This window comes from Smaragdicoccus niigatensis DSM 44881 = NBRC 103563, from assembly GCF_000380645.1.
GTDB lineage: Bacteria > Actinomycetota > Actinomycetes > Mycobacteriales > Mycobacteriaceae > Smaragdicoccus > Smaragdicoccus niigatensis.
In genome coordinates this window covers 56,826-114,343 of record NZ_AQXZ01000009.1, presented here as the reverse complement: position 1 = coordinate 114,343, position 57,518 = coordinate 56,826, and the positions used below count along the sequence as shown (strand labels likewise).

The 57,518-nt window shown below is 64.8% G+C and carries 52 protein-coding genes, 2 tRNA genes and 1 pseudogene (1 of these 55 only partly in view); 27 read left to right on the top strand and 28 right to left on the bottom strand.

Features of this window, described 5'->3' with window-relative positions; genetic code table 11:
• Window positions 1-638: HNH endonuclease signature motif containing protein (locus F600_RS31840; protein ID WP_018159033.1), on the top strand; the 638-nt coding region annotated here is incomplete at its 5' end.
• Window positions 639-796: 158 nt separating this feature from the next.
• Here the strand turns inward: F600_RS31840 and F600_RS0102625 are convergent.
• The 4 genes from F600_RS0102625 to F600_RS30020 all read right to left on the bottom strand — a co-directional run bounded on the left by F600_RS0102625 (window position 797) and on the right by F600_RS30020 (window position 5,351).
• Window positions 797-1,537: a hypothetical protein gene (locus tag F600_RS0102625; RefSeq protein WP_018159032.1), complete on the bottom strand. Its 741-nt coding sequence runs from the start codon at window positions 1,535-1,537 to the stop codon at window positions 797-799.
• 177 nt (window positions 1,538-1,714) lie between these two features.
• The gene (locus tag F600_RS30025; protein ID WP_018159031.1) at window positions 1,715-3,856 is read right to left on the bottom strand and encodes an acyltransferase family protein; all 2,142 of its coding nucleotides are present in this window, start codon (window positions 3,854-3,856) and stop codon (window positions 1,715-1,717) included.
• Between the two features lie 219 nt (window positions 3,857-4,075).
• Window positions 4,076-4,149: transfer RNA gene (locus F600_RS0102615), tRNA-Leu, on the bottom strand.
• Between the two features lie 50 nt (window positions 4,150-4,199).
• Window positions 4,200-5,351 carry an acyltransferase family protein gene (locus tag F600_RS30020; RefSeq protein WP_162141377.1) on the bottom strand — a complete coding sequence of 384 codons (1,152 nt, stop codon included), beginning with the start codon at window positions 5,349-5,351 and terminating at the stop codon, window positions 4,200-4,202.
• 306 nt (window positions 5,352-5,657) lie between these two features.
• Here F600_RS30020 and F600_RS0102605 point away from each other — a divergent pair, with 306 nt between their 5' ends.
• The 5 genes from F600_RS0102605 to F600_RS0102585 are packed head-to-tail and all read left to right on the top strand — an operon-like array spanning window position 5,658 to window position 11,969.
• Window positions 5,658-7,142, top strand: coding sequence for a lipopolysaccharide biosynthesis protein (locus F600_RS0102605; RefSeq protein WP_156024376.1), 1,485 nt, complete (start codon window positions 5,658-5,660; stop codon window positions 7,140-7,142).
• On the top strand, window positions 7,139-7,843 hold the full coding sequence (locus tag F600_RS26565; protein ID WP_018159028.1) for a YveK family protein: 705 nt from the start codon (window positions 7,139-7,141) through the stop codon (window positions 7,841-7,843). The genes F600_RS0102605 and F600_RS26565 overlap by 4 nt, the downstream gene beginning before the upstream one ends.
• A complete protein-coding gene (locus F600_RS26560) occupies window positions 7,843-9,849 on the top strand; it encodes an O-antigen ligase family protein (protein ID WP_018159027.1) in 2,007 nt (668 codons plus the stop codon). The genes F600_RS26565 and F600_RS26560 overlap by 1 nt, the downstream gene beginning before the upstream one ends.
• Window positions 9,830-11,047: a glycosyltransferase family 4 protein gene (locus F600_RS0102590; RefSeq protein ID WP_018159026.1), complete on the top strand. Its 1,218-nt coding sequence runs from the start codon at window positions 9,830-9,832 to the stop codon at window positions 11,045-11,047. The genes F600_RS26560 and F600_RS0102590 overlap by 20 nt, the downstream gene beginning before the upstream one ends.
• The gene (locus tag F600_RS0102585) at window positions 11,034-11,969 is read left to right on the top strand and encodes a hypothetical protein (protein WP_245541456.1); all 936 of its coding nucleotides are present in this window, start codon (window positions 11,034-11,036) and stop codon (window positions 11,967-11,969) included. The genes F600_RS0102590 and F600_RS0102585 overlap by 14 nt, the downstream gene beginning before the upstream one ends.
• Here F600_RS0102585 and F600_RS26555 read toward each other — a convergent pair.
• From F600_RS26555 to F600_RS0102505, 16 genes are all read right to left on the bottom strand, one after another.
• A complete protein-coding gene (locus F600_RS26555) occupies window positions 11,966-13,234 on the bottom strand; it encodes a SaeA-related protein (protein WP_018159024.1) in 1,269 nt (422 codons plus the stop codon). The genes F600_RS0102585 and F600_RS26555 overlap by 4 nt on opposite strands.
• 50 nt (window positions 13,235-13,284) lie before the next feature.
• Window positions 13,285-14,517, bottom strand: a complete 1,233-nt coding sequence (locus F600_RS0102575; RefSeq protein ID WP_018159023.1) for a glycosyltransferase — start codon at window positions 14,515-14,517, stop codon at window positions 13,285-13,287.
• Window positions 14,514-15,686 (bottom strand): glycosyltransferase family 4 protein, encoded by a 1,173-nt coding sequence (locus tag F600_RS0102570; RefSeq protein WP_018159022.1) that lies wholly within the window; start codon window positions 15,684-15,686, stop codon window positions 14,514-14,516. The genes F600_RS0102575 and F600_RS0102570 overlap by 4 nt, the downstream gene beginning before the upstream one ends.
• A gap of 33 nt (window positions 15,687-15,719) precedes the next feature.
• Window positions 15,720-16,673 carry a hypothetical protein gene (locus tag F600_RS0102565; RefSeq protein WP_020411021.1) on the bottom strand — a complete coding sequence of 318 codons (954 nt, stop codon included), beginning with the start codon at window positions 16,671-16,673 and terminating at the stop codon, window positions 15,720-15,722.
• 63 nt (window positions 16,674-16,736) lie between these two features.
• A complete protein-coding gene (locus F600_RS0102560) occupies window positions 16,737-18,038 on the bottom strand; it encodes a glycosyltransferase family 4 protein (protein ID WP_018159017.1) in 1,302 nt (433 codons plus the stop codon).
• Window positions 18,039-18,290: 252 nt separating this feature from the next.
• A complete protein-coding gene (locus tag F600_RS0102555) occupies window positions 18,291-19,253 on the bottom strand; it encodes a Ppx/GppA phosphatase family protein (protein WP_018159016.1) in 963 nt (320 codons plus the stop codon).
• Window positions 19,250-19,765 carry a DUF501 domain-containing protein gene (locus F600_RS0102550; RefSeq protein ID WP_018159015.1) on the bottom strand — a complete coding sequence of 172 codons (516 nt, stop codon included), beginning with the start codon at window positions 19,763-19,765 and terminating at the stop codon, window positions 19,250-19,252. Before F600_RS0102550 ends, F600_RS0102555 begins: the two co-directional genes overlap by 4 nt.
• Window positions 19,762-20,487: an FtsB family cell division protein gene (locus tag F600_RS26550; RefSeq protein ID WP_081628671.1), complete on the bottom strand. Its 726-nt coding sequence runs from the start codon at window positions 20,485-20,487 to the stop codon at window positions 19,762-19,764. The genes F600_RS0102550 and F600_RS26550 overlap by 4 nt, the downstream gene beginning before the upstream one ends.
• A gap of 14 nt (window positions 20,488-20,501) precedes the next feature.
• The gene (eno, locus tag F600_RS0102540; protein ID WP_018159013.1) at window positions 20,502-21,785 is read right to left on the bottom strand and encodes a phosphopyruvate hydratase; all 1,284 of its coding nucleotides are present in this window, start codon (window positions 21,783-21,785) and stop codon (window positions 20,502-20,504) included.
• 72 nt (window positions 21,786-21,857) lie between these two features.
• Window positions 21,858-23,255: a sugar transferase gene (locus F600_RS0102535; RefSeq protein ID WP_018159012.1), complete on the bottom strand. Its 1,398-nt coding sequence runs from the start codon at window positions 23,253-23,255 to the stop codon at window positions 21,858-21,860.
• 175 nt (window positions 23,256-23,430) lie between these two features.
• A complete protein-coding gene (locus F600_RS30015) occupies window positions 23,431-23,913 on the bottom strand; it encodes a hypothetical protein (RefSeq protein ID WP_018159011.1) in 483 nt (160 codons plus the stop codon).
• Complete coding sequence (locus F600_RS32540; RefSeq protein WP_018159010.1) at window positions 23,910-25,790, bottom strand: peptidoglycan DD-metalloendopeptidase family protein; 1,881 nt, start codon at window positions 25,788-25,790, stop codon at window positions 23,910-23,912. Before F600_RS32540 ends, F600_RS30015 begins: the two co-directional genes overlap by 4 nt.
• 165 nt (window positions 25,791-25,955) lie before the next feature.
• Window positions 25,956-26,798, bottom strand: a complete 843-nt coding sequence (locus tag F600_RS26535) for a nucleoside triphosphate pyrophosphohydrolase (RefSeq protein WP_018159009.1) — start codon at window positions 26,796-26,798, stop codon at window positions 25,956-25,958.
• Window positions 26,795-30,391, bottom strand: a complete 3,597-nt coding sequence (gene mfd, locus F600_RS0102515; RefSeq protein WP_018159008.1) for a transcription-repair coupling factor — start codon at window positions 30,389-30,391, stop codon at window positions 26,795-26,797. The genes F600_RS26535 and mfd overlap by 4 nt, the downstream gene beginning before the upstream one ends.
• 68 nt (window positions 30,392-30,459) lie before the next feature.
• On the bottom strand, window positions 30,460-31,107 hold the full coding sequence (locus F600_RS0102510; protein ID WP_026306091.1) for a TetR/AcrR family transcriptional regulator: 648 nt from the start codon (window positions 31,105-31,107) through the stop codon (window positions 30,460-30,462).
• Between the two features lie 155 nt (window positions 31,108-31,262).
• Window positions 31,263-31,856 carry a TetR/AcrR family transcriptional regulator gene (locus F600_RS0102505; RefSeq protein WP_051090721.1) on the bottom strand — a complete coding sequence of 198 codons (594 nt, stop codon included), beginning with the start codon at window positions 31,854-31,856 and terminating at the stop codon, window positions 31,263-31,265.
• Window positions 31,857-32,026: 170 nt separating this feature from the next.
• Here F600_RS0102505 and F600_RS0102500 point away from each other — a divergent pair.
• The 6 genes from F600_RS0102500 (at window position 32,027) to F600_RS26525 (ending at window position 36,358) form a co-directional block, all read left to right on the top strand.
• Window positions 32,027-32,098 (top strand) — tRNA-Gln (locus tag F600_RS0102500).
• A gap of 50 nt (window positions 32,099-32,148) precedes the next feature.
• On the top strand, window positions 32,149-33,669 hold the full coding sequence (gene glmU / locus F600_RS0102495; RefSeq protein WP_018159005.1) for a bifunctional UDP-N-acetylglucosamine diphosphorylase/glucosamine-1-phosphate N-acetyltransferase GlmU: 1,521 nt from the start codon (window positions 32,149-32,151) through the stop codon (window positions 33,667-33,669).
• A gap of 30 nt (window positions 33,670-33,699) precedes the next feature.
• A complete protein-coding gene (locus F600_RS0102490; protein WP_026306090.1) occupies window positions 33,700-34,680 on the top strand; it encodes a ribose-phosphate diphosphokinase in 981 nt (326 codons plus the stop codon).
• 94 nt (window positions 34,681-34,774) lie between these two features.
• Entirely contained in the window at window positions 34,775-35,422 is a 648-nt protein-coding gene (locus tag F600_RS0102485; protein ID WP_018159003.1) for a DUF2461 domain-containing protein, read from the top strand.
• A gap of 9 nt (window positions 35,423-35,431) precedes the next feature.
• Window positions 35,432-35,770, top strand: coding sequence for a hypothetical protein (locus F600_RS26530; RefSeq protein WP_018159002.1), 339 nt, complete (start codon window positions 35,432-35,434; stop codon window positions 35,768-35,770).
• A complete protein-coding gene (locus F600_RS26525; RefSeq protein ID WP_018159001.1) occupies window positions 35,771-36,358 on the top strand; it encodes a carboxymuconolactone decarboxylase family protein in 588 nt (195 codons plus the stop codon). It begins immediately after the preceding gene.
• 4 nt (window positions 36,359-36,362) lie between these two features.
• Here F600_RS26525 and egtD read toward each other — a convergent pair whose 3' ends face one another.
• Window positions 36,363-37,325 carry an L-histidine N(alpha)-methyltransferase gene (egtD, locus tag F600_RS0102470; protein WP_018159000.1) on the bottom strand — a complete coding sequence of 321 codons (963 nt, stop codon included), beginning with the start codon at window positions 37,323-37,325 and terminating at the stop codon, window positions 36,363-36,365.
• A 136-nt stretch (window positions 37,326-37,461) separates the two neighbouring features.
• Here egtD and F600_RS0102465 point away from each other — a divergent pair, with 136 nt between their 5' ends.
• The 6 genes from F600_RS0102465 to F600_RS0102440 all read left to right on the top strand — a co-directional run bounded on the left by F600_RS0102465 (window position 37,462) and on the right by F600_RS0102440 (window position 42,811).
• Window positions 37,462-38,628, top strand: a complete 1,167-nt coding sequence (locus F600_RS0102465; protein WP_018158999.1) for an aminotransferase class V-fold PLP-dependent enzyme — start codon at window positions 37,462-37,464, stop codon at window positions 38,626-38,628.
• A gap of 27 nt (window positions 38,629-38,655) precedes the next feature.
• The gene (locus F600_RS26520; RefSeq protein ID WP_018158998.1) at window positions 38,656-39,279 is read left to right on the top strand and encodes a TetR/AcrR family transcriptional regulator; all 624 of its coding nucleotides are present in this window, start codon (window positions 38,656-38,658) and stop codon (window positions 39,277-39,279) included.
• A gap of 2 nt (window positions 39,280-39,281) precedes the next feature.
• Window positions 39,282-39,767 carry an SRPBCC family protein gene (locus tag F600_RS0102455; RefSeq protein WP_018158997.1) on the top strand — a complete coding sequence of 162 codons (486 nt, stop codon included), beginning with the start codon at window positions 39,282-39,284 and terminating at the stop codon, window positions 39,765-39,767.
• Between the two features lie 210 nt (window positions 39,768-39,977).
• Entirely contained in the window at window positions 39,978-40,634 is a 657-nt protein-coding gene (locus F600_RS0102450; RefSeq protein WP_018158996.1) for a 50S ribosomal protein L25/general stress protein Ctc, read from the top strand.
• Window positions 40,631-41,209 (top strand): aminoacyl-tRNA hydrolase, encoded by a 579-nt coding sequence (gene pth / locus F600_RS0102445; RefSeq protein ID WP_018158995.1) that lies wholly within the window; start codon window positions 40,631-40,633, stop codon window positions 41,207-41,209. Before F600_RS0102450 ends, pth begins: the two co-directional genes overlap by 4 nt.
• A 12-nt stretch (window positions 41,210-41,221) precedes the next feature.
• Window positions 41,222-42,811: a peptide chain release factor 3 gene (locus F600_RS0102440; protein ID WP_018158994.1), complete on the top strand. Its 1,590-nt coding sequence runs from the start codon at window positions 41,222-41,224 to the stop codon at window positions 42,809-42,811.
• Here the strand turns inward: F600_RS0102440 and F600_RS0102435 are convergent.
• Window positions 42,808-43,287 carry a nuclear transport factor 2 family protein gene (locus F600_RS0102435; RefSeq protein ID WP_018158993.1) on the bottom strand — a complete coding sequence of 160 codons (480 nt, stop codon included), beginning with the start codon at window positions 43,285-43,287 and terminating at the stop codon, window positions 42,808-42,810. The genes F600_RS0102440 and F600_RS0102435 overlap by 4 nt on opposite strands.
• Window positions 43,288-43,406: 119 nt before the next feature.
• Here F600_RS0102435 and F600_RS0102430 point away from each other — a divergent pair, with 119 nt between their 5' ends.
• Window positions 43,407-43,610, top strand: a complete 204-nt coding sequence (locus F600_RS0102430; protein ID WP_040630121.1) for a hypothetical protein — start codon at window positions 43,407-43,409, stop codon at window positions 43,608-43,610.
• Here F600_RS0102430 and F600_RS0102425 read toward each other — a convergent pair.
• Window positions 43,585-44,349, bottom strand: a complete 765-nt coding sequence (locus F600_RS0102425; RefSeq protein WP_211220031.1) for a hypothetical protein — start codon at window positions 44,347-44,349, stop codon at window positions 43,585-43,587. The two genes, F600_RS0102430 and F600_RS0102425, sit on opposite strands and share 26 nt — an antisense overlap.
• Before the next feature lie 30 nt (window positions 44,350-44,379).
• Here F600_RS0102425 and lepB point away from each other — a divergent pair, with 30 nt between their 5' ends.
• From lepB to F600_RS26505, 5 genes are all read left to right on the top strand, one after another.
• Entirely contained in the window at window positions 44,380-44,979 is a 600-nt protein-coding gene (gene lepB / locus F600_RS26515; protein ID WP_018158990.1) for a signal peptidase I, read from the top strand.
• A gap of 277 nt (window positions 44,980-45,256) precedes the next feature.
• The gene (locus tag F600_RS0102415) at window positions 45,257-46,009 is read left to right on the top strand and encodes a universal stress protein (protein WP_162141376.1); all 753 of its coding nucleotides are present in this window, start codon (window positions 45,257-45,259) and stop codon (window positions 46,007-46,009) included.
• A gap of 64 nt (window positions 46,010-46,073) precedes the next feature.
• Window positions 46,074-47,477, top strand: a complete 1,404-nt coding sequence (locus F600_RS0102410) for a DUF445 domain-containing protein (RefSeq protein ID WP_018158988.1) — start codon at window positions 46,074-46,076, stop codon at window positions 47,475-47,477.
• Between the two features lies 1 nt (window position 47,478).
• The gene (locus tag F600_RS30005; RefSeq protein WP_018158987.1) at window positions 47,479-48,321 is read left to right on the top strand and encodes an Abi-alpha family protein; all 843 of its coding nucleotides are present in this window, start codon (window positions 47,479-47,481) and stop codon (window positions 48,319-48,321) included.
• Between the two features lie 175 nt (window positions 48,322-48,496).
• Window positions 48,497-49,360: an SAM-dependent methyltransferase gene (locus tag F600_RS26505; RefSeq protein ID WP_018158986.1), complete on the top strand. Its 864-nt coding sequence runs from the start codon at window positions 48,497-48,499 to the stop codon at window positions 49,358-49,360.
• Here the strand turns inward: F600_RS26505 and F600_RS0102395 are convergent.
• Window positions 49,357-49,998: a maleylpyruvate isomerase family mycothiol-dependent enzyme gene (locus F600_RS0102395; protein WP_018158985.1), complete on the bottom strand. Its 642-nt coding sequence runs from the start codon at window positions 49,996-49,998 to the stop codon at window positions 49,357-49,359. The two genes, F600_RS26505 and F600_RS0102395, sit on opposite strands and share 4 nt — an antisense overlap.
• A 71-nt stretch (window positions 49,999-50,069) precedes the next feature.
• Here F600_RS0102395 and F600_RS0102390 point away from each other — a divergent pair, with 71 nt between their 5' ends.
• Genes F600_RS0102390 through F600_RS0102380 form a run of 3 tightly spaced genes read left to right on the top strand, consistent with a single transcriptional unit; the run spans window position 50,070 to window position 53,860 of the window.
• Window positions 50,070-50,504 (top strand): MarR family winged helix-turn-helix transcriptional regulator, encoded by a 435-nt coding sequence (locus F600_RS0102390; protein ID WP_018158984.1) that lies wholly within the window; start codon window positions 50,070-50,072, stop codon window positions 50,502-50,504.
• 39 nt (window positions 50,505-50,543) lie between these two features.
• Window positions 50,544-53,039, top strand: coding sequence for a molybdopterin-dependent oxidoreductase (locus tag F600_RS0102385; protein ID WP_018158983.1), 2,496 nt, complete (start codon window positions 50,544-50,546; stop codon window positions 53,037-53,039).
• A 50-nt stretch (window positions 53,040-53,089) separates the two neighbouring features.
• Window positions 53,090-53,860, top strand: a complete 771-nt coding sequence (locus F600_RS0102380) for a universal stress protein (protein ID WP_018158982.1) — start codon at window positions 53,090-53,092, stop codon at window positions 53,858-53,860.
• A gap of 4 nt (window positions 53,861-53,864) precedes the next feature.
• On the opposite strand, the gene F600_RS0102375 is transcribed toward F600_RS0102380, so the two are convergent.
• The 4 genes and pseudogenes from F600_RS0102375 to F600_RS32240 form a co-directional block, all read right to left on the bottom strand.
• The gene (locus F600_RS0102375) at window positions 53,865-55,628 is read right to left on the bottom strand and encodes an ABC-F family ATP-binding cassette domain-containing protein (RefSeq protein ID WP_018158981.1); all 1,764 of its coding nucleotides are present in this window, start codon (window positions 55,626-55,628) and stop codon (window positions 53,865-53,867) included.
• On the bottom strand, window positions 55,628-56,572 hold the full coding sequence (locus F600_RS0102370) for a 4-(cytidine 5'-diphospho)-2-C-methyl-D-erythritol kinase (protein WP_018158980.1): 945 nt from the start codon (window positions 56,570-56,572) through the stop codon (window positions 55,628-55,630). Before F600_RS0102370 ends, F600_RS0102375 begins: the two co-directional genes overlap by 1 nt.
• A 20-nt stretch (window positions 56,573-56,592) precedes the next feature.
• Entirely contained in the window at window positions 56,593-57,468 is an 876-nt protein-coding gene (gene rsmA, locus F600_RS0102365; RefSeq protein ID WP_026306088.1) for a 16S rRNA (adenine(1518)-N(6)/adenine(1519)-N(6))-dimethyltransferase RsmA, read from the bottom strand.
• A 30-nt stretch (window positions 57,469-57,498) separates the two neighbouring features.
• A pseudogene (locus F600_RS32240) lies at window positions 57,499-57,518 on the bottom strand (transglycosylase family protein) (its annotated part continues 226 nt past the right edge of the window); the annotation flags it as partial.

Below are 57,518 nucleotides of genomic sequence, written 5' to 3'. Positions count from 1 at the left end.
TGGACTGCCAATGCCAGAACCCGGACTGTGCCTTCAAAGCCGGGATCGCCGGCACCCCGCGCCGCCCCCTCGTGCACGCGTTCGGCACCACCGCAACCCTCAACGGCACCAGCAACGAACCCGGCTGGATCGACGGATTCGGCGTCATCGACGCCGAACACCTCCGCGAACTCGCCCGCGACGCCATCATCCGCGACCTCAAAACACCCACCGGACACGAAGACAACTACCGGCCCTCACGAGCGTTGGCCGACTGGGTACGCGCCCTGCACGGCACGTGCCAGTTCCCCGGCTGCGACCGACCCGCCTGGGAATCCGACCTCGACCACCGCGACCCACACGCCACCAGCAAAAACACGAGTGTGTTCAACCTCGGACCGTTCTGCCGCAAGCACCACCGCGCCAAAACCTTCGGCGGCTGGCGACTCGAACAAACGTTGACCCTGATCAGCCCACTCGGCTTCGAATACCCGATCCCCGCGACCGGGCCGCTCGCCCTGCTCGAACCTGATCCGCCAGGACCGAAGCAGCAAACCCGGCTGGAGGGACGAGCCAAGCGCGCCGAGGCCGACCGCGCCCTCAACAAGCGCGACCGCGAACGACAGTGGGGTCCCGACGACTCCCCACCCCCGTTCTGACGAGCGGTCCTCAACTGAAGATGCCGACAACCTCCCCGGTCTGGGAGGTAATCAGCGTGCGCTCACTGCAGTCCGTGGACCCGCTCGCACTCGAGCATGTAGCGGTCAGGTCACGAGTGCGGGCAGCCGCCGATCACGGGCACAAGCGGCGACTAGGACTAAGGGCAGTTCACGACTGTGCCGTTGGTGCTCACTGCGGTGCATCCGGTGGGAGCGTGTGCGTGAGCGAACCCGGTGCCTGACTGTTTGGCGACGTTGTTGCTTCCGTTGTTCGCGACGGCGAACCCGCTGCCGTCGTTTATCGCGAGGTTGTTGTTTCCGGCCGTCGCCTGGGCGCTCCCGCTGCCGGTATTAATCGCGACGTTGTTGTTCCCGCCACCCGTCGCGGCGACCCCACTGCCATTGTTGGTCGAGCTGTTGTTGTTCCCGTCGAGCGCCTGGGCGGTCCCGCTCCCGTTGTTGGTCGCGACGTTGTTGCTCCCGTTGGCCGTTAAGGCCTGTCCGCTGCCCGTGTTGGTTGAAGTGTTGTTGGAGCCGACCGCAAGGGCGAACCCGCTGCCGGTGTTGGTCGCAACGTTGCCGCTCCCGTTGCCGGCGACAGCGCTCCCGCCGTTGGCGTTGGCGTAGTTGCCGCTATCGGAGGGAGCGAGACCTGCTTCTGCGTTGCCTCCGTTGCGGGCAATGGCTTTGTTGCCTGTTCCGGTGTCGGCGGTGCAGGTACTGCCGGTGCCGATAGACACGGAAACGGGTTTGAAGAAGCCTGGGACGGTGCTGTTGGCATAGCAGCCATTGATCGGGGTGTCGGCGCTGGCAGTGCCGGTCGCGGCGAGCGTCAGAGTTCCGCAGGTCGCGGCGAGGGCGAGAACCGATCTTGCGGTAGTGCGGATGTAGCGATGCATGACGTGATCCTCAGAGCGTTGGATTGTTCGTTAGCGCCGCTCGAGAACCCCATTGTCACGCGCCGTGCGCCACAAATCAGTCATAGACCGAGACAAGGGGCTGCCGATCGGATTTCGACCGATCGGTATGTTTTACTTTCGGCCCCCTACCTGTAGGTCCCGGGTACCGAACCCAAATTACTTTCTTGATTTAAACGAATGGGTGTCAGCGGGGAATCGCTTCTCCAGTGCGTCAGCAAGGTACCGGCCGTACGTCTTGCTGAAGGTGTCGGTCAGATGGCTGAAGATGTCGGCGTAGACGATGACATTTCCAATAATCGTTCGACATCGAGACTGATCGCAGAATAGGTCCGTCATGTCGACGACAGATTCGCCGTGGGTGAGCTCCACTGCGCGGTCGAATGTCGTCCGGCGCAGCGCGCCTGCGCGAGGCACGGAACAGTCCGAGTCGATGGTTGTGGTGACGCGGGTCAGGCAATCGACGGTTTCTCGATCGATCGAGGGGACATCGGTGATGACGATCAGCCGATTGCCGGAGTCGATGATGCGTTGCCACGCGGCGGCGATCGACGGTGCAACCCCCGGGCCTGCCGGAATCTTCCCGTCGACGAAGATCAGCATCGCGTCGAAGAAACCGGTCGTGAGCACGACGTCGTAATGCTCACGATTGATGGTGTCGAGGGCGTTGGCCATTCCTGGGCAGCGGTACTCGACGCCCGGCCGGCAACCTGCACCGGCATAAATGTCGAGTTGCCACTTTCGTTCATCAGCGACGTCCGACAACACACCGTTGAGGGTGCTCGCATGACTGTCGCCGATCAGTGCGATCCGAATTTTGGGTTTGGTTCGTTCGCCGAGTCGGCACACGCGCATCGCCGGGGCGTCGAACTTCGCCATGCATCTCAGCATTTTGGACTTTTGCTCCGACGCGTCCTGCGGACTCGGGTAGAGGTTACGGTCGTCGATCGGTTTGCAGGTATTCCGTTCTGCCCTAGCCGCTGCGCCGAAACACAGCACTTCCTTCGACGCGCTGACATAGGCCGGGATCGTCGAGGATTCCTGGGGTTCGGAGCGGATGTGCGCGGCGACGCCAACGATCGCGATCGAGTAAGCGAGAAGCAGTGCGACGGTCACCTTCGCCGGGCGGGAATGACGGATCTGGCGCAGGCCCGGAGACGGGCGATCCAGCCACGTTGACCGGCGGACCGGGTCCTCCACGAGGTAGTAACTCGCCACCGCCAGCGCGAGAATCAGCGCGAGCGTAATGACCGCATACGTCAATTCACGCGTGTCAACCAGCGAGCCCATGACCACAATGACCGGCAGATGCACGATGTACATCGAGTACGAGATGTCGCCGATGAAGCCGCTGACCGGGTTGCTGAGCACCCAGACTCGACGCTCGGGATAACCGCCCTCCCCGGCTGCGATGACGAGTGCGGTCGCCGCGACCGGCGCCAGGGCCCACGGACCCGGGAACGGCAATTCCGGATCGATGCCGAAGATGCACGCGATGATGCCGGCGAGGCCGGCCCACGCGATGGTGGGCCGCAAATGCACGGGAATTTTGGCGGTATACCGTGCGCCCATCGCGACCAGTGCGCCGATCCCGAGTTCCCACGCGCGCGTGAACGACGAGAAGTACGCCTGTTGCGAGCTCGACGCGGTCTGAACAATTGCCCAGGTGAAGGAGGCGGCAACGATCAGCCCCATCGTCGCGCAAGCGATCAGTCGAGCCTTGGCGAGCTGTGTCTGCGTGCGCGTCGGGATGAGAGTGAAGACCAGAATCAGCAGCCAGGGCCATACAAGATAGAACTGTTCTTCGACGCCGAGCGACCAGAAGTGTTCGAGCGGGCTGGGCTGCGCGCTGGCCCCGAAGTAGTCCGTTCGGTCGAAGTACTGCCGCCAGTTGCCAACGAACAACAGCGCCCACAGGCCGTCGGTGAAGGTCGTGCGCGCGCGGTCGAAGCCAAGGATGACCGGTGTCAGCGTGCACGTCAGGAAAAGCACAAGGGCGGCAGCCGGAATGATCCGCTTGACCCGACGGCGGTAGAAGCCGGCGATCGAAATCCGGTTGCTCTTTTGCTGCTCGCGCAAGAGCAGTCCGGTGATGAGATAACCCGAGACGACGAAAAATACATCGACGCCGACAAACCCGCCCGATGGCCAGTTGAGAAGGTGATTGAGCACCACCGAAACGACAGCGATTGCGCGTAGACCCTGAATGTCCAGGCGCACGCTGTGACGCGGGCGATCGTCGGCGACGATCGCTTCGGGTTGGCGGTCCTGGCTGACCGGCCTGTCCAGAACCTTGAGCATGACCTCTTAGAAATCTGTTGAACACTGCCCGCCAACGTCAAGGCAGCCGCCGCCATCTTCGCAGGTCCGCCCCCGGAAGCCGTTGAGCCACACCGTGGTTATCCCCGCTGGCAATTCGGGCACAAGCACACGTGAGGGCTGAAATGAAAGTACCTTTCAACTACCTGTCAGCAAGGCCCAGAAACTATCTTCAGAAACCGAAAACCGGTGGCGCGCTTGTGCCCCCAGTCGGACTCGAACCGACACTTGGCAGATTTTAAGTCTGCTGCCTCTGCCAATTGGGCTATAGGGGCGCCTGGCAACTCGAACAGAGACTGCCAATTGGCGCGTTCAGCATAGAGGCTCAGGACTGTGGTTCGGGCTCAACCTTGGCCGGTAGCTGGACCGCCGGTGGCTCGACCGTCGGTCGCTCGACCGTCGGCGACTGGACTTTGGCCTTCGCTGGTGGCAGTGCTTTTTCCCCGAGGAAGTAGACCCGGATCAGTTTGAACCGCGCGAACAGCAGGTAGAAGACGATCGGACCACCGATGCCGGCGACGAGTCCGCAAATGAACACGATCGGATCCGACGTGATGCCGACCTGCTCGAGCAAGATTCGCGATGCCGGCGCCGTGATGCCATGCAGCAGGTAAACGGTCATCGAATAGCCGCCGAGCCAGATGAGCGGCTTGCACTCGATGAAGTGACGGATGGAGAACAGAACCATGACCCCCGTCAAACCCACACCGATCGCGATGCTGGTTCGCGCGAGGTGCGAGCCGGAGAAGTGCCCGAGGAACTTCATGACGTCGAGCGAGTACACGGCAACGAACGCGACGAACCAGCCGGCGCCATCCCGCCAGTCGAACTCCCGGGAGTACCGCGCGAGGCCATATCCGGCGAGGAAGAACGGCAGCAGCCGCAGCAGGCCATTGAGGCTGAAGATGTCCCAGGCCGCGGGAACGCTAAAGACCAACGCCGCGCCGAAGGCCGTGGCAGTTACGGCTTGCCAACGCCACTTATCGCGCATGACATCGAATGCGTCGAGCAATCCGACGATGACAAAGATGATGAAGATCGACTGCAGGAACCACAGGTGTTCAAACCCGAAGACATAGATCCGCCAAAACGACGAGAGCTCGGGCTTGCTGTTGGTGCCCGGAACGTAGACCTGCAAGAGGAAGACAACGGTCCCAACGGTGACCATCGGGTACAGCAGGCGGCGCCGTTTTCCGCGCAATAAGCTGGGCAGATCCCCTGTGCTGTGAATCGGCCGGAGGCCGTATACGAGGCCGGAAAGGACGGTGAACAGAGGCATGCGAAGGTCGACCGTCGCGATCTCGAAGTAGCGCCAGATCGTTCCGTTGCCAACTCCCATGCCGCGGTCCACAGACTCACCGATGACGTGGTGCGCGACGACGAAGATCGCCGCGAGTCCACGCAGCGCATCGATCGACCGGTCGCGCTTGAGGCCGGCCGGCTTCACGACAGCCTTACCTGCCTCGATAGCAATCACAGTCTCCAAATAAGCCGCATAAATAGATCTCCGGAAATCCTCAGGCGCAAATGCGTTAACAATCACAACCGATCGAAGCTCTCCCCGGAGAGACTCGTCTTGTCCATTGTTCAGACGACGGAGATCCCTTGTCAATGGTGACCCACAACGCACCTCTACCTTGGGAAACGCAGCGAATAAAGGAGTCATGTGATACCGGTCATAATTGCGCGGATGACTGTAACGTTCTGATCCGGCGTAATTGAAGTTTGCATGTTCTACTAAATCTTCAGCCACTGTCACCGAGCCCGAGAGGAGGGTTGATTGATGCCGACAAATCCGGAGCAATCCACCCCCCGGACGGGCCGCCAGGCGATGTGGAACTACCTGGTCTTCGCACTCAGTAAGTCGTCGACCCTCATCATGACGATCGTCCTCGCGCGCCTCCTGTCGCCCGCGGACTTCGGTCTCTTCGCCCTCGCACTCGTCGTCATCAACCTCTTCGACTACGTCAAAGACCTCGGCGTCGGCGCGGCTCTCGTCCAAAGTCAGTCGTCGTGGCGCCTGCTCGCCCCGACCGGGCTCACGCTCACCGTCGTCTCCGGCATCGCGACCGGCGCGATCGTTGCCGTCGTCGCCGGCCCGATCTCAGATCTCATCGGCCACGAACAACTCGCTCCTCTTATCCGGGTTCTCGCGATCTGCATCATCATCTCGGCGATCGGAGCCTTCCCCGCCGCGGCTCTGCGCCGCCGGATCGACTTCCGTGCCCGGCTGATTCCCGAGTTCGCCGGCGCGATCGCGAAGACCGTTCTCACGATCGCCCTCGCCTGGCAGGGCATCGGGGTGTGGAGCCTCGTCTACGGTCAACTCGCTGCGGTCATCATCACGACGGCCCTTTACTGGCGAGCCGCCGCCACACACGTCGAATTCGGATACGACCGCCAGGCGGCATCTGCACTGCTGAAGTTCGGCGTCCCGGCATCGGCGCTGTCGCTGCTCGCGTTTGCGATCTACAACGTCGACTACCTTGCGATCGGCGCCCGTCTTGGCGACACCGACCTTGGTCTCTACACGCTGGCGTATCGACTGCCCGAACTCATCGTCCTCAATCTGTGCGTCGTCATCAGCGATGTCCTGTTCAGCGCGCTCTCCCGCATCCAGCACGACAACGACGAAATGTCTGCGCAGTACCTGAAGGTGCTGGGCGTGGTCGTCGCCCTGACCGCCCCGATCGGGCTCGGTATGGCGGCCGTCGCTCCGCAGATCATCGGGGTCCTGTACGGCAGCACGTACGCCGGCGCAGCGGCCCCGCTCGCCATGCTCTCGATCTTCACCGTCATTTACTCGATCAGCTTCCACACCGGCGATGTGTACAAGGCGATCGGCCGCCCGGGCGTTCTCACTGCGATCAACGCCGCCAAGTTCACCGTGATGATCGGGCCGATCTGGTGGGCGGCCGGCAAGAGCATCACGATGGTCGCGACCGTGCTAATCGTCGTCGAGTGCATCCATCTCGTCCTGCGCATCGCGGTCGTCCGGGCGATGATCGGCGTCCCCGTCGCTCGCATCGGCCGAGCTGCGATTCCGCCCGTCGTCGCAGCCATCGTGATGGGCCTCGTTGCCTGGTCGGCGGCTCGATTGACCACGAGTTGGCCGGACATTCTCGAGCTGCTGGCAATCGTTCCGCTAGCGGCCGTCACGTATGGCGTCGGTCTCAAGCTCCTCTCCCCGCAACTCATCAGCGATAGTCTGAGGGTTCTTCGACCAGGCCAAGAAAAAGCGCCAACTGCTTCCGGGAGGAATGAATGAGCGAGCGTTCTCGCACCCCCGCTGGCGTCAAGCTGGCGGTCACTAACCGTCCGAAGACGGTCATCGCAGCACTCGCCCTCGTCTTCATGGCGGTCGGTCTGCTCGCTGCATTCGCACTGAGCCTGCAGCCGGCCAAGTACCAGGCGACGGCAACGATCGCGATGACTCCGGAGGACCGCAGCGACCCGGTCTCCGAAGCCGGACTCTGGGAAGTTCTGAGCCGCGGCCAGGCGACCCGCACGAGTGCGCTCGTTCTGGGCAGCACGCGCTTCCTGCCGTCGGACGCACTCAAGTCGGGCGTCGTCTATGAAGTGGGTGCAGTGCCCGAGACGACCCTCATCGAAGCCAAGGTCACCGCGGGTAGCCCCGCCGAGGCCGAGGCGGTCCTCAAGAACGCCCTTGATGCGGGTCTCACCACAGCTCAGGGAATTTCGGGGCCGTTCGCCCTGCGCGTCGTGACTCCTGTCGAGGGCAGTGCGGTCCGGACCAGCAGCTCCCCCAAACAACTCCTCATCGCGCTCGGCGGCGGCGGACTCGTGGCGGGAGCCGGCCTCGGCTTCGTTCTTGTCCGGGTCTTCCGCACGAACGACACGTCTGACTCGGATGAGAAGTCCCCCGAGCCGGAACCCGTCGTCGAAGCTCCTCAGGTGAAGACGCCCGCCGCCAAGACTGAGGCGGCAATTCCCACGCCGTCACCCTGATGGACCGAGCGCTCGCGCGGTTCGACGCGCTCGTTCGCGACCCGATCGCGTGGACGGCATGGGCCGTCACCGCGATCGTGGCCGCTGCGGTCGTGGTGGTGGCGGACATCGGTCTGCTGGGGACGCTCGCGGCCGCGGCGCTCTTGGCGATGCCGGTAGGCCTCGTCGCCCTGCGCCATCTCGTCTTCAGCCCCACGGCGACCGCGGTCTTGATGATCGTCCTCGAGACGATCAACCTGTCGGCGATTCTGGGTCCGTACCACCTTCCGGTGGTCAAGGGCAGCCTCGCACTAGGGCTGCTGACGATCGCGGTCGCGTGCCGTAATCCCGAGTCGCGAGCCGCCCTCGTCCCGCCGTGGTGGTTGAACGCGGGAGTCGGCGCGTTGCTGTTCACCCAGTACCTGGGCTATCTCGGCAGCGTCGATCGCGGGACATCGGGCATCGAGATCTACAACTTGTGCACGACTCTGCTCTTCATGTACGTACTGATCGTGCTGGGCCGGATGTCCGGAAGGATCATCACCCTCACGCTGGCGTTCATCCTGCCGCTCGCCGCCCTATGTGCACTTTCGATCGTCAACCAGGTCGTCTTCGGCGCCACGTCGAACCTCGGCGGATTCGCCAACGTCACGGCCGCCTCGGGCGAACTCACCACGACGCCGCGCCAGGCTGGGCCTCTCGAAGACTCGAATTTCTGGGGCCGCAACCTGGTGATGGGGCTGCCCATCGTCTTTGCACTGGTCCTCGTCATCCGCCAAATGAACAACCGCGTGCTCTTCTGGGTCATCACCGCATCGGCGCTCGTGATTCCGGCCGGCATGTACCTGACTCAATCTCGGGGCACGTACATCACCGCAGTTGTCACCCTCGGTGTCTGGGTCACGCTGAGCGGCCCAAAGGTACGGAAGATCGGCATCACCTTCTCGCCGTTGCTGCTCGCCTTGCTGTTCCTGCCGGGCGTCGGAAACCGGCTCCTCGCCCTCCTCAAAGACGTCGGTACCGATCACATCTACGGCGTCGACCCGTCTGTCCTCGGCCGCACCACGGCGCAGGAGATCGCGTGGGCGATGTTCCACGACCGCCCGGCGTTCGGTTTCGGGCCGGGCACCTATCTCTCCCAGGTCCCGCACTACGCGGGCTTGGTCAACACGGCAGTCCTGCATCCCACGATCGCGCCGCACAACTTCTACGCGCAGATCGCGGCCGAAACCGGAATCGCGGGACTTATCGGCTGGGCCGCGTTCTTCGCGGCGTTCATCGTCCCGCCGATCATGCGCACTGTGTCTCGTCCTACCGAGCAGCATCGCCTGATGCTCGCAGCGCTCGCGGCGGGGCTCCTCGGCTGGTTGCTCGCGAGTGTGTTCCTCCACATGGCGTACATGCGCTCGCTCGGAGTGGTACTCGCCCTCGCCTGCATCGTGACGCTGTACGACCCCGACGGCCAATCGTTCGAGTGGAAGAACTTCTTCGAAGAACTGCAACGCCGCGCCACGCTGATCGCGGCCGGCGTCCTCTCGGTGATCGCGTTCGCGTCGATTCTGACCTTGACGTCCACGCGCGACTACACAGCCACTCAGTACGTGACGCTCATCCCCACCGGCGATTGGTACACGCCCTACCAGCTCGACATCCGGTCGCGGGACAACGTTCTTCCGACCTACGCCGAGGTCATGTCCGTCGACAACAAGATTCACGCGATCGCCGACCCCGTCCGCGGAATCATCGTCATCAGCTCACACGGACTGACCGAAGCAGATTCTCGGGCAGCACTCGACGCCGACCTCGCGACGATCACGCACCATCTGTCGGATGCGGGCCTCACCAACTCGTACACATTCCGGAAGGTCGGTGACGTTCAGGTCACCAACGGGTGGGACCGTCCGACGCGCGCCTGGGTAGGAGCGCTCATCGGTGCCCTCGCCGCGCTGGCCGCCGGATTCGTCGCCGATCGTTTCACTCGCCGGCCGAAGAAATCCGAGGAGTTGCATGTCCAGACGACGTCCTAAACCGATCGTTCTGGTCGAGTTCTCGCCGTCCGGCGGGTTGTTCCAGTTCGCCTTTCAGCTCGGTGAGGCCCTCGCGGAATCGGGCCAACGAGTCCAGCTGATCACCGGGCCGGACCCGGAACTCCGCTCACCGAATCCCGATTTCGAGGTCCGGCCGGTCCTACCGACGTGGCATCCCGCGAGCGGGCCCGACATCAAAGCGCGGTGGGCCCGGGTACCGCTTCGCGCCTATCGCGCCGGCAAACTGCTGTTCGCCTGGATCGTTCTCGCGGTCGTTCTGCTGACCACGCGACCGCGGGCAGTGCTGTGGCAGCACTGGCGCTTCAGTTTCGAACCCGCCATCACGGTCGCGATTGCGCGGGCGCTGAAACTGCGCATCTTCGGCGGCGCGGCCGTCGGGATCATCGCGCACGAACCGCTTCCGCGATCGGACGCCAAGGACACCAGCACACCGAAATCCGGACGATTCCTCACCGCAGCGTTCCGGTCCGCATGGCACTCGATGGACGTCGCCTTCGTTCTCGGCCCGCGCACCCGCGAGGTCGTCATCGACGCGTGGCAGCCGAACTGCGACGTGGTGGTCATCCCCCACGGTTCGGAGAAGGCGCTGGCCAGCACGGACGTGACCGCGGTGAGTCAGACCGCACCCGTCGCGCTCTTCTTCGGGACCTGGACCCAGTACAAGGGCATCGACGTGCTCCTCGACGCGTTCGAGATCGTGCGCGCGAACCTGCCCGAGGCGCGGTTGGTGCTGTCCGGCAACGCCGGCGCCGACATCGACGCCGAAGCCGTCACCGCCCGGGCACGTGCGATCGGCAACGTCTCGGCCGAGCCCGGTTACGTTGCGGTCGAAGATGTCCCGGCGATTCTTGGAGCGGCCCGCGTCGTCGTCACGCCGTACATTCGCGCGAGCCAGAGCGGTGTCATCCACCTCGCCTTTACGTTCGGCCGTCCGGTAGTAACATCCGACACCGGCGACCTCGGGTCCGCGGTCGACGACGGGGTCACCGGCCTCGTCGTGGCGGCAGGCGACTCGGCGCAGCTCGCGACCGCGATCGAGAAGCTCCTCCGGTCACCCGACGTCGCCGAGCAGATGGGCCGCGCAGGCAAGGCTGAAGTCGAGAATGCGTGGGACGTGGCTGCGGAACGGATCACGCGGTCGATCGAGGGTGTGGAGGCGGCGCGTGCGCGCAACTAAGGCGATGATCATCGCGGCCGTGTTCGCCGCGGTGGTTGTCGTGGCTGGTGCGACCGTGTTCCTCGTTCGATTCGTCGGCAATTCGCACGTGGAGAACACGTTCACTCGTCCCATTCCGGTCGGGGCAGCGATCGATCCGCAGTCGTCGGCGATGATCGCGCAGCTGACCGCATCCGACAACGTCGTGAACGCCCTCCTGCGCGAGTATGCGATCCCGGTCTACGACGCGTCCCCGTCCACCCCGCGCGTGAAGGTCGTCTGCACCACGCCCCAGTGGGAATGCCCGTTCAAGAAAACCACCGTCCCGATTCCGACCGACGCGCAGCCCAGTCCAGGGGCGGACGCCGTCATGGTCATCGTGGATCGCGCCGCGGGCAAGAGCTACGAACTCTGGCACGCAAAGCCGACGGCGTCCGGCTGGGAAGTCGGCTACGGCTCGATCCTCGACCTCGGCGGCTCGGGGTGGGGCGGCGGAGCCACGGGTGCCGGTGCCTCGCTGCTCTCCGGCATCGTCCGGACCTCGGAAATCGCAAACGGCAACATCCCGCATGCGTTGGCGCTCACGACCAACGCCGCATGCTCGTCGACGTTCCGGCCACCCGCGACCAAGGCGGACGGGACGTCGACCTCCCCGAACTGCATTCCGATGGGTACGCACATCCAACTCGACCCTTCGATCGATCTCGACGCCCTCAATCTGAAGCCGGGAATCCGGATGGTCGCTCGCGCTTTCCAGGTCTACGGCGGCTTCGTTGTGGGCGTCGGTAGTCAGCCGCTGGGCATCCGCTTCGAACACGATCCACAGGCGCGCTTGGATTCCATGGGCCTCGTGTACCAGAGAGCGGGCCTGGACTTCGACTACCTCAAGTTCGGCGGCATCCCGTGGGGTCGACTGCGCGTTCTGGCCGTCGAGAATCCTTAACTCTTCGGGACCGTCACGGTGACCGACCTCGACCGATCGGAAACGTTTCCGAAGCGGTCGACCGCGCGGACGGCGTAGACGTAGCGGACACCCGGCCGGACGGTCTTGTCCGTGAATGTCGTCGTCGGTACGCCGACCGTGCCGACGACCGTCCAATTCGTCGGTGTCTGGCCCGATTTCACTTCGGCACGAACCACCTCGTAGCGCGCGAGACTGACATTGTCCGTCGTCGCCGCCCAGCTGAGGTCCACAGATCCGCGCGTCACCTCGCCTTGGTGCAGCTTGCCGGGAATCTCCGGCGGGGTCGTGTCTGCGGTGCCGTCCCAGGACTCGATGACTCGCATCTTCTGCCATGGAATGTGCTTCAGATCGAAGTAGTCCCACTCGAGCCCGGCCTGCCGGTACACGTTCGAAACTTGATGCGTGTCCGTCGCGGTCGCCGGAAGTTCGAAGCTCACCGTCAACGGGGCACCACCGGTGTCGACGACGTAGCCGCCGTAGGTCTGCAGCGCTCTGGCGACGGCTCTCTCCCCCGGCGTGATGCCGGGAATCTTGTTGACGTCGATGGTGGGATCAAGCTGCAGCCGGGTGCCTTCCGGAATGCAGTTCGGCGAAGTAGACGTGCCATCGGTCTTGTGCGCCGGAGCGCGGAAGGTGTTCGAGCACGCGAGGCTGCTCGAGAAGGACAACGCGTGCATGATCCGGCCACGCGCGATCTCGCGCTCCCGGATGACCCCGCCGAGCCTCGACATCTCCGCCGCGGTGGCATGACCGCCGACTTCGCCGTCACTCTCGTCGACGTCCGGGACCACGGCACCCCAACCGGCCGACCACTTTCCGGGCGAGATCCGTTTGGCGTGCCAGAACTCGTACGCGGCGCCTTCCGTCCAGTCGATGACAACCATCGCGCCGTCGGACCCGGTATGCGGACGAGCGTCGACGGGAATCCGAATCCGGGACGGAAGCGGACAGTGTCCCCACTGTTCCGTGCAGGTGACTTCGGCGTATGGGGTGTCCTCGAAGGCGTCGTAAATCGGGATTCCGAAGGCGTACAGCGCCGCACCGCGAATCCCTGGAGCACCCGCCAACGCGCGCACGGTGGCAGCGCTCGCGGGGTCCAGCACCGCGTCGGCCGGGATTGCCCGGTTCCAATAGCTCCCATCGGCGAACGGACGCCCAAAATTCGGACCGTACGCCGACTCGCCCTTGCCCGACGACGAGCAGGCAACGGCGAGTCCGACGACGAGAGTCGTTCGGACGATCATGGCAATCCGAGAAGCACTGGGGAGCATTGGTGCAGAACGCTAGCAGTCGTTCATGCGGTAGCCAGGCGGTCCAACTTTTCGCCCAACTCGTCGACGCACTTGGAAAGTTCGAACTCGTCTTCGACGAGCTTGCGGCCGGCACCCGATCGCTGCTCCGCTCCGGCCGCCGTCACCGCCGACGTCATCGCGTCGCGAAGGCCGACCGGGTCGCCGGGCTCGGCGAGAAAACCGGTGACTCCGTCGATGACCAGCTCCGGGATGCCCGACAGTCGCGTCGACACCGTCGGCGCTCCACATGCCAGGGCTTCCATCAGCGCGACCGGGAGACCTTCCATCTGGCCGTCGCTCGCCACGATGCTCGGCAGGACGAAAAGATCGCAGCCAGCCAGGGCCGCCCGCACCTCGTCCTCGGTGCAACTTCCGCGGAAGTTCACCCGATCGGCGAGGCCCAACTCGGCGGCGAGCGCGGTCAGCTCATCGAGAAGTTCTCCGCCACCGATCAATTCGAGCTCGATCCGGTCCATGACCGGGCCACCGAGCGCGAGCGCGCGAAGTAGTACCGAGTGGCCCTTGTACTCCTGGAGCGAGGCGACGGTCAGGACGCGGATCGTCCCGGACGCAGCCGCCGCACGCGGCCGGAAGTCGTAGCGGGAGGTGTCGATTCCGCAGTGGATGACGTCGACCGCAGTGTCGGTATTCGGGCAGGATTCGGCGATGAGCTTGCGATTGAACTGCGAGATCGTCACGACGAGGTCGGCTTCGTCGACCTTGGTCGCGAGCATCGATCGGTCGACGTAAAGGTCGTGCGCATGCGCGGTGAACGAGTACGGGATTCCGATCAACTGCTTGCAGACCCATGCGGCGAGCGCGGGGTACGTCGCGTAGTGCGCGTGAATTCGAGTGTTCCCGGATCGATCGCGGAGGTCCTTCGCATGTGCGCAGGCCAGCAGGACGGTCACGAGAGCGCGAGCGAGGAGCCCCGGATTCCGCAGGTGCCCGGCGACGACGAGAACGAGAACCCGGACCAAGGCAACGGGATGAGTTCCCAGCGCCCACAAGAAGCCGCGGAAGGCCTGCGCCTGCGAGGGTCGCTTCAGCTTGGGCACCCACGGCTTGGCGATGTCATGGACCTTCGTGTCCGGCGACGAGAACAGCGATCGAACACCGACCTCAGTTCCCGGTCGACGCGCCAGCGCATCGAGTTCGCGGACGATGAACGTCTCCGACGTGCGGGGAAACCGCGAGACCAGGTACTCGACGTGCAGCCCGGAGGTCGTCGTCACGAGCGCTTCTTCCGCTTCTTCTTTCCGGCGATCGCCGCTTCGTAGACCGCACGAAGATGGGTCACCCACGCGTTGGCGGAGAATTCCTTGCGGATGCGTTCGGTGCCGGCGGCCCCCAGACGCTCCCGAAGGGCCGAGTCCGACAGGAGCTTCACCAGCGCGGCAGCCAGGTCGGCGGGGTCGCTCGGTGCGACCAAGAGTCCGGTCTCTCCGTCCGCGACGATGTCGGGGATACCGCCCACGCGAGTCGCCACGACGGGTCGGCCGGATGCTCCCGCCTCGATGAGGACCGTGGGCAGATTCTCGCCGTAGATCGACGGCAGGACGATGACATCCGCGGCCCGATAGACGTCTGGCATGTCCGCGCGAACGCCGGCGAACGTGACGCGATCAGCGAGGCCGAGGTCGTCGACCTGCTTGCGCAGTTGTGCCTCGAACTCGCCGCCGCCGACGAGCGCGAGCTTGGCATTCGGAAACTGCTCGCTGACGGTCTTCCATGCGTCGATCGCGACGGGAATTCCCTTGAAGTCACGGAAGGCAGCCGCGAGCACGACGAGCAGTTCCGAAGACCCGGCGAGCTCCGCGCGCACCTTCGGGTCCGGCGCTCCGGGAGCGAAGTCGCTGATGTCGATGCCGTTGTGGACGACCTCCCAGTTCGCCGGAAGGCCCTTCGGGCGGTAGGCCTCCTGGAACGAGATCCGGGAGGCGTTGGAGACGAAGATCGCGCGCGCCGACCGCGACGCAGCCGCGACGGCGACCTTCTCCCGCTTGGCCGCGCGCCCGTCGAGCGGCCGGTGAACGTGATGGAAAGTACACACCACCGGCTTACCGGCAATGAGCCCAGCCGGTACGGCCAGGCTCATCGCCATCTCGAGATGGGCGTGCACGACGTCGCAGTCGGACCGCTTGATCTCCCGTACTAGTCGCGGCAACGCCATGGGATCCAGCAGTCGTCGAACACCCAACGACCGCGGCTCGATACCGACCCGTCGGAGGATCTCAATTGTCTTGGGCGCGTTCACTTCTTCGCCCGAGATACCGACGAGCTCGAGGTCCAAGTCCGCGTCCGGCGCCGCGACGACGAGTGGGGCGAGAAGAGTCTCCGCCCCACCCATCCGGAAGCCGTCGATGACGGTCAGGACGCGCAGCCGACTGTTTGCTGAAGTCACCAGTTCAGGGTACTAAGCCGCCGACAGGTCCGCTTAGTTCAGAACGCGTAGCTTGTTCAACGGGAACCCGGTCATGCCGAAGTAATCCCACATGAATCCCGCGTTGTTGTACACCGAGCCGGTGAAGTTCGACGTGGCATCGGGGGCGCGCTCGAAGACGACGCCCAGTGGTGCGCCACCCTTGTCGACGACATAACCACCGTATTGCTGCAGGGCGCGGGCGACGACGCGAACGCCTGCGGGCATCGAATACTGGCTCAAGTCGATCGTCGGATCGAGTTGAATGCGCGCACCCTCTGGGATGCAGTCCGTTCGGGTCGAGACACCGTCGGTCTTCGTCGCCGGTGCCCGGAACACGGTCTTACACGCGTTGTCGATGACCAACTGCAGCGCGTGCGGAATGGTTCCGTTCGCAATGTCCGCGACCCGGACCGCACCGCCCAGTCGCGACGCCCCGGCACCGGTCGCGGCACCTTGCCACCCCGAGCCTCCGAGGTCGTTCACGGCACCCCAACTGGCCGTCCACTTACCCTTGCTGAACTTCGCCTGCCAGAACTCGTACGTCTTCTGCGCGGTCTCGTCGATGGTGATCAGCGCTCCGTCTGATCCCGTCGAGGGCTTGGCGCCCACCGGAATGGGAACCGACTTGCCCTGGAACGGGCAGGTGCCCCAGTTCTTGATCGTGCACGTGACGGTATAGCGCGGCGTCGAGGCGTCGACGACGTAGATCGGCTGCGAGTACTCGTACAGGATCGAGGTCACCATGTTGTTCCGGGTGGCGTAGGCGATCATCGCCGCGCTGTTGGGATCGATCTGAGGACTGGCTGGAACTGCCGTGTTCCATGGGCTGGTCGGCGCGAACGGGCTGGCTGCGGTCGCCGCGATCGCACTCTGGGGCCAGGCCACCATCATCACAGCAGCCAAAGCAGTGGTCTTGAAGGCGCCGCTTGTCCGGCGTTTGATGACTTCCGAGGCTCGATTCCACATGAAAGGAGTATGAGAAACAGACCTATCGGTCTCGTCCGTTTTGGGACCGGCTTGACCCTATCGTTACGGCCGATTCGACGACACGCCGAGGGCAATACCAGGCGGCAGCAACTGTTTGTCGTACTGCGCGAAAACGGCTTCTCGCGAATATGTCTCAACATAGTGGCGGCGGGCCGCCGCGGAGACCTCTCGATTCCGTTCCACGTCGCACAGTTCCAGCATCGCCGTCGCGATGGCGGCCGGATCCTCGGCGCCGACGATCCCGAATTCGGCTCCCACGGCGATGCCGTCCGAGCCAATGGCAGTGGACACCACCGGAAGCCCCGCACGAAGGGCCTCGATGACCTTCAGCTTGATGCCGGAACCGAAGCGCAAGGTGTTCAACATCGCCACCGCCGTGCCGAGCGCTTCGCCGAGATCGGGCACATAACCCTCAAGGGCGACGGAGTCCGGGAACCCGGCCACGAGACTCGTCAGAGCCTCCCCTGGTTCCTTCCCGATGATCCGCAACTTGGCATTCGGTTCGCGCTCGAGAACCACGGGCCACGTCTGCGCCAGGAAGTTCTTGATCCCGTCGTCGTTGTGCGGGAGCGACAGCAGACCCAGGAAGACGAACACGGGAGCCCCCGTGAACCGCCGTGGAGTGACTCGGTCCGGGACCAGCGGAGAGATCGCGCCCACGTGCGATGCCGGTGCCCCGGAACGCTTCTGCAGGACGCCCGCCTCGCGCGCATTCACCAGCACGCTGCGCTCGAATCGACGCGCGACCCGGTTCTCGCTGGAGGCCACCAGGCGGCGCTCGGCGCGCAGAAGTCCGCGCTGGAATCGCGGACGGTCGGCGAGCGGACGAATCGACGCGGGAATGTGGGCCGCGAAGTTGCCGAGCGGCCGGATCTCCACACCCGCGTGACGTTTTGCCGCGTCGAGCATGGCGGCATAGCGCTCGGAGAACAGGTCGTCGAGGTAGCAGACCTGATGCGGCTTCGGCCGCCGAACGTACTGCGCCATCCGGATGGTGTCGTAGATTTCGACGTCCGGGCCGATCTCCGCCATCACCTGCTCGATCGCCCGTCGCGTGCGGCGCGAATAGAGAAACGACTCCTGAAGGCTCGCGCGGCCAGTCAGAGTGCGCGACGCGAGACTGCCCAATACCGCCTTGCGGCCGGGCAACGGCACCTCGTGCAGGTGCACCGGGAAAGTCGCGTTGTCGCCGCTCCCCAGCAGCACATAATGCACGTTGTCCGCACCGAAGCGATCGATGAGATAGTCGATGACGCCCGCGAGAACGACCTTCTTGCCGGCATCCACAGGGTAGGGATCAACAGCACTGACGATCGCCACACGCTTGTTCGTCAATCGGGCCACCTTCGGGCAGTTTTTAATGGACTCCTTCAAACTCTTGCACAATTCGGGCCGAACGGCGCAGCGATGAAGCAGGTGCGTGACCGGGGTAACTCAGAGAAAACCCCGGTGGCCGGACCCGCGAGGCTGAGGCGCGGGAACGACCACCGGGGCTTTACTTCAGATCGGGTCGGGCCGTCGCGCTAGGCGGTCGGGACCCCTTACCTTCACCCTCGTTGACCACTTCGATTTTACCGATGGATGTGACCCACGTCACTATCGAGCGAGGATTGACATGGCAATTCCGTCGAGAATGTCGTGCTCGCTGACCACCAGAGAGTCGATCGCCGACCGGCGTGCGAATTCTTCAGCCAGGACCGTCGTGATGACCGCTCCACCACCGATGACGTCGACTCGACCGGGGTGGATCACCGCATGTGCCGCCCGCTCGGCGTGGTTCATACCAACAACTCGCGCACACAAGGCCTCGATCGTCGACAAGTCGAACCGGGACAGATGCACCTGCTGCGGGTCGTACGCGGGCAGTTCCAGCGCCAACGCGGCGAGCGTCGTGATCGTGCCGGCCACACCGACCCAGGTCTTCGCGCCTTCGACCGGAACCCGGCCGAACGCCTCGGCCAGTCGCTCGGCGGCGAACGCGCGTGCGGCCTCGATCTCGGCCGCCGTCGGCGGATCAGACGGCAGAGTGCGCTCGGTGATGCGGACGGAACCGATGTCCGCCGAGTACGCGGCCTTGACTCCGTCGCTGTCGCCGAGGACCAACTCCGTCGAACCGCCACCGAGATCGGTGACCACAAACGGGCCGTCGGCGGAATCGAGCTGGCCGACGGCTCCCGAGAACGACAACCGAGCTTCCTCGTCGCCGCTGATGACTTCCGCTACGGCGCCGGACACCACACGGCCTAGCTCATGCCGCGTCATCTCAAAGAATTCGTCCCGGTTCGACGCATCGCGTGCCGCCGACGTAGCGACCATCCGCACCGCGTCGACCCCGGCCTCGATCATCAGGCCGACGTAATCGCGCAACGCGGTTCGGGTCCGATCGATCGCCTCAGGCGCGAAGGCACCGTTCGCGTCGACGCCCTGCCCGAGCCGCACGACGCGCATCTCGCGATGCACATCGCCCAGCAGTTCACCGTCCAGAACGTCCGAGATGAGCAGGCGAATCGAGTTCGTGCCGCAGTCGACCGCGGCGATCCGCCGGAACGGCTTGCTCATCGTTCTCCGTACTCTGTGTCGGGCCAATCCGCCGGAATTGCCGTTCCGCGCAGGCCCGAGCGCGCGGCCAGCGCCACTGCCTCGTCGCCGAACGGATTGACGCCCGGCCCCTTCGCGAGAGAATGCGCGATCAGGACGTGCAGGCACTTCACGCGATCCGGCATTCCGCCGCCGGAGAAATCGGTACCCAGCGACTCGATCGCGTTCCGCTCGGCGAGGTAGGACTCGTGCGCGCGCCGATACGCGGCGGCAACCGCGGGGTCTGCGGCCAGACGCTCCTGCATGTCCCGCATGACACCCGCGGACTCGAGCCGACTCGCCTCCGCCGTGAGGCGTGGGTCGGTGAGGTAGTACAACGTCGGAAATGGAGTGCCGTCCGGGAGGCGCGGGGCCGTCTTCACGACTCCCGGAACTCCGTCCGGCGCACGGTATGCGATCTCGAGAACACCACGCGGCTCCCGACCGAGCTGCGCCCCAACGGCGGCCAGATCAGCTTCGGAAACTCCGGTCACCAGCCAACTCCCGTGGGGTGCGAAATCGACTTCCACAGCTCCGAGTACCACACCGGTGCTGCCTCCGCCGGCCGCCGCAACTTCTCCAGCTCCGCTTCGTAGGCACCGGGCAGCTGCACCTTGTACGCAATCTCCCCCGGCTTCACCAGGCCGAGCCGTCGGCGGGCCTCCTGCTCGATGTATGCCGGATCCTGTTGCTGAACCTGACGTTCCTTGAGTTGCTCGATCTCGTGCTGGATCTCCTGCTTCTGTTCGGCAAGTTGATCCGCCTGCGACTGCTGCGTGAAGAATGTCCGCAGCGGCACCGTCAGCGTCAGGACCAGGCACGACAGCACGACCGCGAACGCCACGGCACGGCTCGCCGCCATGCCGAATACGGTGCGCTCCCCACCGGAGTCGGTGCGCCGCGGGATGAGCACACGCGGCAGCCGCTGCTGGACGATCGCGAGGCCACGGGACGCCGGTCCTCGGGAACCGCGGTCAGCGCTTCCCGACGACGGACGACGCCAACGGAGGGCGGCGAAGGCCCCCTCCTCGCTGCGCTTTCCGCCAGCTCGAGAAGACTTGCCGGTCATGCTTCCGGCGCGCTTGCCCGGGGCATCGGGGGCAGCCTGCCGGGCCCGGGGAGATCGCTCACGAGCGGACTCGCGATCGTCTCGCCGAGCCCGCCTGACCGATTCACCGCCCGGGCTCGAACTGCGCCGACGATCGCGAGTGCTCATGACAACTTAAGGAGTCAGGCTCCGGCGAAGCGCGGGAAGGCCACGTCTCCGGCGTAGCGGGCTGCGTCACCGAGCATGTCTTCGATGCGCAGCAACTGGTTGTACTTGGCGACGCGCTCGCTTCGAGCCGGCGCGCCGGTCTTGATCTGACCGCTGCCGACCGCGACCGCGAGGTCCGCGATCGTGGTGTCTTCGGTCTCGCCCGAGCGGTGGCTCATCATCGTCATGTAGCCGCTGCGGTGCGCGAGGTCGACGGCGTCCAGGGTCTCGGTCAGCGTGCCGATCTGGTTGACCTTCACGAGCAGAGCGTTGGCCGCGCCCCGGTTGATGCCCTCGAGAAGGCGCTCCGGGTTCGTGACGAAGAGGTCGTCACCGACGAGCTGGATCTTGTCGCCGATCTCCCCGGTCAGCGAAACCCAGCCATCCCAGTCGTCTTCGTCGAGCGGGTCCTCGATCGACACGAGCGGGTACTGGGTGAGCAGGTCGGCGTAGAACGCGGACATCTCCGCGGCGCTCCGAACGCTTCCCTCGAACTTGTAGCCCTGGCCCTTGGTGTAGAACTCCGTGGCGGCAACGTCGAGAGCCAGCACGACATCCGAGCCGAGCTTGAGGCCGGTCTTGTCGATGGCCTGGCTGATGATGTCGAGCGCTTCCTTGGTGCCCGCGACGTCGGGCGCAAAGCCGCCCTCGTCACCGAGTCCGGTCGAGAGACCCTTCGACTTCAGAACCGACTTGAGCGAGTGGTAGACCTCGGTGCCCCAGCGCAGCGACTCCTTGAAGGTCGGAGCGCCGATTGGGGCGACCATGAATTCCTGGACGTCCACACCGGTGTCGGCGTGCGCGCCACCGTTGAGAATGTTCATCATCGGGACCGGAAGGACGCGTGCGTTCGGTCCACCGATGTAGCGGAAGAGTTCGAGGCCGGTCGACTCAGCAGCGGCACGCGCCACCGCGAGCGAGACACCCAGGAGCGCGTTGGCACCGAGGCGGGACTTGTCCGGCGTGCCGTCGAGGTCCAGCAGGATCTGGTCGATACGGCGCTGCTCGATGACGTCGAAGCCCTTGAGTTCGGCGGCGATCTCCTTGTTGACGCCGTCGACAGCCTTCTGGACGCCCTTGCCGCCGTAGCGCTTGTCGCCATCGCGGAGTTCGACGGCCTCGTGTTCACCGGTGGAGGCGCCAGACGGGACGGCTGCACGCGACCACGTGCCGTCCTCCAGACCAACTTCGACCTCGACAGTCGGGTTACCCCGCGAGTCGAGGATCTCCCGAGCGGTGATCTGCTCGATGATCGCCACGAGACGTCCTCCCTTGATGACGGCAAAAACCTACTGGGTGAGCCTATCGTGCCGAGCGACGCTCGCGGGAAATCAGCCGCCGGTGCGCCGCAAAACCACCATCAAGGTGCGAATCATGATCTTGAAGTCGAGCCAAAGGCTCCAATTCTCGATGTAGTAGTTGTCGTAAACCGCTCGCTCGAACAAAGACGTGTCGCCGCGGAGGCCGTGAATCGCGGCCCAACCGGTCAATCCGGCCGGAATTCGGTGACGAGCGCCGTAGCCCGGAATGTCCTGCGAGAACTGCTTCACGAAGTGCGGGCGCTCCGGACGCGGGCCGACGAGATCCATGTCGCCCCTGAGCACGTTGAAGAGTTGCGGCAATTCGTCGAGAGAGGTTTTGCGGAGGAATCGTCCGAGCTTGCCGAGTCGGTCGTCGTTGGCGATATTCCACTTGGTCGCCGATTCGTTTTCGTTCGCCGGCTTCATCGAGCGGAATTTCAGGATCGTGAATTCTGACGCGTTCTCGGTGATGCGGGTCTGACGGAACAGGATCGGCGCCGACCGGTCCTGCAGCCACACCGCGAGCGCGACGGCGCCCAGGACCGGCGACAAGAAGACGATGGCCGACAGGGACAGCAGGAAGGACGAAGCCCGCTTGAGGCGCCAGGTGAGAGTGCGGTGCGCCAGACGGCGGACCCGGACCAGCGGAATTCCGCGGATATGGTCCATGTCTCCGCTGACACTCGCGTACTCGAAGAGCCGCGGCACGATGTAGATCTCGCACTCGGCCTTGTCGAACAGTCGCAGCATGCCGAGCATGTCGGGCTCACGCAGTCCGGAGAATGCGACGATGACGACGTCGACCCCCTCCTGTTCGATGTAGCCCGGCTCGAATTGCTGCATCGGCCGCACCGGCACGTCGGACGACGTGGCTTTGTCCATCGGAAAGTCGTCGAGCATCGCGACGGGACGCAGCCCCATGCTCGGGTTCGTCTCCATCGAGGCCACGAGTTCGGCGGCAACCATGCCACCGCCGACGACGATGGTGTTCTTCAGCAGTCGGCGCGAGGCCTGCATTCGGCGGCGAACGACGTACGTCAGACCGCGCACCACGAAACTGGCGACGATCGTCGCCAGAACCACGAGCGCCGGATGCGTTCCGCCGAAGTCCGGCACCACCATCCAAGCCAGGAACGCGGCGGCTGAGCACATGATCACCATCGCGCCCAGGTCGTCGAGCACGAGAAGGTTGAGACGGTCCCGGCTGCGGCGAGTCGCCACGAGCATCACGAGCAGGCTGGCGGCCACGATCGCCCCGGGAAGTACCCCGGCGAGCAGTGCGACTGCAACAAAGACCGCGCCCGATTCCAACAGCGCCGCGCCCAGCACGATGAGGATCCGTACTCGACGGGTGATGCGCGTTTCCGACCGCTGACTGCTACGTCGACGATCGAAGTGGAAGATGCCGATCTCACGAGTCGCCAACACAACCCCCCGGAGTTTGACCTGCGAAATTCCCTCAATGTGATTTCGGAATGCAGTTGCCAGTTATTAGCGTCAGGCGCTTGTGACAAGTATCACCGACCAGAGAAGTGCTTGCAGGGCAACGCTATACGTGCGGTTGTCCAATTTCAGATGGTGAGATAATTGAAAGTTTGCTCACTTACCGGATGGCGATGTCCGAAACACGCCACCCGGCCGACGTACGAACCGCAGCCACATACGCGTTGAACGGCGCTAACGTCTGGCTACTCGCTGCGGGATCGACGACCGTCTGAGTGACCACGGCCGTGCGTTCGATGCGATCCGGAGTGTCCGCACGATGCTCCCCCGCGACGATGAAGGTCGTCGCGTTGACCGACACCTTTCGTCGAGCCCAGTCCTGCCACTGCGCCGAGGGTCTCACGTCAGAACCGGCCGACGACTTGTCCGAGAGGCTCTGGGTGAGCAACGGCGCGGCCCGCCGGTAGCCGTCGATCGTCGAGGCATCGGTCCCGGGATGCCACGTGAAGATGGTGTCGAGAGCTTTGACAATGACCTCGTCGCCGGGCTTCGCCTGATCCGTCACGTCACCGGACGGCGGTTCGCTGCCACATCCCACCAACAAGCCCAGCAACAGACACAGGACCGCGACCGCAGCCCTCATCGAGCCCCCTGCAGGACTACCGAGAACTGACTGGTCATGGATCGGATACGAGCCACATATGGTTGCGTCTCGGTCGTGTACTGACCGCCGGATGGCATCCCGCCAGCCCTCGTCACCGCACCCATTCCTGCGTTATACCCCGCGAGAGCGAGATCGACGGGATCTCCCCGCAAAGTTCCGCCGTCAACGCCTTGGCGCGCGACCGTCAGGTTCGAACACATCAACTGCGCCTGGGTCATGACCGCATCCGGAACACTGTTGATGTCGCGCCGACCGTCGTGGTCACCGTCGACGGCCATCGTCTGCCAGGTACCGGGCATGAACTGGGCGGGTCCCCGCGCCCCCGCAGGTGAGACGGCATCGGAGCGGAATCCGCTCTCTTGCATGATCTGCGCGGCGAGCAGCGGAGCCGACAGGCCGGGGCACTGCGTACCGCCCTTCTGCAGCCACGGCATGTAGTCCTGCGGCACGGTGCTCGCGTTGATCGGCGCGTTGGCGTTGCAGCCCGCCGGTGGTGATACCGCAGTCTTCGAACTCAGGATTGCCATCGGGTCCACCGGCGCCCCGCCCTCGGTACGCCCACCGCGCCACACCTCGAAGTGCAGATGCGGACCAGTCGACTCGCCGTTGCTCCCCACCAGCCCGATGCGCTGGCCCGCCCGGATCGTGTCGCCCTTCTGCACGAGCACGCCCGCGGGATACATGTGCCCGTAGACGGTGGACACCAGTCCGCTGCTGGTGTGCGAATCGATCACGATCCACTGCCCGAAGCCTTGGGCCGGACCGGCGTCGGTCACCGTGCCATCGAGGGCCGAGAAGATCGGTGAACCCAACGGTGCGCCGAAGTCGACGCCGCGGTGGAACTCGCGACCGCGAATACCGAACGGCGACGAGAGCGTTCCGTCCACACCGAGCGGCATGCCGCCCCAGATGCACGGCGCCCACGCGGTCATGGCACTCGGGGCCGGCATCCACGGATAGTCCGCACCGCCGGTCGACGCCGAAGCGAACCCCGCGGGAGTGGCCGCGGCGGCCAGCGGTGCGGCGAGCTGCATCGGATTCGCGGACACCGTCGTCGCCGAGTCATTCGCCAACGCAGCCGCGACCGTGGGGCCGGCCGCCGTGGTGTTCGGTGCGGCGAACGCGGCCGCCTTCGCTGCCTCTGCATTCGTGCCAGTGGTCGCGGGGTCTGCCGCGGCTTCGGCTACGACGGTCGTCGCCTGGCCCGCCGCGCCCGTCGTCGGTTCCGCGGTTTCAGCTGCTGGTTTGCCCTCCGCGGGAGGTGCCGCTGTCGTCTGACCTGCCGCTGGCGGTGGCTGTGCGACGGACGGCTGGGCTTGCTCGACCGGCGGAGCTTCAACGACCGGCGGGGCTTCGACCACCGGCGGCGCTTCGACCACCGGCGGCGCTTCGACCACCGGCGGTGCTTCGACCACCGGGGGCGCCTCCACCACCGGCGGCGCTTCGACCACCGGGGGCGCCTCCACCACTGGCGGCGCGACTACGGGCGGTGCCGGGACGAAGGTCGGCGCTTGTTTCGGTGGCTCGATCACCGGCGGCGCCGGAATCACAGCTGCGGGCGGGTCTGGAAAAACCACCTGCGGCGGCGCGAACTGAACCTGCGGCGGTGAGAACTGAACCTCAGGCGGCGCGAACTGGATCTGGGGTGGCGAGAACTGAATCTGGGGCGGACTCGCGGGCTGGTCGAAGACCCCAGGCGGCGCGATGGGCACGACAATGTCGGCGCTGGAAGTGGTGAGACCAAGAAATCCGAGGCCAACGATGAGGGACACCGAGATGGCGCCGATCCGGGCGCAAGAACGGGTCAGCGGGGCTGGTCGCTCGGCGCATTGTGCGCGCCGCAGGGTGACCACCATTTCGTCAGCCCCCACTCAAACGAAACGCGCGAAGATCGCCGTTGATCAACTACATACCAGTTGGTCTGCTTCTGGTTGCACTGAGCGTAACCCTGTTGAAGGTGCAACTTCAATACCCCGAATAAATGACTCAGCGACAGCTCAGGAAATTCGACGTTTCCGCTGCTAGAGCGCGAAATTCCGCAGTCCGGTTCGCCAGGCTTCCGTGGTAGGCGCGCTGCCACTTTTCGCCTCGACGTCGCGGACGGCCGCCATGAACCGGACGACCTTCGCCCGAAGTTCCAATTCCGAAATCTGAGTCTGGAGAGCCGCCGGAATGCAGTCGGCCGGGACGCCGGCCTCGACGCAGCGCGCCACAACTTTCTGCGCCAGTGCGAGCGACGGAAGCTGAAGCGCGATTCCGTCGAGGCACGATTCCCGAGCCTTCTCCGATGCCTTGCGTCGGTTCCACGCGTCCTCTTGTTCGGCGATGCTGTCGAGCGCGCCCCGGTCGAGGTGTGGGCTGCGGTGCCGCAGCTTCGTCTCGAGGGCGTTGGCGACGTCGTCGACCGCGAATCGGCCTTGCGCCTCGGCGATCCGGGAGTGAAACAGGACCTGCAGCAACAGGTCGCCGAGTTCTTCGCGAATGTGCTCGGAATCGGAATGCTCGATCGCATCGAGGAGTTCGTACGCCTCCTCCAGGAGGTAGCCGGTGAGCGATGAGTGCGTCTGCCGTGTCTCCCACGCACCGAAGCCCCACAGGCGATTCATCACGTCGGCAACCGAGACGAGCGCGTCACCGAGGATCGGTTCCGCAGAGATGACCCTCTCCCCCGCGGCGACCCGCCGGACGACCTCAGGGTCACCGGCATTCGTGCTCACCAAAACGTCGGCCGAGGCGTCCTCGCGCAGCTGCAACCGGGTTTCGGCCGGGACCTCGGCGGTGCATCGCACCGGCCCGCTCAACTCAGCGAGAGCCGCGATCGGCACCACCCCGGGGCGCAGCGCGTCGAGCAGGACGACGGTCATTTCGACGACGTGGTGTAGACCGCCGACCCGTCCCAGGCGATCGGCATGGACGGCTTCGAGTCGAGGCTCAGCAGGAAGTCGGCGATGAACTGCAGCAATTCGACATCACGAACGCGGTCTGCACCGACGCCTCCCGAACCCGTGCGAGGCAGCGGAATCTGAATGGCTTCCTGCGTCGGCCGATAGTTGGCGGACGGGTACAGCCGCTTGAGCCGCACCTGCTTGGAGTCCGGGAGGTCCAAGGGTGAGATCTTCACCTGCGTGCCGGCCAGAAGTACCTCGGTCACGCCATATTCACGGCACAACAACCGTAACCGAGCGACCGACACCAGCCGGCCGACCTCGACCGGAGGCTCACCGTAGCGGTCGCGAAGCTCGTCGATGACGGCACCGATCTCGGCGTCGTTCGAGGCCGCGGCAAGTTTGCGATACGCCTCGAGGCGCAGGCGGTCACTCGTCACGTATCCCGGCGGAATGTGCGCGTCGACCGGCAGGTCGATCCGGACATCCTTCGGCGGTTCGGACGCGTCGATCGGACGGCCGTCGGCGACCGCGCGGTACGCCTCAACCGCTTCCCCGACGAGACGCACGTACAGGTCGAACCCGACGCCTGCCACGTGACCCGACTGCTCCGCACCGAGAACGTTTCCGGCACCGCGGATTTCGAGGTCCTTCATGGCGACGGCCATACCGGCGCCGAGGTCGGAGTTCTGCGAGATCGTCGCCAGCCGGTCGTACGCGGTCTCGGTGAGCGGCTTCTCGTCCGGATACAGGAAGTACGCGTAGCCACGTTCGCGCGAACGCCCGACTCGACCGCGAAGCTGATGCAGCTGGGACAGACCGAGCATGTCCGCACGCTCGACGATCAACGTGTTCGCGTTCGAGATGTCGAGGCCCGTCTCGATGATCGTCGTGCAGACCAGCACGTCGTACTCGCGGTGCCAGAAGCCTTCGACCGTCTGCTCGAGCAGCTCTTCGTTAAGCTGGCCATGTGCGACGACGACCCGAGCCTCCGGCACGAGATCGCGAATCCGCTTGGCCGCCTTGTCGATCGACTGCACGCGGTTGTGCACGTAGAAGATCTGGCCATCGCGCAGCAGCTCACGCCGGATCGCGGCCGCGACCTGCTTGTCGTTGTACTTGCCGACGTACGTGAGGATCGGGTGGCGCTCCTCTGGCGGAGTGAGGATCGTCGACATCTCGCGAATGCCGGCCAGCGACATTTCCAGGGTTCGCGGGATCGGCGTCGCCGACATCGTCAGCACGTCCACGTGGGTGCGCAGCGCCTTGATGTGTTCCTTGTGCTCGACGCCGAAGCGCTGTTCCTCGTCGACGATGACGAGGCCGAGGTCTTTCCACCGGACGCCCGTCTGTAGCAGTCGGTGGGTGCCGACCACGACGTCGACCGAGCCATCCGCCAGACCCGCGAGGGTCTTGCGAGATTCGGCCGGGTCGGTGAATCGCGACAGACCCTTGATCGTGACCGGGAAACCCGCCATCCGGTCGGTGAAGGTCTGCTGGTGCTGCCCGGCGAGCAGAGTCGTCGGCACGAGCACCGCGACCTGTTTGCCACCCTGGACGGCTTTGAACGCGGCGCGGACGGCGATCTCGGTCTTGCCGTAGCCCACGTCACCGACCACGACGCGGTCCATCGGGACCGGCTTCTCCATGTCCGCCTTGACTTCGTCGATCGCGGTCAACTGGTCATGCGTCTCGGTGAACGCGAACGCGTCCTCCATCTCGCGCTGCCACGGCGTATCCGGCGGGTAGGCGAATCCGGGCGAGGCCTGTCGGGCGGCATACAACTGCACGAGTTTTCCGGCGATCTCGCGCACCGCCTTGCGTGCTTGCCGCTTGGTGTTCGCCCAGTCCGAACCGCCTAGCTTGCTGAGCGCCGGCATCTCGCCGCCGACGTACCGCGACAGCTGGTCCAGCGACTCCATCGGCACGAACAGCCGGTCGCCCGGTTGTCCGCGCTTGCTCGACGCGTACTCGATGACGAGATACTCGCGTCGTGCGCCGCCGATCGTGCGCTCGACCATCTCGACGAACTTTCCGATGCCGTGCTGATCGTGGACGACCATGTCCCCCGCGACGAGCGCAAGCGGGTCCACCTGATTACGCCGGCGCGCGGCCAGCCGGCGGCCACCGGACGGCGTATTGGTCCGCGATCCGGTCAGGTCCGATTCGGTGATGACCACCAGCTGCGAACGGTCGAGAACGATGCCATCGCGCAACGTCGCGCACAGGACACCGACGGAGTTGGTGCCGGGCGCCGCACCGCCATCGAGAAGGGTCGCCGGGACATCCGCCTCGGAAAGCCGCTCCACGACACGTTGCGCCGTTCCATGACCAGTCACGACCACGACGGCGCGACCGCCCGAACTCAGATGCACGCGCAGCATCGCGTACATCGCGACGAGCTGCTCGTCCGAGCCTCGCGGCGACGGTGCGGAGCGAAGGTCCAGAACAGTTTCGGTGGAATCGCCGGATGCGAGCGGTGTCAGGACCCACCACGCGAGGTTGCAGTCCGCCGCGCTGTCTTCGATCTCATCGAGGGTGCGGTAAGCCGAGCTCGCCAGGTCGAGTGCGGCCGCGTCGATGGGCGCATCGGCTCCGATCGACGCCGCGGTCCACGACGCCTCGAGGAACTCCTGGCCGGTGCGCACGAGGTCGGCTGCACGGGTACGGATTCGCTCGGGGTCCATGAGCAAGACGCGCGTTCCGTGCGGGACCACCTCGGTCAGGAGCTGGAGCTTGTCCGGAACCAGTACCGGCAGAAGCGATTCCATGCCCTCGACCGGAACTCCGGCGCCGAGTTTGGTGAACATCTCGACAAGTCCAGACCGCTGCACCGCAGGCGTCTGCGCCAGGTCGGCGGCCCGCTCGCGAACCGCTTCGGTCAGCAGCACTTCACGGCATGGGAAAGCGACCACGGTGTCGACCTCGAGGTCCGATACCGACCGCTGGTCGGTCACCGCGAAGGCACGCAGTTCGGTGACTTCGTCGCCCCAGAACTCGACACGCACCGGGTGCTCGGCCGTCGGCGGGAAGATGTCGAGGATGCCTCCACGCACCGCGAACTCGCCGCGCTTTCCGACGAGATCGACTCGGCTGTAGGCGAACTCGACGAGCTTGCCGATCAGTTCAGTGAAGTCGTGTTCGCTGCCGACAGTCAGCGTGATCGGTTCGATCTCCCCGAGTCCGGCGTTCATGGGCTGCATGAGCGAGCGCACCGTCGCGACGACGATGCGGAGTTCGTCGGACTTGGCCAGTCGATGCAGCACGGAAATGCGCTTTCCGACAGTGTCCGCGCTCGGCGACAGCCGCTCGTGCGGCAGCGTCTCCCACGACGGGAAAAGCGCGACGCGATCGCCGAGCATCTGCGTCAACTCGTCGGTGAGATCCTCGGCTTCGCGGCCGGTGGCCGTGACGACGAGCAAGGGAGCACTTGCACTCAGCGCCGCCGCGACGAACGGACGCGCGCTCGCCGGCGCGACGAGCGTTGCCGATCGCTGCGCTGCGAGATCGTTGATTGCATCGAATGCCGGGTCCGCACAGGCAAATTCAGCTAGTCCTGCAAGAGGCAACAAAGCGGGAGCTCCAAAGGTTGTAAACCGCGGCACTCGGTCGATTCCGGCCGCGGCACTACCAGATTTACCTAAGGTACGTAGCGGCGCAAACGCCGGGCAGCGAACTCCCGGAAGTACGGCAGCTTGTCCTCCGCGACGACCGCGGGCAGGTGGTAGTACCAGGTGCGCTCGAGCCTGCTCGCCATGCTCGCGAGATCATCGACGCTGGCGGCGACGACGTACGCGCCGGTGACCGCCTGCTGCCACACCATCCCGACGTCGTTCGGATTCGCGTCGGAGCGCAGGTCACCTTCGGCGACGGCACGAGCGGCGAGGTCGCGGTAGAGGTCTCCGGCGAGTTGGCCCGGCGAGCGGTCGGCAGCACCGCGCCAGTCGCCGATCTGGTAGGTCAGCTTCGTCATCGCACCGACGATCGGCTCGCTGAGCGTCAATTCGGCGATGTCGTACGAGATCGAGATGACGGCCTCGAGCGCGGGCACCCGGCTGTTGACCACCGGAAGCACGGCGTCCGCGAGACGCTGCGCACCCTGGTCGATGACCGCGCGCGCCAATTCCTCCTTCGAACCGAAGTGGAAGTACAGCGCACCCTTGGTCACATGGGACTGGTTGATGATCTCGTTGAGGCTGGCGTTCGCGTAGCCCAGACGGAGGAACACCTCGGCGGCACCGAGGAGAACTGCGTCGCGAGTCAGTTCTGCGCGAGCTTGACGAGCCACCTGCAACACTCCGTTTGGTCGAGACCGGACAAGATCATTGGAAACTGAACGGTACGGTTACGAAGGACACGTTAGCACCACTTTTCGGGGTAGAGACCCTGCCAGATAGCAATTTTTCCGAACAGCGCAACGGATCGTTCGCCGAAAACCGACCGCTACTCTGTTCCGAGCGTCGGATCCGCTTCCAAATGCATGAGACCGTTCCAGCACAGGTTCACCAGATGTGCGGCCAGAACCTCTTTCGGCACGGATCGATCGTCGAGCCACCACGTCGCGGTGGTCGACACCATGCCCACCAGCGCCTGCGAATACAGCGGCGCGAGTTCGGCTTTGAGATGCCGGCGCTCGAAGTCGCCGGCCAGGAGGTTCGACACCTGGCCGATCGCGTCGTTGAGCAGACTCGAGTAGGTCCCCTCGTCCGCGGCGATGCGCTGGTCGCGAACGAGAATCCGGAAGCCGTCCGTGTGTTCCTCGATGTAGGTCAACAGCGCGAGCGTCACACTCTCGATTCGCACGCGCGACTTGTTCTCGGTCAGCGACGCGGTGATCATGCCGAGTAGTCGGCTCATCTCGCGGTCCACGATGACGGCGTAGATGCCCTCTTTGCCGCCGAAGTGCTCGTAGACGACCGGCTTCGAGACCTGCGCGCGTTGCGCGATCTCCTCGATCGAGGTGCCGTCATAGCCACGTTCGGCGAACAGCGACCGACCGACGTCGATGAGCTGCTTCCGGCGCTGCGTGCCGGTCATGCGCGTCCGCGGACCGCGCGGTGCCGAGACCTCTTCGCTGGACGCCACTTCTCACCCCTTCATCACGACTGGGTCGCCTGTCGATCAGGGTATCCGGACAATCACCGGCCACTGGCCGGAAGCCGGTTGCACACCTATACCCCGCGCATGCGAGGATCTATTCGCCTCAATCCGCCGTGGTGTAATTGGCAGCACCTCTGATTTTGGTTCAGATAGTTCAGGTTCGAGTCCTGGCGGCGGAGCTGCTTGTAAGTTCGTCAGCGGAGTCAGCCCCGGCCGAGAGGACCCGTTCATGTCCGAGACCGCAGTAGTCATTCTCGCCGCCGGAGCGGGAACCCGAATGCGGTCCAAGACGGCGAAGGTCCTGCACCGCGTCGGTGGCCGCACAATGCTCGAGCACACCATCCGCGCTGCGTGCGACCTCGCGCCGGGTCATGTCGTGGTCGTCGTCGGACATCAGCGCGAAGAAGTCATCCCGGTGGTCGAGCAGATCGGCGAGCAGCTGGGACAGGACCTGGTCATCGCCGTCCAGGACGAGCAGCTCGGCACCGGCCACGCGGCCGCATGCGGACTGTCTGGCCTTCCCGACGGATTCGACGGCGACGTGCTCCTCACCGCCGCGGATGTCCCGCTCCTCAACAGCGACGTCCTGCGCGAACTCCACAACGCGCACCTCGCCACGAACGAAACCGCCGTCACGATCCTGACGTTCCGGCCGGAGAACCCGTTCGGCTACGGCCGCATCACCCGGGACGCGTCCGGCGATGTCGACGCGATCGTCGAGCAGAAGGATCTGCAGACCGGCCAGCACGAGATCAACGAGGTCAACTCCGGCGTCTACGCGTTCGACGCGGCCCACCTGCGTTCGGCCACCGCGAACCTGAATACCGACAACGCGCAGGGCGAGCTCTACCTCACCGACGTCGTCGCGATCGCCCGCTCCGAGGCGCGTCACGTGCACGCGGTCGAGATCAATACCCTCATCACCGCCGCGAAGACGGCGGGTGCCTGGGCCGACGCCAACGTCACCGGCGATATGTGTGTGGCCGGCGTCAACGACCGCGCCCAGCTTTCGGCCGTCTCGCGCGCCTACAACGACGCGATCGTCGCGAGCCACATGCGCGCGGGCGTCACGATCGAAGACCCCGCCACGACCTGGATCGAAGCGGGCGTGACGATCGGCCCGGACACGCTCATCTACCCGAACGTCCAGCTGCGCGGCACGACCGCGATCGGCGAAGCGTGCGAGATCGGTCCCGACACGACGCTCACGAACGTCACCGTCGGCACCGCAGCCGTCGTCATCCGCACGCACGGCACGGACGCCGAACTCGGCGCGGGGTCCACCATCGGCCCGTTCGCCTACCTCCGGCCCGGGACGAAGCTCGGCGTCAAGGGCAAGATCGGCACGTTCGTCGAGACCAAGAACGCGACGATCGGCGACAACTCGAAGGTCCCACACCTGACGTACGTTGGTGACGCCACCATCGGCGAGCACTCGAACATCGGCGCCTCCAGCGTTTTCGTCAACTACGACGGCATCACCAAGCACCACACCACCGTCGGATCGCACGTCCGCACCGGCAGCGACACGATGTTCGTGGCGCCGGTCGACGTCGGCGACGGCGCCTTCTCGGGGGCTGGTACGGTGATCCGCCGCAACGTTCCACCGGGGGCGCTCGCAGTGATGGCAGGGCAACAGCGCAATATTGAGAACTGGGTCATGCGCTACCGCCCGGACAGTGCGGCAGCCAAGGCCGCACAAGCTGCGCAGGAAAAGCGGGCCGCTGAATCTGCTCCGGCAGACGAATAGATCGACGATGTTTCAAGAAAGGCAAGCTCGGTGACGAGGTTGAAGACCGACAACGACCGGAACCTGATGCTCTTCTCCGGGCGTGCCCACCCTGAGCTTGCCGAGCAGCTGGCCAAGGAACTCGACACTCCGGTCACTCCGCAGACCGCGCGCGAGTTCGCCAACGGCGAGATCTTCGTGCGCTTCGAGGAGTCGGTCCGCGGTTGCGACGCCTTCGTCGTGCAGAGCCACCCGTTCCCGCTGAACCAGTGGCTCATGGAGCAACTGATCATGATCGACGCGCTCAAGCGCGGCTCGGCCGAGCGGATCACGGCGGTGCTGCCCTTCTACCCGTACGCCCGTCAGGACAAGAAGCACCGCGGCCGCGAGCCGATCTCGGCTCGCCTCGTCGCTGACCTGCTCAAGACTGCCGGCGCAGACCGCATCATCACGGTCGACCTGCACACCGATCAGATCCAGGGCTTCTTCGACGGTCCGGTCGACCACATGCGCGCGAACCACCAGCTGTGCGACTACCTCCAGGAGCACTACGTCCTCGGGGACATCGCCGTCGTCTCCCCCGACGCAGGTCGCGTGCGCGTCGCGGAGAAGTGGGCCGACCTCCTCGGCGGTGCACCGCTGGCCTTCGTGCACAAGACCCGTGACCCGCTCGTCCCGAACCAGGTTGTCGCCAACCGCGTCGTCGGTGACGTCAAGGGCAAGACCTGCATCCTGATCGACGACATGATCGACACCGGTGGCACCATCGCCGGCGCGGTCAAGCTGCTGCTGCAGGATGGCGCGAAGGACGTCGTCATCGCCGCGACACACGGTGTGCTGAGCGCACCCGCGAGCGAGCGTCTCGCCGACTGCGGCGCGCGCGAGGTCATCGTCACCAACACGCTGCCGATCCCGGAGGAGAAGCGGTTCCCGACGCTGACCGTGCTGTCGATCGCCCCGCTGCTCGCCCGCACGATCCGTGAGGTCTTCGAGAACGGCTCGGTGACCAGTCTGTTCGACGGCAGCGCCTAGCCGACAGCCCGCGATTGCAGGAACCGTTCGGGTCGCGATTGGTTTCCTGCAATCTCGGGGCCCGGGCGGATTTCCGTCCGCCTATGGTGTTCTCGTGACGTTCACCGGATTCCCCGCTGCTGCGCTCGACTTCTACGAGGACCTCGAGGCCGACAATTCCAAGGCGTTCTGGACGGCCCACAAGGACACCTACGAAGGGGCGATAAAGAAGCCGTTCGAGGCTCTGGTCGCCGAACTCGGCCCGGAGTTCGGCGAGGCCAAGATCTTCCGGCCCTACCGTGACGTCCGGTTCGCCAAGGACAAGTCGCCGTACAAGACCAATCAGGGCGCGTGGTTCGGCGAGTCATCGGTCTACGTCCATATCGACGCCGCCGGTCTGATGGTCGCCGCCGGTTACTGGGAAACGGCCAGTGACCAGGTCGGACGCCTGCGCGAGGCGGTGGCTGCCGAGATCTCGGGCACGGAACTCGAAGGCATCATCGCCGACCTCGAGCAGGCGGGTTTCGAAGTCGGCGGCGAGCAGTTGACCCGCGTGCCCGCCGGATACCCGAAGGATCACCCGCGCGCGGATCGGCTTCGATTCAAGACGCTGACCGCCCGTAAGACGTTCGGCGCTCCGGCGTGGCTGGCGACCCCGAAGGCGAAGAAGCACATCGTCGATGGCTTCCACGCGATGCAGCCGCTCACATCGTGGCTGCAGCAGCGCGTGGGACCGACTGAGCTGGAGCGCCGGGGCCGCTAGCATCGAAAGATGCTGCGAGGATTCTTCTCCCGCGCAAGCCGCGATGGCCTGAGCAGGCGTGATGCTGCGCTCGAGGCCCTTCGGCACGCCGTTCTCGACGCTCCCGCGAATAGTGATCCCTCGATCCGCCGCGCTTGGGCCTTCGACGAATCGGACGGCAGCTTGATCGGTGACTATGCCGTGGCGGTACGGGACAGTTCGTACAAGATCACCGACGCGGTCATCAAACGACTGCGCCTCGCAGGTCATTCCGAGGACGAGGTCTTCGAAGTCACCGTTGCCGCCGCACTCGGCGCATCGTTGACGCGACTGGAAGCCGCCGTTGCGCTGCTCGGTCCGGAGGCGTGAATGCGTCTGTCAATTCTCGAGAATGGCCATCGACTTCGCGCGCGAGTGTTCATCACCACCATCAACCGCGTCTTCCGCTACCCCGTCGATCCGGTCATCAGGCTGTGGACCTACCGGCCCGAGTTCTTCGGCGGCGCGATGTCCGACTACGCATCGATCGTGCTGCGCAGCAATTCCTTTTGGACGCCGGCTGAGCGAGAGTTCTTCGCGGCATACTCCTCCGAACAGAATCAATGTCCGTTCTGCGCCACGATCCATTCCGAGACAACCCGTGTTGAATCCGGCGGCGCTTTGATGGCCGGCGACGCGCAGAACCTGCGGCGTGAGGCCGCAGCGATGTTGCCCGTTCTCGCCAAGACGACCCGGTCCCCGGAACTACTCACGCGCGCAGATATCGACGCCGTCCGGGACGTCGGAGTTCCGGATGCGGCAATCATCGACGCGCTTCACGTCAATGCCGTGTTCAACGTCATGAATCGGGTTGCGAATGCACTCGACTTCCAGTGGGAAACACCGGGGCAAGTCGAAATGGCGGCGAAGGTGCTCCATCGTGTCGACTACCGGCTTCCCCGGATTCTTCTGCGCTGATCTCCTACCGCGCCGTCGCCAGTACCAGCGCGAATCGGTCCAGATCGTCGGTCCAGATGTGAGTGGTCTCGAAGCCCGCGGTCGCGAGTTCGCTACGTAGCCCATCAGTGGTGAACTTCGCGCTGATTTCCGTGCGCATCTGCTCACCCGCGGCGAACTGCACGTCGAGATCGAGATCCTCGATGCGCACCGTCATCGCCTTGGTCGCCTCGAGCCGCATCTCGATCCAGTTGTTCTGTGCATCCCAGCGCGCAACATGCCGGAACGCATCCGGATCGAAGTTGCCGCCGAGCCGAGAGTTGATGACGCGCAGCACGTTTCGGTTGAACTCCGCAGTCACGCCCGCGGCGTCGTCGTAGGCGGGCACCAGCACGGACTCGTCGATAACGAGGCCTGCGCCGAGCACGAGTTGCTCCCCCGGCTGCAGGACGGCACGAATGCTGCTCAGGAACTCGGCTCGCTCATCGGGCGCGAAGTTGCCGATCGTCCCGCCGAGGAACGCGATCATCCGGCTGCCGCCGCCCGGCAGGTTGTGCAGAGTTTCGGTGAAGTCGCTGACGACGCCATGCACCACAAGGTGCGGATACTCGGACTTCACCGCGGTCGCGGCTTCCTCGAGCGCGGCCGGCGAGAAGTCCTGCGGGACGAACATGCGGAGCGAGTCCAGCGCCGTCAGCAGCGTCCGCGTCTTCTCCGCCGAGCCTGAACCGAGCTCAACGAGGATGTCGGGCTTGGCAAGCGCGGCAATTTCGCCCGCGGACCGGTGCAGCAACGCGCTCTCGGTTCGCGTGGGGTAGTACTCGGGCAGGCGAGTGATCTGGTCGAACAACTCACTGCCGCGAGCATCGTAGAACCACTTCGGCGGAAGAACCTTGGGCGAGGACGTCAACCCGGTCAGAACGTCGGATCGAAGCGCACTGAGCAGATCGTCTTCTACCAAGTGGACTTCGATGGTTGCGGAAGTCATCAATCTCCTCATACCCGGGCTACACAACTCCTCAAACCAACACCAAAACCGACCCTAGTCATTCCTCACGACCCGCCGCACCGTTCCGTGATGGTCCGTCACCGACCGGTAAGGAATCGCGGGTAGCGTCGCGACCATGTGGACGCTCGACGACGTACGCGCTGACGCCCCCGCTTGCCAGAACCTCGTCTTCCTCGACAGCGCGGGATCGTCCCTGCCACCGAACCCGGTCGTCGAGACGGTGATGCGACATGTTCGCCGCGAAGCCGAAGTCGGTGGCTACCGCGCGGCCAACGAGCGCCTCGACGACCTCTCCGCGGTCAAGACGTCGATCGGCCGCCTCATCAATGCCCCCACTGATTCGATTGCCCTGAGCGACAGCGCATCTCGATCGTGGTCGGACTTCTTCTACAGTGTGCCGCTGCAGACCGGCGATCGAATTCTCATCTCGCACATCGAATACGGCAGCAATGCGATCGCCGCGTTGCAGCGGACTGAGCAGACCGGCGCGACGGTCGAACCGATCCCCTGCGACCCGTCCGGCCGCATCGACCTCGAGGCCTTTGAGCGGATGCTCGACGAGCGGGTCAAGCTCGTGAGCCTGGTCCACGTCCCGACGAACGGTGGTGTGGTAAATCCGGTTCGCCCGGTTGTCGATCTCGCCCATCGGGTCGGCGCCCTGGTCCTTCTCGACGCCTGCCAATCCGCGGGTCAACTCCCCCTCGACGTCTCGGCGATGGGCGTCGACGCGCTGTCCGCGACCGGACGGAAGTGGTTGCGTGGCCCGCGCGGGACGGGCCTTCTCTACGTCGATCCGCGCCTGGACCTGACCCCGAGCCGACTCGACCTCCATGGCGCAACCTGGCAGTCGATCGCGGACTTCGACGTGGCTCCCGACGCGTCGCGCTTCGAATTCTGGGAGTGCAACGTCGCCGCTCGCCTCGGCCTCGGGACGGCGATCGATTACCTCCTCGACCTCGGACCCGACTCGGTGTTCGCGGCGATCGCCTCCACGGCGGCAACCACCCGCGCGCAACTACGCGATATCCCCGGCGTCAGCGTTCACGACCCGGACGGTGAACTCGCCGGGATCGTCTCCTTCTCCATCGGTGGCCGCGAGTGCACGGAAGTCCGGGACGCGCTTGCGGAGCAGAACATCGTCGTCACCGTCAGCCATCGATCCTCGACATTGCTGGACATGGATCGCCGGGGCTTGAGCAGTGTGGTCCGTGCCTCGCCGCACTGTTTCGTGTCCCCCGCCGACCTGGAGAAATTCGCGGAGTCCGTCGAAGCCTTGCGCTAAGACGCGATTTGGCTATAGCCTTTAGCTATGGCTACACCAATTAGCCGAACGCAGGCGAGACGCGAGGCCGTCATCGACGAAGCACTCGCCCATGCGCTCGACATCATGTCCGTCGACGGCGCCGGCGGACTCTCGATCTCGGAGATGGCCCGGCGCATGGGCATCCGGCCACCGTCGCTGTACAAGTACTTTCCGTCGCTGCACGCCGTCTATGACGAGATCTTCCGGCGCGGATCGCAAGACATCCTCGAGATGGTGCGCAGCCTGATCGCGACCGGCACCACCGGCGTCGAGCTGTATTACGCCACGTGCGATGCGATGGTCGGCTGGTGCTTGTCGCATCAGGCGATGGCACAACTGTTGTTCTGGCGGCCCGTCCCCGGATTCGCCCCGAGCGCGGAAGCGTTCGCGCCGAGCGCGGAATCCATGGACATGATCGCCGCTGCATTCAGTCAGGCAATCGACGACGGTCACCTTCGCCGGGACACCGACCTCGACGAATTCCTGACTCTCTACACCGTCATGCTCAGCGGGCTGATTTCTCAGCAACTCGCCAACGAGCCGCACGCCGACTTCGAGAGCGGCCGCTTCACCTCACGTACCCGCCGAATGGCGGAAATCTTCATCAACGCCTATCTACCCAGGAGCTAGCCATGCGTCAACAACTCGACACCGACACAGTCTCCCGCGTCATCGCCGCCGAACCCCAGGCCCTCTACGACCTAATCGCGGACGTGACCCGGACGCCTGAGTACAGCCCGTATGTCAAGAACATCAAGTGGATCAAAGGCGCGACCGGCCCCGCAGTCGGAGCACGCTTCCGGACGATCAATTCGATGGGACGCCTCAGCTGGCCGAACTGGCCGGTCATGACGGTCCTCGATCCCGGCCGTGAAGTCGCGTGGCAGCGCACCGAGAAGCCGGGCGGCGGAACCGTGGAGTGGCGCTACACGTTCGAGGCGGTCGAAGGCGGAACTCTCGTCACCGAGTCCTACCGAGTCATCGATCCGGTGACCCCGTTCGGCTGGTTCATCATCGGGACTTTGGCGGGAATCAAAGACGATCGCGCCGCCCTGCGCCAGGGAATGATCGAGTCCCTCGACCGCATCGCCGCGCTCACCGAGAAGGTCAATTCCTGATGATCGATGCCGATTTCAGTGACTCGGGACAGCTGGGGTAAGCTCTAACCTCGTTGTCTCGGCGAGGGTCGCCATCTAGCGGACCGTGATCGACGCGGCAAGGCTCCACACTTCTGTGCTGCCTTGTGTGTCGAGCGCGCGCTAATTGGCCCCACTCTTCGGGATAGCCCCCAGGGCTGAAACTTCCGCTAGATGTAGGAGCCGTATTCAATGTCTGAAGCCAACGTTCTCGAGGCTACTGTCCGTACCGAGTTCGGTAAGGGTGCCGCCCGTCGCGCCCGCGCCGCCGGCCAGGTCCCCGCCGTCCTTTACGGTCACGGCACCGAGCCCCAGCACCTCGCGGTGAGCGCTCGTGACTTCGCCGCGATCCTCCGCGCGAACGGTGTCAACGCCGTTCTGAGCCTCCAGATCGACGGCAAGAGCCAGCTCGCGCTGACCAAGTCGGTCGTCGTCCACCCGCTGCGTCGCTACATCGAGCACGCCGACCTCCTTGTCCTGAAGAAGGGCGAGCGCGTCACGGTCGACGTTCAGGTCGTCGTCGTCGGTGAGGCCGTTTCCGGCACGCTCGTCACCACGGACGCCAACACCGTCTCGATCGAGGCTGACGCGCTCAAGGTTCCGCAGCAGCTCGAGATCAACATCGAGGGCGCCGAGGCCGGCACCCAGTTCCTCGCCGGCCAGCTCGAACTGCCGGATGGCGCTGTCCTCGCGGGCGACCCGGAGGCGCTGCTCGTCAACGTCGTCGTCGCTCCGAAGGAAGAGGAGCCGGAGGCCGCTGAGGGCGAAGAGGCTGAGGCCGCCGAGGGCGAAGCTGCCGAGGCTGCCGAGGGCGAGACCGCTGAGGCAGAGGCCGCAAGCGAGGAGTGACCGCTCCCATCAGCCCAGCCCTCGTTGTAGGGCTGGGCAACCCCGGTCCCCAGTACGAACGCACGCGCCACAACGTCGGCCAGATGGTCGTCGATGTGCTTGCCGCGCGCGTGGGGTCGGGTTTTCGGATTCACAAGAAGTCCGGAGCAGACGTCGTGGAAGCGCGGCTTGGCAGCACGAAGATCGTGCTCGCCAAGCCGCGCACTTTCATGAATGTCTCCGGCCGCCAGATCGGCCCACTCGCGAACTTCTTCGGCATCCCCGCCGAGAACGTCATCGTCATCCACGACGAACTGGATCTGGAATTCGGCACGATCCGGCTCAAGCGCGGCGGTGGCGAAGGCGGACACAACGGGCTCAAGTCGCTGACGGCCGCCCTGAGCACCCGCGACTACCTGCGCGTACGCTTCGGCATAGGTCGGCCACCGGGCCGACAGGACCCAGCAGATTTCGTGCTGAAGCCGTTCTCCTCCGTGGAGCAGAAGGAACTCGCCGTTCTGGTGGAGCATGCTGCCGACGCGGCTGAGCAACTGCTTGAACTGGGCCTCGAAGCCGCCCAGAACCGCCTTCACTAAGGACATTTCTCCGTGACTGACCTCGCCACCGAAGTCGCCCGCCGCCGGACGTTCGCCGTCATCTCGCACCCCGACGCGGGAAAGTCGACGCTCACCGAGGCGCTGGCACTGCACGCTCGTGCGATTTCCGAGGCGGGCGCGATCCACGGCAAGGCCGGCCGCAAGTCGACCGTCTCCGACTGGATGGAGATGGAGAAGGCCCGCGGTATCTCGGTCAGCTCGACGGCGCTGCAGTTCACCTACGACGATCACGTCATCAACCTCGTCGACACCCCCGGCCACGCCGACTTCTCCGAGGACACCTACCGGGTGCTCACCGCGGTCGACTGCGCGGTCATGCTCATCGACGCCGCGAAGGGCCTCGAACCGCAGACTCTCAAGCTGTTCCAGGTGTGTAAGCACCGCGGTATCCCGGTCATCACGGTCATCAACAAGTGGGACCGGCCGGGTCGCGAGCCGCTCGAACTGCTCGACGAGATCGCGGACCGCATCGGCCTGCTGCCTACTCCCCTGTTCCTGCCCGTCGGCATCGCCGGCGACTTCCGCGGCCTACTGCGCCGCGGCGCGGACGGCGAAGCAGTCGAGTACATCAAGTTCACGCGCACCGCGGGTGGCGCGAAGGCGGCGCCGGAGGAGTACTTCACCCCGGAGCAGGCCGCAGACATGGAAACCGACGCGTGGGAGACGGCCGCAGAGGAGAGCGAACTGCTGTCGGGCGCCGGTCAGGACCACGACCTCCAAGCGTTCCTCGACGGCATCACCTCCCCCGTCATCTACGCATCCGGAATGCTGAACTTCGGAGTCAAGCAGCTGCTCGACACGCTCGTGTCGATCGCGCCGCCACCCGGACCACGCACCGACGTCAATGCGGGAACTCGAAGCGTCACAGACGCTTTCAGTGCCGTTGTGTTCAAGGTGCAGGCCGGCCTCGACGCCGCACACCGCGACCGCCTCGCGTTCATGCGCATCGTCTCCGGCGAGTTCGAGCGGGGCATGATGGTCACCCATATGCAGACCGGCCGCACCTTCACCACCAAGTACGCGCTGACGGTTTTCGGCCGCGAGCGCGAGACGGTCGAGACCGCGTACCCGGGTGACATCGTCGGCTTGGTGAACGCGACGGCCCTGGCTCCGGGCCACACGCTGTACGCAGACAAGAAGGTCGAATACCCGCCGATCCCCTCGTTCGCACCGGAGTTCTTCTCGGTCCTTCGGGCCGAGAGCGCGGCGAAGTACAAGCAGTTCCGTCGTGCGGTCGAGCAGATGGACTCCGAGGGTGTCGTGCAGGTTCTGCGCAACGACATCCGTGGCGACGCCTCCCCGGTTCTCGCGGCCGTCGGCCCGATGCAGTTCGAGGTCGTCGCGGCGCGAATGAAGTCGGAGTTCAATGTCGAGGCGCGGATGGAGTCGCTCGGATACGCGCTCGCTCGCCGGACCGATGCCGAGTCGGCGGTCGAACTCGGCCGTCAGCGCGGCGTCGAGGTCTTCACGCGCACCGATGGCGCGCTGCTCGCACTCGTGAGCGACAAGTGGCGGCTGCAGTTCATCCAGAAGGAGCACCCGAAGCTCACGCTCGAGCCGCTGGTCGCGACGGCTGACTAGCCTTCGTCGGCATCTGCCGGAGGCGGCATCCACCCGGGAGCCGTGAGCTTGAACGAGGGCAGGTCCTTGAGCGAATAACTCAGCTCGAACGTCCGTTTGTAGGTCGTCGACGAGATTCGCCAGGCTCCGTCTTCACACAGTTGGTATTCGTCGGTGTACACCGACGAACCACGGAGCAATTTGTCGTGTTCGGGGATCAGCACCAGATCCGACAACATCCACACTCCGGTCGCGGTGCGGCCCTTGACGTCGATTTCCGGATGGCCGCACCGATGCTCGGTCAGGACGTGCGGACCGAGCGTTTCCTGCATGAACTGCACGAAGGCGTCGCGTGATTCGAACTGCAGGTATTCGCCGTAGGTGGCCTCGGCAGTCGGGGTGAGGGTGTCCGCGAACAGGTCCCATTGTTTGGTATCGAGCGCTCGCACGTGCCGGTACTTCAACCGGCTGATCGCGGCGATCGCGTCGAGGTCCATACCAGCTATTTTAGGCCGATTTCGAATTGTGATTGAGAACCCATTTGCCAGGAAATAGGTATCAATTTCGGTCCGCGGCCAGTTTCAATCATCAGAACCGAAAATTCTGGAGGTACGTGGTGGCCGAGATCCTGACTGGTGTGGGCGTCGTCGTCATGCTTGGGTTCGTGGCGGTGATGACACTCGTGGTCAAGTTCGCGTACATCCTCGTGCCGATTGCGATCGCCTGGTTCCTCGTGGCCATGGTTCCGTCGAGCACGTGGGAACAGTTCCGCAATTCCTTCCGCACTCCTGCGCCTATTCGAGTCCGATCACGGCGGTAGGTGCGGTCAGGGACGACAGTCCCGGCTCTTTATCGACCGTCAATTGAAAGACGGTCAGATCGAGATTCTCGGTGTGAATCTTCGGCGGTAGAACTCCACCGCTTTCGGTCAGGTACGAAAGTGCCGGCGCCAGATCACCGAGCGGTATGCACTGCCCGGCGCGTCCAACCGGCAGATTCCGGTAGGGCGCATACGCGTTGCCGATGAGCTTCTTCGCTTGCGCCGCATGCACTCCCAGCGCGTCGGCGGACTTGTCGAGGTCCTTCTGCGGGATGCAGACGTCCATGCCGTTGACGACGGCCCACGCTTCCACGGCAGAGCCCGGTCCCCCGGCCATCGCCGCCAGATTCGGGTCACCACGATTGTCGTTTCGAACCGTCACCCGGTGCCCGTTGATCGTCGACGCAATCGTGAGGTTGTCGGCGATGAGTCGATTCATCTTCAGGTAGATCGTGTCGTCGGGCGACTGTTCACCGTCGAAACCGCGAGTCGCGGCAGCGGTCTTGACGAGACCGACACCCTCGAACAACGCTGCGTCGGCGGTGAGGCGAATGGGCGATTCCGGCGGCGCACCGGAAAGGCCGGCGAGACTTCCGACTTCGACCGCCGTTGTCGACGAATCCACCCCAGACGGCAGAACCGCCGCGATCGTCACAACCACCGCGCCCACAGTGCCGATCGCTAGCGTCGCCGCTCTTTCTCCGATACCGTACGCGCGGCGTCGAATCCGGCGCCTCATCGCCGAGCCTCCGCAAGACGGGACGTGTCCATGAAGGGTTTGCGCATCGTCGCGATCGGCATGGCACTGTGCCTCGCTGTGATCGCCGCCGTCGCGGCCGGGGTCTTCACCCTGAGCCGACGCATCGATGGCGAGAGCATGGAGCCGACGCTGCTCAATGGCGATCGGGTGTTCTTGACGTCCATCGATGAGCCGGAGCGGTTCAGCATCGTCATCGGGCAATTCACGGCGACTGGTGCGAAAGTCGTGAAACGCGTTATTGCCCTTCCGGGCGACACCATCAAGATCGACAAGTGGGGCTCTGGGCCCGGAGTGGTTCTGGTGCAACCAGGCAGCAAAGGCCCCTGGTTCGAGGTCCGCAACCCGGCATGGGAGACCCGCTGGACGACGGTGGGTTCGAACTGCTGCGATGCGCAGGGCAAGCTGTCACCGCGACCGCGCAAGCAGGTCGTGCCACCAGGCAAGGTGTTCGTCGTGGGCGACAACATCGGTGCATCGGAGGATTCCCGCAAACACGGCTGGTTCCCGATCGATCTCATCGATGGTGCCGTCTCATTCCGGGCTCTGCCGTTGAGCGAATTCGGCAGCATCGAGTCAGACGTGACCCTGGTTCCTGCTAAACCCGAGTAATGAATGTGCACGTGCCACTCCGGCCAACGGACGCCCGATCGCTGCTGACGTTAGGACCGAGTGGTTTGCGATTCGCGGTGCCACGCAAGCCGGATGTATAACGATCGGCAGACGATAAGCATTTGTCGATCTGCCATCTCTGGTTGATCACGAATGGTAGCGTCCGGAAACATCCACGCGACTGTATAAGTGCAGGTAGCGGGCCATATTCATTGAGACCCTCAGTCCCACTGGGACAGATCGGAAGGCCCAGACAATGGACTCGTATCCTCGGGTCGTGATCGGGACCGACGGGTCGACGGACGCCACTGCGGCCGTTCGGCTTGGCGGAAAGATCGCGAGCCGGCTCAGCGTCCCGGTGACTCTCGTCTCGGTGTGGAGCGAAAGCGAACGCGAGGCCGTTTCCATCGTCAGCGACGCGAAGTCGATCCTGAGCGAGCTGGGCATCAGCGATATCACCATTTCGACCCCCGAGGGCGACCCGGGTGACGTCCTGGTCGACGTCGCCGACGATGACCCCCGTGTCCTGCTGGTCGTCGGATCGTCGGGCCTCAACAAGGCCACCAGCCGTATTGTCGGCAGCACGTCGAACCGTCTCTCCCACCACAGCAAGGCGGACGTCCTATTCGCCCGCGACCCGCTTCCGACGCGTTGGAACCACGTCGCGCTGGCGACCGACGGCTCGGAATCGAGTCACCGCGCGGTTCGGCGCGGGATCACGCTCGCCATTGCGCTGCATGCACATCCGCGCCTGATCACCGGCGCGAAAAACTTGGAACAGGGTGAAGAGGCGATGGCCGGCATCTTCGCTGAGCTCACCGCGAAGTACCCGGACGCCGACATTCAACGCGAGGTTCTCGAAGACCCGCAGGCAGCTACGGCAGTCATCAACGCCGGCTGGAAGTACGACCTGGTCGTGATCGGCAACAAGAGCATGAGTGGTCCGGCTCGACTGCTCGGCTCGGTCGCCAACAAGATCACCCACGGCCTCGAATGCAACCTCCTGCTCGCCAATACCAACCGCGAGTGATCGCACCGCAAACCACCAACCGTCCAGTCAGCAACACCCGAGATACTTCGCAAGGGAGCGTCGAGTGTCCCACCTACAGCTGCTAGCCGAGAGCCCCCTCGGTATTCCGTGGGAAGAGTGGTTCCACACCTTCAAGCCCTCGTTCATCACCTTCGGGCACAACGATGGCGACAAGTTCTGGGTCGAACTTCTCACCATTCCGATCTTCAGCGCGATCGCCGGTGTCCTCACCAACTGGACCGGCGTTCTGATGCTGTTCGTTCCGATCAATTTCACCGGCTTCTACATGCCCGGCGTGAAGTTCATCTTCCCGTGGCTGCCGCGCAAGCTCCAGATCCTCCCCTGCTGGGCGCCGGGCGGCATCATCGGATTCCAGGGCTTCGTGCCCGCACGTGCAGAGAAGGTCGCGGCGATCACGTACGACCTCGCGATCGCGAAGATCGGCACGCTCGCGGACCTCATCGGCCAGATGGACCGCGAGGCCATCGAACGGCAGATCATCAACGTCGCCAAGCCGCAGATCCGGCCTCTCGTCGACGACATCATGAAGCGCGAGAACCCGCAGCTCTGGCGCGATGTCCCGCAGCAGATCAAGAACACCGTGTTCGAACGTGTGGAGACCGAACTTCCCGGAATCTCGAGCCGCGCATTCGAGCGAATCCGTGTCAACATCGACAACCTCATCGATGCGAAGCTTCTGGTCATCGGCTTCCTGCGCCGCCAGCCGGACGTTCTTCGCGACCTCATTCAGGGCCTGGGCGCCCCGGAGCTCCGTTTCATGGTCAAGATCGGCCTGCTCGGTGGACCGTTCGGCGTCATGCTGGCGCTGTGGCTCAACGTCTACGACAAGATTCCGGTGGTCGGCGCGATCCCGGCGTGGCTCATGGTCCTGACCGGTGCCGCCCTCATCGGAATCGTCGTGAACATCATCGCGATCAAGGTCGTGTTCACGCCCGGTGAGCCGCAGCCTTGGTACAAGTGCATCTGGCGACAGGGTCTGCTCATCAAGCGCCAACACGCCGCTGCAGCCGACTTCGGCCACGCGCTCGCGTACCGGATTCTGACCCCGAAGAACATCATCGACGAGCTTCTCTACGGTGCTCGCGGTGACCGCGCACAGGGTCTCATCAACGCACAGCTCAACACCGAAGTCCACCACGTCCTCGGACCGCTGATGCCGGCGATCCGTCAGGCCGTCGGTGGCAAGGAGTTCGAGCAGATCAAGGCCGGTGCCGGTACAGCCGCGCTCGGCATGGCCGACGTGCTGACCAAGGACGAGGACTTCCTCGCCATGCAGGCCGACTTCATCGAGGAATTCGCAACGCAGAAGCTGCGCGAGTTGCCTCCCGACGAGTTCGGCGAGATTCTTCTCGCGGCGATCGAACAGGACGCATGGCTGCTGTACGCCCACGGTGGCCTGCTCGGCATCGTCGTCGGAGCCATTCACATCCTCATCTTTGGAGCCTGACATGAGTCAAGAACCAGAACCCAGGGTCGCGGACGACCACGACGGCAAGCCGGTTTCCAACCCGTTCGACGCGGTCGGCCTTGCCCGGCTCGCCAGTTCGACCGTTCAGCGCGTCGTCGGAAGCGCCGTCAAGGGCACGACCGACGTCGCGACCGGTGTCGTCAAGGACGTTGTCCAGGGCGAGGACATCAGCACGATCATCGACCACCGGGTCGCCGAGGTCCGCTCGGCCGTCGGGACCGCACTCGGTATCGGTCACGACGAGTTCGCCGAGAAGTTTCACGGTGCGTCGGCCGACGAACTGAAGGCACAGGGCAACGCGCTGCTTGCCCTGTCCTGGAACGTTGCGAACCAGCCGAAGGACTTCCACCCGTCGTTCGCCGCGATCCTCAAGGAACTGACCCCGGACGAGGCTCGTATCCTGCGCTTCCTTGCCGCTGCGGGCCCGCAGCCGTCGATCGACTGGCGCACGAAGACCTTCATGATGCGCGGCTCCAAGCGCCTCGCCGGCGGCATCAGCTGGATCCCGGAGTTCGCGGGATGCAGCTGGCCGAACCTCGGCAAGCAGTACCTGGCCAACCTCAACCGGCTCGGCCTCGTCCGATTCTCCGAGGAACCGGTCGACGACCCGCGCCGATATGCACTGCTCGATGGTCACTACGAGTCCGTCAAAGTCATGCACGAGCACAAGAAGGTGATCTCGGTTTACCGCAGCATCTACCTGTCGATGTTCGGCCAGCAGTTCTGCGATGCGTGTTTCGACATCGGCGATTACACCGCCGGTGGTTGGATCGACAGTCGCATCAACGACAAGTACCTCGGTAAAGGTCCTCGGTTCGATTAAAAGAGCACGTGCGCTCCAGATTTGTCTGCGGCTGGCACCTCGCCAGCCGCAGACTTGTTTTAGGTGACAAACAGGTGTCCAAGAAATGTGATGAAATTCCTTCAGAATTGAATGCGGTGCCGAGCCTGCCCTAACGTTGATCTCAACGTAGTTCCCAGTGCCAGGAGATTCCTTAATGACGACGACCAGGTCGCACCACGCGCCGATCGTGGACTACTACGAGCAGACCTGGATCGATTACAAGCTTTTCTGGTCGAACCGCAAGGCACACGCTCTCCACGCGGGTTACTGGGATGAGACGACTCGCCGTCACGGCCAGTCCCTGATCAACATGAACAAGCAGGTTGCCGAGCCGCTCAACCTCAAGCCGGGAATCCGCGTTCTGGATGCGGGCTGTGGTGTGGGCGGCTCGTCGATGTGGCTCGCCGAGACGTTCGGCGTCGAGGTTGTCGGCCTCACGCTGAGTCCCACCCAGGTCAAGCGTGGCAACAAGATCGCTCGCCGTCGTGGCTTGGGCGATCTCGTGACGATTCAACTTGGCGACTACAGCGACACCGGTTTCGCCGACGAGTCCTTCGACATCGTGTGGTCCCAGGAAGCGGTCTGCTATGCCCCGGACAAGCGCGAATTCCTCCGTGAGGCGTTCCGCGTGCTGAAGCCGGGCGGCCAACTGGGCGTCGAAGACCCGTTCCGCAGTGTTCGTGACCTCTCTCCCGAGGATGAGGATCTGCTGCATGCGGCGATGGACTGCTGGGCGATCGAAGACGTCGACACCATCGATGAGTTCGCCGCCGGCGCTGCCGAGGTCGGATTCGAAGACATCCAGGCGCGTGACATCGTCGAACACATCCGTCGTTCGGCTCGCACGGTCGCCCGCATGGCCAAGATCGCGACCCCGGTCAATGCGGTGGCCTACAGGCTCAAGCTGCGGACGCACTGGATGAACCAGAACGTCATCGGCGCGAAGCTGCAGTCCAAGTGCTACGAACGCGGCATCCTGACCGCCGGCATCGTGCACGCACGCAAGCCGGTCGTCTAGGTAAGCACCTTCAAGCCCGGCCCTTCGACCAAGTCGAGGGCCACGGTGCGACCGACAAGCAGGAGCAGCAGCGCGGTCATCGTTCCCTGAACCTCGGGCCCCTCACCCACGGCGAAGTCCGTGTCGATCGCGGTCAGCCGCACGTCGGCGACCGCGAACTTCTTGAACACCTTGGACTTCCACCCGTTGCCGTAGGACACCACGTGCCGGGCGGCCGCCGCGGCCGCATCGATCGGAAGTTCCAGTTGCCGACCGAGCGGGATCGCGATGTCCTGACTGTGCACCAGCACGTCGACGAGGGGTTCGCGCGGCGACAAACCGAAGTTGTGCTTTCTCGCGCCGATCAGAGCCCGCAGCCGCCGGATCAGTTCCTCTTTGGGGAGGCGCGAATACTCCTTGGCGGAATAGTGGATCACCGTATTGGTGCCACCGCGGTGTCGCACCATGAGCGGCACACCTTTGGCGATCGCCGTCCAGAAGCCCAGGTCCTGCAGCGTGAGATGCGCCGCGACGTCGCGAACGGTCCAGCCGTCACACAACGACGGCGCCTCAAACTCTTCGTCCGTCAGGGATTCGAGGAGATCGGCGGTCCGGGCGCGATGGGTGTCGATCGCGGCCCATACCTCGTCAATGTTCACGTGCCACCTACTATTAGTTCGAAGTTGGAACTAATATAGTTCGATGATCGAACTATTCGCAACGGGGAGTCATGTCCGAAACACCGCGCGTCGGCGTTCTGATGTTCATCGCCAGCCGAGCGATCGAAACCCGGGTGATCGCTGCCGTTCGGGACGCCGGATTCACGGGCATCACACTCGCACAGGCGCGGCTCGCAGCACGGATCGCCGAATCGGGCAGTCGACTCTCCGACCTCGCTGAACAAGGGCAGGTCACCAAGCAGACCGCGACGCACCTCGTGGATCAACTCGAGAAGGCCGGGCTCGTCGAACGCGCCGTCGATCCGTCCGATGCGCGCGCCCGACTGGTCCGATTCACCGCCAAGGGCAAGGAGATCGTCACGATCGCCGAGGCGACCGAGGCCACGATCTATGCGGAGTGGACCGAACGTCTCGGACCCGGACGGATGACCCAACTGCACGAGATCCTCACCGAACTGCGACCGCTCACCGACCCCTTCATGTGACCCATTGTCATAGACCAAACGGTCTAGTAGGTTGAGCCGATGAGCGCCACCGAGTCGGCGGAAGCCGTCTGGCAGAAGACCGCCTGCATCCTGTGCGAGAGCAACTGCGGACTGGAAGTGCAGGTCCAGGATCGCGCGTTGGTGAAGATCCGCGGCGACAAGGCGCACCCCGCCTCCGCGGGCTACACCTGCGAAAAGCCGCTTCGCCTGGACCACTACCAGAGCAATCCGCATCGGCTCACCAGCCCGCTCCGACGTCGACCCGATGGCACGTACGAAGAGATCGACTGGAACACCGCGATCACGGAAATCGCGGCCAAGCTGGGCGCAATCCGCGACACCCACGGCGGGGACAAGATCTTCTATTACGCCGGCGGCGGCCAGGGAAATCACCTCGGCGCGGCCTACGGCAGAAGCCTTTTGCACGCGGTCGGCGGGGTCTACTACTCGAACGCGCTCGCCCAGGAGAAGACGGGCGAGGGCTGGGTCGACAGTGAGCTGTACGGCAGCCACACCTGCGGGGACTACGAGAAGTCAGAGGTTGCCGTCTTCGTCGGGAAGAACCCGTGGCAAAGCCACGGCGTCGCCCATGCCCGGACGGTCCTGCGCGAGATTTCCCGCGACCCCAACCGGACCATGATCGTCATCGATCCGCGTCGATCGGAGACGGCGGCCATCGCCGACATCCACCTTCAGGTCAAGCCGGGAACCGATGCCTGGTGCCTGACCGCAATCCTCGGAACGCTCGTTCAGGAGAACCTGATCAATCATGCGTGGCTGGCCGAACATGCGACCGGTGTCGATGAGGTCGTCGACGCACTGCGGCCCATCGATGTCGCGGACCACAGCCGCCGGTGTGGCGTACCCGAAGACCTGATCCGGACCGCCGCGCGCCGCATCGCCTCGGCAAAGAGCGTCGCGACCTACGAAGACATCGGCGTCCAGCACGGACCCAACAGCACTTTGGTGTCGTACCTGAACAAGCTCATGTGGATCCTCACCGGCAATTTCGGTAAGCCCGGTGCCGTCCATATGCACTCCTGGCTGTTCCCGCTCGCCGGCTACTGGCATCACATTCCGCCCACACGTACGTCCGCGCTCGTTTCGGGCCGCCGTGTCCTCGGCGATCTCGCGATGAAGCGCGGCGCCGGCCTGCTGCGCGCCGCGATGTCGGGAATGGTCCGCACTGCACCGACGCGACGAGCGGCAAACGCGATCTCCGAGGCAACTCTCGACGCGTTCTTCGATGCGGTGTCCGTACCGCTCGCCCGGTCGATCGCCAACACCCTGAACATGCACAACGCGCCCGAGGTAACTCCGGTAACCGGGGCCCGGATTCTGGCCGGGCTCGTGCCGGCCAGCTCGATCACCGACGAGATCCTGACCGATCACCCGGACCGGTTGCGCGCGTTGTGGGTCGACGCCTCGAATCCAGTGCACTCACTTCCCGAGTCCGCCCGGATGCGGGCAGCTTTCGAGAAGCTCGACCTCACCGTCGTCGTCGACGTCGCCTTCACCGAGACTGCTCGCTGTGCGGACTACGTGCTTCCCGCGACCAGCCAGTTCGAGAAATGGGAAGGCTCGATGTTCACACTGCACTTCCCGCACAACACGTATCAGCTGCGCGCACCGCTGATGGAGCGCCTACCGGGCACCCGTCCGGAGCCAGAGATCTACGTTGCGCTCATCGATGCGTTGGGCGTTGTCGACGCTGATCTCATCAAGGACCTCACCGCAGCCGCTCGCACCAGCCGTGCGGCGTTCGCGCTGGCATTCTTTTCGACGATCGCAGCCAAGCCGCATCTCGCCGGACTGGTGCCGTACCTGCTGTACAAGACGCTGGGATCCACTCTCCCGGCCGGACAGGAATCGATCGCGGTCGTGTGGGGTATGGCACACATCTGCGCGATCGCGTATCCCGATGCGGTATCTCGGGCGGGCTACCGCGGAACCGGATTCAGCAAGGGAGAGCAGCTCTTCGAGGCGATCCAGTCCCGCCGCGAAGGCGTGACGATCACCGAGGACCGGTACGAAGACGCCTGGAAGTACATTCACCACGACGACCAGCGGATACACGCGAGCATCCCCGTCCTGCTGGAGGAGCTCGCAACGCTTGACGCGACCGAACCCTGTTACACCACCGAGGAGTTCCCGCTGACGCTGTCGGCCGGCGAACGCCGTGCATTCACCGCCAACGTGATCTTCCGCGATCCGCAATGGCGTCGACGCGACCGTAGCGGCGCATTACGAATATCGCCGGCCGACGCGACTGAACTGCAGATCTCGGATGGCGACAACGTCCGGGTGGTCACTTCGGCGGGTGCTGCCGAAGCCACGGTTGAAGTCACGGACATCATGCAGAAGGGGCACATCTCGCTGCCGAACGGCCTCGGCGTCACCTACCCGAACGCCGATGGTGTCGAGGTGCAGGTCGGCGTGGCGCCCAATGACCTGACCACAAACAGCCGCCGCGACAAGTTCTTCAACACCCCGTGGCACAAGAACGTGCCCGCTCGGGTCGAGGTACTGAACTAAGTCGGAGTTTCGTTTCCCAGGATGACCTTGCATCGCCTAGCCTGCATGCCGTGACGACGCTCTATCCACGCATCTTTGTCGGGACCGACGGCTCTGCGGCTGCGGCCCAGGCGATTCGAGTCACAGCGAGTCTGGCGTCCGCGCTCGGCGTTCCCTGCGTGCCGATCGTTGCCGCCAACGCCGAACAAGGCGAGTACTGGGCCAACGAGACTGCCGACAAGGCAGCCCAGAAGTTGGCCGAACTCGGCGCAGAGGTCGAGGAGGAGGAAGTCCGCCTCGGTGATCCCTCGAGCGCCCTGCACACGTGGACGAAGGAGAACCCGGACTGCCTGTTCATCGTCGGTTCCGAGGGCCTGCACCACGCGGGATCCCGGATCGTCGTCAGCGTCTCGAACCACCTGTCGCACCACAGTGCCGCAGACGTGTTGTTCACCCGCACCGAGCCCAAGTGGTCGAAGATCGGGCTCGCGACGAACGGCTCCCCGATGTCGCGGTTGGACGTTCAGCGAGGCCTGGCCCTGAGCACAGAACTGGGTGCCCGAGCACATCTCGTTGCGGTCGGAATCAGCGACAGCGCCGCACGCCGGATCGCCGAGCCGGTGGCCGACGCGATCACGGCAGCGAACCCGGCCGCGAAGATCGAAACCGACGTGCTGCTCGGTGTCCAGCCTGGCCGAACGCTGGCCAACGCGAAGGGCTACGACCTCCTCGTCATCGGAAACTCGGGCATGGCCGGACCTGGGCGATTCTTCGGGTCGACGGTCAACCACGTGACGCACCACTACAACGGCAACCTGCTCTTGGTGAACACCCGCCACTAGGCCTCTACTCCGCGAGTTCGGCGAGCTCCATCCACTGGTGCTCGGCGGCTTCCTTCTCGGCGACCACTTGGCGCAGTTGCGCATCGAGTGCGAGCGCCGCAGCTGGGTCAGTCGCAGCCGCAGCGAGTTGGGCGTGAAGCTTGGCTTCCTGCGCGTCGAGCTTCTGGATCAAACGCTCGACCTTTGCCAGTTCCTTGCGGGCCGCCCGTGCTGCAGCACCGTCGGTTGCCGGCTTGATGGCCGTCGAACCAGAAACCGCGTCCGTAGCCGCCCGCCTTTCCAGGTACTGCGGGATGCCGCCGGGGAGGTGGGTCAGCTTTCCGTCTCCGAACAGTGCCCATTCCGAGTCGCACACGCGCTCGATGAGGTACCGGTCGTGGCTGATCACGATCATCGTCCCCGCCCAGTTGTCGAGCAGATCCTCGAGTTGTTGCAAGGTGTCGATGTCCAAGTCGTTCGTCGGCTCATCGAGCAGCAAGACATTCGGCTCGGACATCAAGATGCGGGTCAATTGCAGGCGGCGACGTTCCCCTCCGGAGAGGTCTCGCACTGGCGTGCGCTGCCGAGCTGGACTGAAGCCGAGTCGCTCAGCCAGCTGTCCGGCGCTGATTTCTTTGTCCCCCAGTTGAATTCGACCCGCGATCTCCTGAACGGCCTCGAGCACCCGCATGCCGCCGGGAAGATCGTCGAGCTCCTGGCGCAGCCAGCCGATGCTGACGGTCTGCCCTTGGATACGTCGACCGGACTGCAGCTGCACCTCCCCCGCGATCGCCCGCAGCAGCGTCGTCTTTCCCGAACCGTTGACACCAACCAAGCCGACGCGCTCCCCCGGCGCGAGCCGCCAGGTGAGGTCCTCGAGCAGAACCCGGCCGTCCGGCGTGGTGATCGTGGCGTCTTCGAGTTCGACGACGACGCGACCGAGCCGACGCCGGGCGAATGCGGCCAACGCAACACCGTCACGTGGCTGCGGGACATCGGCGATGAGCGCCTCGGCCGCCTCGATTCGATATTTCGGCTTCGACGTTCGCGCCGGCGCTCCGCGGCGCAGCCAAGCGAGTTCCTTGCGCGCTAGATTTCGGCGCCGAGATTCCGCCGCGTCGGCCTGGCGGGTGCGCTCGGCCCGCGCGAAGATCCAGTCGTTGTAGCCGCCTTCGTAGCTCTCGACGCGACCGTCGGCAACCTCCCAGGTCTTGCTCGCGACAGTGTCGAGGAACCAGCGGTCGTGAGTCACGACCACGAGCGCGCTGCGTCGCGCCAGCAAGTGCTGCGCCAACCACTGGACGCCCTCGACGTCGAGGTGGTTCGTGGGTTCGTCAAGGACGAGGAGATCGAGGTCTTGAACCAGCGCCGCGGCGAGCGCCACCCGGCGACGCTGACCACCGGAAAGAGAGTCGACCTTGGCGTCGAGGTCGTCTTCGAGTTCGCGCAGGCCAATGCCCTCGAGGATGTTCCGAATGCGCGCGTCACCGGCCCATTCGTGTTCCTCGCCGCCGAGTGGGTCGAGGACGACCGAGCGGACTGAGGCGCCTTTTGGCAAATGCCCGCGCTGGGTGACCACAGCCATGCGCAGTCCGCCCACGCGACTCACGCGCCCGGAATCGGGTTCGGTGATACCGGCGAGGATCTCGAGCATCGTCGTCTTGCCGCCACCGTTGAGCCCGACGACACCGATGCGCTCACCCGTCAGAACGCCGAGCGAGACGTTGTCGAGCAGCGGCGCGATGCCGAAGGATTTCGAGACTTGTTCGAGGTTGACGAGGTTTGCCACTAGGAGGGATGCCCTCCCCTTCCGTGATAATCGGGAATGATGCGGGCGCCGTGGACCGGACCCGATGCCACACGCACGCTACGGCACACCCCGGCGCCGGCGAGTTCGGCGCTGACTTGGATCGCAGTCTCGGCGTCCTGACAGAGGAACGCGCACGTCGGACCCGAGCCGGACACGATTCCGGCCAGCGCGCCCGCCTCCTGACCGGCACGCAAGGTTCGGCGCAGCTCCGGCTTGAGGCTCAGCGCCGCGGACTGCAGGTCGTTGCCGATGAGCTCCGCGATGTGGTTGACGTCGCCTTGCACGAGCTTCTGCATGAGAAGTTCCGGCTCGCCCATGAGCCGAGCCGAGCCGTTCGCGCGCAAGCGATCGAGCTCGTGGAAGACCGACGGCGTGCTCAGCCCGCCCTTGGCGAGGGCGAGGACCCAGTGGAACGTGTTCCGGGAGAGAACCGGGAGAAGCTTCTCGCCTCGACCCGTGCCGATCGCGGTACCGCCCTGGAGCGCAAAGGGCACGTCGCTGCCGAGTTCAGCGCCGATCTCGTGCAGTTCGTCGCGGGACAGATCGAGACGCCACAGCGCATTGAGCCCGACGAGCGCAGCCGCGCAATCGGCACTGCCGCCCGCCATTCCACCCGCTACGGGGATGGACTTGTCGATGTGGATGTCGACCTCGGGGTCGCGCTTGCCGATCTCGGCGAGCACCTCCGCGGCTTTCCACACGAGGTTCGACGCGTCGGTCGGAACGTCCGCGGCGCCCTCACCCTTGACCGACACCGACAGCTCGGTCGACGGCCGGACGGTGATTTCGTCGTAGATCGACAACGCTTGAAAGACGGTGACGAGGTCATGGAAGCCATCAGGCCGCAGGTCATCGACCGCGAGGAACAAATTGACCTTCGCGGGGGCTCGGACCGTCACCGATCGCGGAACTACCGACAGCACAAGGAGTAAGCGTATCTGGCTCAGCCGCGACGGGCGGTCGCGAGCCGGACGAAGTCAGCGGTGGTCAGCGTCTCGCCGCGGGCTGCCGGGTCGATTCCCGCGGCCCGGAGCGCCTCTTCCGCCGCGGGAGCACTACCGGCCCAGCCCGCCAAAGCGGCCCGCAGAGTCTTCCGGCGTTGTGCGAAAGCCGCGTCAACGACGGTGAAGACCCGCTTGCGGAACTCGGTATCGGTGGGCCAGGGCGATTCTTCGTAACGGTCGATCCGGACGAGGCCGGACATCACCTGCGGCGCGGGCCAGAAGACGTTCTTGCCCACCGAACCCGCCCGCGACACAGTGCCGAAGAAGCCGGCTTTGACGCTCGGGACCCCGTAGACCTTGTTGCCGGGGCCCGCGGCGAGCCGGTCGGCAACCTCGGCCTGCACCATGACGAGCGCGGTCCGCAGCGTCGGCAGTTCGGCCAGCAGATGCAGCAGAACCGGCACGGACACGTTGTACGGCAGGTTGGCGACGAGAGCCGTCGGCTGGACGTCGAAATCCGCGCGCCGTACTCGCAACGCGTCCGCACCGATGATTTTCAGCCTGTGAGCCTCTGAGGCGGCGCGTTGGGCCACTGTGTCCGGCAGGCGGCCGGCAAGAACGGGGTCGATCTCGACGGCGGTCACCGAATCGACGACATCGAGCAGCGCGAGCGTCAGCGATCCCAGGCCGGGACCGACCTCGATGACCGCATCGTTCTCATCGACGCCGGCGACGTCGACGATGCGCCGGACGGTGTTCGGGTCGTGGACGAAGTTCTGGCCGAGTTGTTTCGTCGGACGGATGCCGAGTTCCTCGGCGAAAGTGCGGATCTCGGCGGGACCGAGCAGCGAAACCGTTCCTCTAGCCCGGCTCACTGGGTCTGTTCCGTCGTCGTCACCCTGCAATCAGAACAAACCGAGCTTGC

Coding starts and splice junctions, on each gene's coding strand:
- F600_RS0102425 (WP_211220031.1), bottom strand. CDS start 44,349: ATGAGGCGCCGGATTCGACGCCGCGCGTACGGTATCGGAGAAAGAGCG.
- F600_RS30005 (WP_018158987.1), top strand. CDS start 47,479: ATGAGTCAAGAACCAGAACCCAGGGTCGCGGACGACCACGACGGCAAG.
- F600_RS26505 (WP_018158986.1), top strand. CDS start 48,497: ATGACGACGACCAGGTCGCACCACGCGCCGATCGTGGACTACTACGAG.
- F600_RS0102455 (WP_018158997.1), top strand. CDS start 39,282: ATGCGTCAACAACTCGACACCGACACAGTCTCCCGCGTCATCGCCGCC.
- F600_RS30025 (WP_018159031.1), bottom strand. CDS start 3,856: ATGCTCAAGGTTCTGGACAGGCCGGTCAGCCAGGACCGCCAACCCGAA.
- lepB (WP_018158990.1), top strand. CDS start 44,380: ATGAAGGGTTTGCGCATCGTCGCGATCGGCATGGCACTGTGCCTCGCT.
- F600_RS26520 (WP_018158998.1), top strand. CDS start 38,656: ATGGCTACACCAATTAGCCGAACGCAGGCGAGACGCGAGGCCGTCATC.
- glmU (WP_018159005.1), top strand. CDS start 32,149: ATGTCCGAGACCGCAGTAGTCATTCTCGCCGCCGGAGCGGGAACCCGA.
- F600_RS0102625 (WP_018159032.1), bottom strand. CDS start 1,537: ATGCATCGCTACATCCGCACTACCGCAAGATCGGTTCTCGCCCTCGCC.
- F600_RS0102505 (WP_051090721.1), bottom strand. CDS start 31,856: ATGACCGGCACGCAGCGCCGGAAGCAGCTCATCGACGTCGGTCGGTCG.
- F600_RS0102555 (WP_018159016.1), bottom strand. CDS start 19,253: ATGAGCAAGCCGTTCCGGCGGATCGCCGCGGTCGACTGCGGCACGAAC.
- F600_RS26525 (WP_018159001.1), top strand. CDS start 35,771: ATGCGTCTGTCAATTCTCGAGAATGGCCATCGACTTCGCGCGCGAGTG.
- F600_RS26560 (WP_018159027.1), top strand. CDS start 7,843: ATGGACCGAGCGCTCGCGCGGTTCGACGCGCTCGTTCGCGACCCGATC.
- F600_RS26530 (WP_018159002.1), top strand. CDS start 35,432: ATGCTGCGAGGATTCTTCTCCCGCGCAAGCCGCGATGGCCTGAGCAGG.
- F600_RS0102390 (WP_018158984.1), top strand. CDS start 50,070: ATGTCCGAAACACCGCGCGTCGGCGTTCTGATGTTCATCGCCAGCCGA.
- F600_RS26555 (WP_018159024.1), bottom strand. CDS start 13,234: ATGATCGTCCGAACGACTCTCGTCGTCGGACTCGCCGTTGCCTGCTCG.
- F600_RS0102450 (WP_018158996.1), top strand. CDS start 39,978: ATGTCTGAAGCCAACGTTCTCGAGGCTACTGTCCGTACCGAGTTCGGT.
- F600_RS0102565 (WP_020411021.1), bottom strand. CDS start 16,673: ATGTGGAATCGAGCCTCGGAAGTCATCAAACGCCGGACAAGCGGCGCC.
- F600_RS0102435 (WP_018158993.1), bottom strand. CDS start 43,287: ATGGACCTCGACGCGATCGCCGCGATCAGCCGGTTGAAGTACCGGCAC.
- F600_RS0102590 (WP_018159026.1), top strand. CDS start 9,830: ATGTCCAGACGACGTCCTAAACCGATCGTTCTGGTCGAGTTCTCGCCG.
- F600_RS32540 (WP_018159010.1), bottom strand. CDS start 25,790: ATGGTGGTCACCCTGCGGCGCGCACAATGCGCCGAGCGACCAGCCCCG.
- F600_RS0102385 (WP_018158983.1), top strand. CDS start 50,544: ATGAGCGCCACCGAGTCGGCGGAAGCCGTCTGGCAGAAGACCGCCTGC.
- egtD (WP_018159000.1), bottom strand. CDS start 37,325: ATGACTTCCGCAACCATCGAAGTCCACTTGGTAGAAGACGATCTGCTC.
- F600_RS30015 (WP_018159011.1), bottom strand. CDS start 23,913: ATGAGGGCTGCGGTCGCGGTCCTGTGTCTGTTGCTGGGCTTGTTGGTG.
- F600_RS26565 (WP_018159028.1), top strand. CDS start 7,139: ATGAGCGAGCGTTCTCGCACCCCCGCTGGCGTCAAGCTGGCGGTCACT.
- F600_RS26535 (WP_018159009.1), bottom strand. CDS start 26,798: ATGACCGTCGTCCTGCTCGACGCGCTGCGCCCCGGGGTGGTGCCGATC.
- F600_RS0102605 (WP_156024376.1), top strand. CDS start 5,658: ATGCCGACAAATCCGGAGCAATCCACCCCCCGGACGGGCCGCCAGGCG.
- F600_RS0102465 (WP_018158999.1), top strand. CDS start 37,462: ATGTGGACGCTCGACGACGTACGCGCTGACGCCCCCGCTTGCCAGAAC.
- F600_RS26550 (WP_081628671.1), bottom strand. CDS start 20,487: ATGAGCACTCGCGATCGTCGGCGCAGTTCGAGCCCGGGCGGTGAATCG.